Source organism: Streptomyces liliiviolaceus (assembly GCF_018070025.1).
GTDB lineage: Bacteria > Actinomycetota > Actinomycetes > Streptomycetales > Streptomycetaceae > Streptomyces > Streptomyces liliiviolaceus.
This window is the reverse complement of sequence record NZ_JAGPYQ010000002.1, coordinates 1382312-1438441: the sequence shown is the minus strand read 5'-3', so window position 1 is coordinate 1438441 and position 56130 is coordinate 1382312. Positions and strand designations below refer to the sequence as shown.

At 69.4% G+C, this 56130-nt stretch carries 51 protein-coding genes and 4 pseudogenes (2 of these 55 only partly in view); 28 read left to right on the top strand and 27 right to left on the bottom strand.

Going from position 1 to position 56130, the window contains the following annotated elements; genetic code table 11:
* From J8N05_RS41700 to J8N05_RS41680, 5 genes and pseudogenes are all read right to left on the bottom strand, one after another.
* Positions 1-179, bottom strand: the beginning of a protein-coding gene (locus J8N05_RS41700) for a hypothetical protein (protein WP_210892504.1). Its footprint begins 892 nt before the window's first position; only the first 179 of its 1071 coding nucleotides appear in the window; the start codon lies at positions 177-179; its stop codon lies beyond the left edge, outside the window.
* Positions 180-463: 284 nt separating this feature from the next.
* Positions 464-1592, bottom strand: a pseudogene (locus J8N05_RS41695) (low temperature requirement protein A).
* Between the two features lie 129 nt (positions 1593-1721).
* Positions 1722-2864 (bottom strand): annotated as a pseudogene (locus tag J8N05_RS41690) (sugar porter family MFS transporter); the annotation flags it as partial.
* A 367-nt stretch (positions 2865-3231) separates the two neighbouring features.
* The gene (locus J8N05_RS41685) at positions 3232-4419 is read right to left on the bottom strand and encodes a fumarylacetoacetate hydrolase family protein (protein ID WP_210892502.1); all 1188 of its coding nucleotides are present in this window, start codon (positions 4417-4419) and stop codon (positions 3232-3234) included.
* 46 nt (positions 4420-4465) lie between these two features.
* A complete protein-coding gene (locus tag J8N05_RS41680; protein WP_210892500.1) occupies positions 4466-6202 on the bottom strand; it encodes an IlvD/Edd family dehydratase in 1737 nt (578 codons plus the stop codon).
* 104 nt (positions 6203-6306) lie between these two features.
* On the opposite strand from J8N05_RS41680, the gene J8N05_RS41675 reads away from it, so the two are divergent.
* Complete coding sequence (locus J8N05_RS41675) at positions 6307-7053, top strand: FadR/GntR family transcriptional regulator (RefSeq protein WP_210892498.1); 747 nt, start codon at positions 6307-6309, stop codon at positions 7051-7053.
* An 86-nt stretch (positions 7054-7139) separates the two neighbouring features.
* Here the strand turns inward: J8N05_RS41675 and J8N05_RS41670 are convergent, their stop codons facing one another.
* Entirely contained in the window at positions 7140-8216 is a 1077-nt protein-coding gene (locus J8N05_RS41670) for a non-reducing end alpha-L-arabinofuranosidase family hydrolase (protein WP_210892496.1), read from the bottom strand.
* Positions 8217-8693: 477 nt separating this feature from the next.
* On the opposite strand from J8N05_RS41670, the gene J8N05_RS41665 reads away from it, so the two are divergent.
* Positions 8694-9344, top strand: a complete 651-nt coding sequence (locus J8N05_RS41665; RefSeq protein ID WP_210892494.1) for a LysE family translocator — start codon at positions 8694-8696, stop codon at positions 9342-9344.
* 100 nt (positions 9345-9444) lie between these two features.
* On the opposite strand, the gene J8N05_RS41660 is transcribed toward J8N05_RS41665, so the two are convergent.
* Together J8N05_RS41660 and J8N05_RS41655 are read right to left on the bottom strand one after the other, a co-directional pair.
* A complete protein-coding gene (locus J8N05_RS41660; protein WP_210892492.1) occupies positions 9445-9996 on the bottom strand; it encodes a hypothetical protein in 552 nt (183 codons plus the stop codon).
* A 172-nt stretch (positions 9997-10168) separates the two neighbouring features.
* Complete coding sequence (locus J8N05_RS41655; RefSeq protein WP_210892490.1) at positions 10169-10573, bottom strand: hypothetical protein; 405 nt, start codon at positions 10571-10573, stop codon at positions 10169-10171.
* A gap of 450 nt (positions 10574-11023) precedes the next feature.
* On the opposite strand from J8N05_RS41655, the gene J8N05_RS41650 reads away from it, so the two are divergent.
* Entirely contained in the window at positions 11024-11236 is a 213-nt protein-coding gene (locus J8N05_RS41650) for a hypothetical protein (protein WP_210892488.1), read from the top strand.
* Positions 11237-11443: 207 nt separating this feature from the next.
* On the top strand, positions 11444-12364 hold the full coding sequence (locus J8N05_RS41645) for a DUF389 domain-containing protein (protein ID WP_210892486.1): 921 nt from the start codon (positions 11444-11446) through the stop codon (positions 12362-12364).
* Between the two features lie 73 nt (positions 12365-12437).
* Here J8N05_RS41645 and J8N05_RS41640 read toward each other — a convergent pair whose 3' ends face one another.
* Positions 12438-13148, bottom strand: a complete 711-nt coding sequence (locus tag J8N05_RS41640) for an ANTAR domain-containing protein (RefSeq protein WP_210892484.1) — start codon at positions 13146-13148, stop codon at positions 12438-12440.
* 75 nt (positions 13149-13223) lie between these two features.
* Entirely contained in the window at positions 13224-13964 is a 741-nt protein-coding gene (locus tag J8N05_RS41635) for a GAF and ANTAR domain-containing protein (RefSeq protein WP_210892481.1), read from the bottom strand.
* 731 nt (positions 13965-14695) lie between these two features.
* Here J8N05_RS41635 and J8N05_RS41630 point away from each other — a divergent pair.
* On the top strand, positions 14696-15712 hold the full coding sequence (locus tag J8N05_RS41630) for an SGNH/GDSL hydrolase family protein (RefSeq protein WP_210892479.1): 1017 nt from the start codon (positions 14696-14698) through the stop codon (positions 15710-15712).
* Between the two features lie 361 nt (positions 15713-16073).
* On the opposite strand, the gene J8N05_RS41625 is transcribed toward J8N05_RS41630, so the two are convergent.
* Positions 16074-16772, bottom strand: coding sequence for an alpha/beta hydrolase (locus J8N05_RS41625; protein ID WP_210892477.1), 699 nt, complete (start codon positions 16770-16772; stop codon positions 16074-16076).
* A gap of 489 nt (positions 16773-17261) precedes the next feature.
* Between J8N05_RS41625 and J8N05_RS41620 the strand changes: the two genes are divergently transcribed.
* Positions 17262-17462, top strand: coding sequence for a type A2 lantipeptide (locus J8N05_RS41620; RefSeq protein ID WP_210892475.1), 201 nt, complete (start codon positions 17262-17264; stop codon positions 17460-17462).
* 297 nt (positions 17463-17759) lie between these two features.
* Here J8N05_RS41620 and J8N05_RS41615 read toward each other — a convergent pair whose 3' ends face one another.
* Complete coding sequence (locus J8N05_RS41615) at positions 17760-17909, bottom strand: hypothetical protein (RefSeq protein WP_210892473.1); 150 nt, start codon at positions 17907-17909, stop codon at positions 17760-17762.
* Between the two features lie 234 nt (positions 17910-18143).
* On the opposite strand from J8N05_RS41615, the gene efeO reads away from it, so the two are divergent.
* From efeO to J8N05_RS41600, 3 genes and pseudogenes are all read left to right on the top strand, one after another.
* Positions 18144-19262, top strand: a complete 1119-nt coding sequence (efeO, locus tag J8N05_RS41610; RefSeq protein ID WP_247706901.1) for an iron uptake system protein EfeO — start codon at positions 18144-18146, stop codon at positions 19260-19262.
* A gap of 149 nt (positions 19263-19411) precedes the next feature.
* Positions 19412-20212, top strand: a pseudogene (locus tag J8N05_RS41605) (ABC transporter permease); the annotation flags it as partial.
* 325 nt (positions 20213-20537) lie between these two features.
* The gene (locus J8N05_RS41600; RefSeq protein WP_210894436.1) at positions 20538-21050 is read left to right on the top strand and encodes a hypothetical protein; all 513 of its coding nucleotides are present in this window, start codon (positions 20538-20540) and stop codon (positions 21048-21050) included.
* A gap of 74 nt (positions 21051-21124) precedes the next feature.
* Here the strand turns inward: J8N05_RS41600 and J8N05_RS41595 are convergent, their stop codons facing one another.
* Complete coding sequence (locus tag J8N05_RS41595) at positions 21125-21496, bottom strand: BlaI/MecI/CopY family transcriptional regulator (protein WP_210892468.1); 372 nt, start codon at positions 21494-21496, stop codon at positions 21125-21127.
* A 197-nt stretch (positions 21497-21693) separates the two neighbouring features.
* Complete coding sequence (locus J8N05_RS41590) at positions 21694-22359, bottom strand: LuxR C-terminal-related transcriptional regulator (RefSeq protein ID WP_210892466.1); 666 nt, start codon at positions 22357-22359, stop codon at positions 21694-21696.
* Positions 22360-22792: 433 nt separating this feature from the next.
* Between J8N05_RS41590 and J8N05_RS41585 the strand changes: the two genes are divergently transcribed.
* Positions 22793-23728, top strand: a complete 936-nt coding sequence (locus J8N05_RS41585) for a M48 family metalloprotease (protein ID WP_247706900.1) — start codon at positions 22793-22795, stop codon at positions 23726-23728.
* Between the two features lie 46 nt (positions 23729-23774).
* Here the strand turns inward: J8N05_RS41585 and J8N05_RS41580 are convergent, their stop codons facing one another.
* Genes J8N05_RS41580 through J8N05_RS41565 form a run of 4 tightly spaced genes read right to left on the bottom strand, consistent with a single transcriptional unit; the run spans position 23775 to position 28885 of the window.
* Positions 23775-25400 (bottom strand): ABC transporter ATP-binding protein, encoded by a 1626-nt coding sequence (locus J8N05_RS41580; protein ID WP_247706899.1) that lies wholly within the window; start codon positions 25398-25400, stop codon positions 23775-23777.
* Positions 25397-26260, bottom strand: coding sequence for an ABC transporter permease subunit (locus J8N05_RS41575; RefSeq protein WP_210892464.1), 864 nt, complete (start codon positions 26258-26260; stop codon positions 25397-25399). Before J8N05_RS41575 ends, J8N05_RS41580 begins: the two co-directional genes overlap by 4 nt.
* 58 nt (positions 26261-26318) lie before the next feature.
* Positions 26319-27344 (bottom strand): ABC transporter permease, encoded by a 1026-nt coding sequence (locus tag J8N05_RS41570; protein WP_210892462.1) that lies wholly within the window; start codon positions 27342-27344, stop codon positions 26319-26321.
* A complete protein-coding gene (locus J8N05_RS41565; protein ID WP_210892460.1) occupies positions 27329-28885 on the bottom strand; it encodes an ABC transporter substrate-binding protein in 1557 nt (518 codons plus the stop codon). The genes J8N05_RS41570 and J8N05_RS41565 overlap by 16 nt, the downstream gene beginning before the upstream one ends.
* Before the next feature lie 285 nt (positions 28886-29170).
* On the opposite strand from J8N05_RS41565, the gene J8N05_RS41560 reads away from it, so the two are divergent.
* Genes J8N05_RS41560 through J8N05_RS41540 form a run of 5 tightly spaced genes read left to right on the top strand, consistent with a single transcriptional unit; the run spans position 29171 to position 35183 of the window.
* Positions 29171-30163 (top strand): TauD/TfdA family dioxygenase, encoded by a 993-nt coding sequence (locus tag J8N05_RS41560; protein ID WP_210892457.1) that lies wholly within the window; start codon positions 29171-29173, stop codon positions 30161-30163.
* 29 nt (positions 30164-30192) lie between these two features.
* Complete coding sequence (locus J8N05_RS41555) at positions 30193-31218, top strand: ornithine cyclodeaminase family protein (RefSeq protein WP_210892456.1); 1026 nt, start codon at positions 30193-30195, stop codon at positions 31216-31218.
* Positions 31209-32630, top strand: a complete 1422-nt coding sequence (locus tag J8N05_RS41550; protein WP_210892454.1) for a type III PLP-dependent enzyme domain-containing protein — start codon at positions 31209-31211, stop codon at positions 32628-32630. Before J8N05_RS41555 ends, J8N05_RS41550 begins: the two co-directional genes overlap by 10 nt.
* 55 nt (positions 32631-32685) lie before the next feature.
* Positions 32686-33726, top strand: a complete 1041-nt coding sequence (locus J8N05_RS41545; protein WP_210892453.1) for a cysteine synthase family protein — start codon at positions 32686-32688, stop codon at positions 33724-33726.
* Positions 33720-35183 (top strand): MATE family efflux transporter, encoded by a 1464-nt coding sequence (locus J8N05_RS41540; protein ID WP_210892451.1) that lies wholly within the window; start codon positions 33720-33722, stop codon positions 35181-35183. Before J8N05_RS41545 ends, J8N05_RS41540 begins: the two co-directional genes overlap by 7 nt.
* Positions 35184-35238: 55 nt before the next feature.
* Here the strand turns inward: J8N05_RS41540 and J8N05_RS41535 are convergent, their stop codons facing one another.
* From J8N05_RS41535 to J8N05_RS41525, 3 genes are all read right to left on the bottom strand, one after another.
* Entirely contained in the window at positions 35239-36078 is an 840-nt protein-coding gene (locus J8N05_RS41535) for a COG4705 family protein (RefSeq protein ID WP_210892449.1), read from the bottom strand.
* 107 nt (positions 36079-36185) lie between these two features.
* Positions 36186-37115, bottom strand: a complete 930-nt coding sequence (locus J8N05_RS41530; protein WP_210892447.1) for a M56 family metallopeptidase — start codon at positions 37113-37115, stop codon at positions 36186-36188.
* Complete coding sequence (locus tag J8N05_RS41525) at positions 37112-37483, bottom strand: BlaI/MecI/CopY family transcriptional regulator (protein ID WP_210892445.1); 372 nt, start codon at positions 37481-37483, stop codon at positions 37112-37114. Before J8N05_RS41525 ends, J8N05_RS41530 begins: the two co-directional genes overlap by 4 nt.
* Before the next feature lie 121 nt (positions 37484-37604).
* On the opposite strand from J8N05_RS41525, the gene J8N05_RS41520 reads away from it, so the two are divergent.
* The 5 genes and pseudogenes from J8N05_RS41520 (at position 37605) to J8N05_RS41505 (ending at position 41012) form a co-directional block, all read left to right on the top strand.
* A complete protein-coding gene (locus J8N05_RS41520; RefSeq protein WP_210892443.1) occupies positions 37605-37769 on the top strand; it encodes a hypothetical protein in 165 nt (54 codons plus the stop codon).
* A complete protein-coding gene (locus tag J8N05_RS41515) occupies positions 37766-38530 on the top strand; it encodes a phosphatase PAP2 family protein (protein WP_210892441.1) in 765 nt (254 codons plus the stop codon). Before J8N05_RS41520 ends, J8N05_RS41515 begins: the two co-directional genes overlap by 4 nt.
* Positions 38484-39146: a response regulator transcription factor gene (locus J8N05_RS41510; RefSeq protein ID WP_210892438.1), complete on the top strand. Its 663-nt coding sequence runs from the start codon at positions 38484-38486 to the stop codon at positions 39144-39146. The genes J8N05_RS41515 and J8N05_RS41510 overlap by 47 nt, the downstream gene beginning before the upstream one ends.
* Positions 39143-40039 (top strand): annotated as a pseudogene (locus J8N05_RS47710) (histidine kinase dimerization/phospho-acceptor domain-containing protein); the annotation flags it as partial. The gene J8N05_RS41510 and the pseudogene J8N05_RS47710, both read left to right, overlap by 4 nt.
* Before the next feature lie 136 nt (positions 40040-40175).
* Positions 40176-41012: an undecaprenyl-diphosphate phosphatase gene (locus J8N05_RS41505; RefSeq protein ID WP_210892436.1), complete on the top strand. Its 837-nt coding sequence runs from the start codon at positions 40176-40178 to the stop codon at positions 41010-41012.
* 55 nt (positions 41013-41067) lie between these two features.
* Here J8N05_RS41505 and J8N05_RS41500 read toward each other — a convergent pair whose 3' ends face one another.
* Positions 41068-42576: an AAA-type ATPase lid domain-containing protein gene (locus J8N05_RS41500; protein WP_210892434.1), complete on the bottom strand. Its 1509-nt coding sequence runs from the start codon at positions 42574-42576 to the stop codon at positions 41068-41070.
* A gap of 219 nt (positions 42577-42795) precedes the next feature.
* Here J8N05_RS41500 and J8N05_RS41495 point away from each other — a divergent pair, with 219 nt between their 5' ends.
* From J8N05_RS41495 to J8N05_RS41460, 8 genes are all read left to right on the top strand, one after another.
* Positions 42796-43761, top strand: a complete 966-nt coding sequence (locus J8N05_RS41495) for an amidohydrolase family protein (RefSeq protein ID WP_308287142.1) — start codon at positions 42796-42798, stop codon at positions 43759-43761.
* A 1-nt stretch (position 43762) separates the two neighbouring features.
* Positions 43763-44563, top strand: a complete 801-nt coding sequence (locus tag J8N05_RS41490; RefSeq protein ID WP_210892432.1) for a metal-sulfur cluster assembly factor — start codon at positions 43763-43765, stop codon at positions 44561-44563.
* Positions 44560-45585, top strand: coding sequence for an NAD(P)-dependent alcohol dehydrogenase (locus tag J8N05_RS41485; protein WP_210892431.1), 1026 nt, complete (start codon positions 44560-44562; stop codon positions 45583-45585). The genes J8N05_RS41490 and J8N05_RS41485 overlap by 4 nt, the downstream gene beginning before the upstream one ends.
* Positions 45586-45631: 46 nt before the next feature.
* Positions 45632-45964, top strand: coding sequence for a putative quinol monooxygenase (locus J8N05_RS41480; RefSeq protein WP_210892429.1), 333 nt, complete (start codon positions 45632-45634; stop codon positions 45962-45964).
* A gap of 113 nt (positions 45965-46077) precedes the next feature.
* Positions 46078-46821: a GAF and ANTAR domain-containing protein gene (locus J8N05_RS41475; RefSeq protein WP_210892427.1), complete on the top strand. Its 744-nt coding sequence runs from the start codon at positions 46078-46080 to the stop codon at positions 46819-46821.
* An 85-nt stretch (positions 46822-46906) separates the two neighbouring features.
* Positions 46907-47617, top strand: a complete 711-nt coding sequence (locus J8N05_RS41470) for an ANTAR domain-containing protein (RefSeq protein WP_210892425.1) — start codon at positions 46907-46909, stop codon at positions 47615-47617.
* Between the two features lie 241 nt (positions 47618-47858).
* Positions 47859-48776, top strand: coding sequence for an endo-beta-N-acetylglucosaminidase H (locus tag J8N05_RS41465; RefSeq protein ID WP_210892423.1), 918 nt, complete (start codon positions 47859-47861; stop codon positions 48774-48776).
* A gap of 163 nt (positions 48777-48939) precedes the next feature.
* Positions 48940-50826, top strand: coding sequence for a leucine-rich repeat domain-containing protein (locus J8N05_RS41460; protein ID WP_210892421.1), 1887 nt, complete (start codon positions 48940-48942; stop codon positions 50824-50826).
* A 134-nt stretch (positions 50827-50960) separates the two neighbouring features.
* Here the strand turns inward: J8N05_RS41460 and J8N05_RS41455 are convergent, their stop codons facing one another.
* The 5 genes from J8N05_RS41455 to J8N05_RS41435 all read right to left on the bottom strand — a co-directional run.
* Positions 50961-52421, bottom strand: coding sequence for a glycoside hydrolase family 43 protein (locus J8N05_RS41455; protein WP_210892419.1), 1461 nt, complete (start codon positions 52419-52421; stop codon positions 50961-50963).
* 259 nt (positions 52422-52680) lie between these two features.
* Entirely contained in the window at positions 52681-53325 is a 645-nt protein-coding gene (locus tag J8N05_RS41450) for a 3-oxoacid CoA-transferase subunit B (protein WP_210892417.1), read from the bottom strand.
* On the bottom strand, positions 53322-54104 hold the full coding sequence (locus tag J8N05_RS41445; protein WP_210892415.1) for a CoA transferase subunit A: 783 nt from the start codon (positions 54102-54104) through the stop codon (positions 53322-53324). The genes J8N05_RS41450 and J8N05_RS41445 overlap by 4 nt, the downstream gene beginning before the upstream one ends.
* A gap of 22 nt (positions 54105-54126) precedes the next feature.
* Complete coding sequence (locus J8N05_RS41440) at positions 54127-55056, bottom strand: hydroxymethylglutaryl-CoA lyase (RefSeq protein WP_210892413.1); 930 nt, start codon at positions 55054-55056, stop codon at positions 54127-54129.
* Positions 55057-55207: 151 nt separating this feature from the next.
* Positions 55208-56130: the 3' portion of a hydroxymethylglutaryl-CoA reductase, degradative gene (locus J8N05_RS41435; protein ID WP_210892411.1), read on the bottom strand. It continues 352 nt past the right edge of the window; 923 of the gene's 1275 nt are visible here — the last part of the coding sequence; its start codon lies off the right edge, out of view; its stop codon occupies positions 55208-55210.

The following is a 56130-nucleotide window of genomic DNA, read 5'->3' as shown; positions in this document are numbered from 1 at the left end:
TGCCGTGGCTTCTGCTCGCGGTTCTCGATGTGGTGGGTGATCGTGGCTTCCAGGAGATGCAGACGGGTGAGGCGAAAGTCGCCGACGGGCGGAGCAGAGCCCCTGCGGAAGCCGATGCGCGCCCGGCACGCGTCGATCGCCGCATGGACCTCGTCGTCGGTCGGATCGTCCGTCGCCACGATTGCCCCCGGTTCGCGTCCTCGCCCGGATGGGCCGGGCGGCAACAGTGTGACGGGCGCGGACCGGTCGCGGAAGGGCGCGTGGACGAGCAGCCATGGGCAAGCCGGTCACGCAGGGGGCAGTCCTGCAGGTCGGGCGTTGGCGGCGTTGGCCGCTGTGCACCGTGCGTCGGCTCCGGCCAGGTGGCCGGGCGCGGGCCGAACACGCGGACGCCGGCTCGAACCGCCCCGGCTGCGGCTGACGGGTCCTCTCGGACGAGAAGGTGCGTCACCCTCCGCTGCCTTCATGCCCGCCGCGCTCTCGGTTCGTTCCCGTCAGCCGCCAGGGTTTGCCGGCGGTTCATCCACTCGATCGCGGCGATCAGCAAGGAAGCGGAGATGCCGCTGCCAAGCACCGGATAGTGAGTGAAGGTGCAGGCGAGGACGGTGAGGGCTGCCGCTCCATGAACGGGGCCGGACCACGCGGGCAGCGGTGAAGCCTTCCGGTGCAGTAGCCGTACGAGGGAGATGAACAGGGCGACCGGCACGGTGTAGGCGGCCGCTGCTTGATGTTGGGTGAGGGCGTCGTGGCCCGTGATGTGGGCGACGTTGAGGGTCAGTCCGGCGCCGACGGCGGCAGCCGAGGCGAAGACGGAGTAGTGACCGTATCCCCACAGCATGGCGGTGGTCAGGGTCGCGAGGTGGCGTGGCGCATCCTGGGAGAAGTACAGCCACCACAAGGCGAACACCGTCAGGACGCCGCCGCATGCCAGGAGCAGAAGCGGACGCAGTGGTACATCGGTGTTCAGCCCGTTGTGTATGGCGGCGGCGATGGCGGTCGTGGACTCACCGAGGACGATGAGTGTGAACAGACCGTAGCGCTCGGCTATGTGGTGTGGGTGTCAGGTGGTGTTGGCCGCACGCTCGGCCCAGACGGGTACACGCAGTTCAGCAGCGGCGAGGATGCCGAAGGAGACGAGTCCCGCCTCCACGGGCACGAACAGTCGGGCCAGCCGCGCGAGCATCAGGACGAAGGTACCGAAGGCGTACCGCAGACAGCAGTGTCGGCGCTCGGTGTCGGAATGAGCGGCACGCAGCCATTGGGCGACCACGGCAATGCGCATGAGGGCGCAGCTGGACGAGTGTGAGGAGTCTGTAGGCGACATCGTCGTTGTCGTATCCGGAGGCGAACCAGGTGAAGTTCATCCAGGCCCACCAGACGGCGAAGAAGACCAGCGCGTAACCAAGAATCGCGCGGGTGAAGTGGCCCTGGGCCAATGCGTGTTCGAAGACCGAGGCCGCCTGAGCGACGGCGGCCACGAAGCACAGATCGAAGAGCAATTCCAGAGGCGTGGCGTTTCGGTGCTTTTCATCGGCGTGCCTGGCCCGCATCGGTCTGTGCCACTTGCTAACCGAGATGGCTGACTGACTCATGAGGTTTTGGTCCCTGTGATATCGAGGGTGGGACGACACCGCGCCCTCGATATGGATCGTCCCGCAGCGACTGACACCTGTTCTGCGACAAGAACGTGCTGCCCGGCTCTCCGGGTTTTCGGGCCGGAGCTAGCCCATCTCCTCCAGCGTCTTGCCCTTCGTCTCCTTGACGAATTTGAGGACGAAGGGGATGGAGAGCGCGGCGAAGACCGTGTAGATCACGTAGGTCGCGGAGAGGTTCCAGTCGGCCAGTGACGGGAAGCTCGCGGTGATGGCCCAGTTGGCGATCCACTGCGCGGCGGCGGCGACGCCGAGGGCCGCGGCGCGGAGCTTGTTGGGGAACATCTCGCCGAGGAAGACCCACACCACGACACCCCAGGAGAGGGCGAAGAAGAGGACGAAGACGTGGGCGGCGATCAGCGCGACCCAGCCCTGGGTGGCGGGGAGCTTGCCGTCGACGAGGTCGTAGGAGAACGCCCAGGCCTCCAGGCCGAGGCCGATGACCATGCCCACCGAGCCGATGAGGGCGAGGGGGCGGCGGCCGATCCGGTCGACGAAGATCATGGCGATGACGGTGCCGATGATGTTGATGATCGACGTGGTGAACGAGTAGAGGAACGAGTCCGTCGGGTCGACGCCCACCGACTGCCACAGCGTGGAGGAGTAGTAGAACGCCACGTTGATGCCGACGAACTGCTGGAACACCGACAGGCCGATACCGATCCACACGATCGGCTTGAAGAAGAAGGTGCCGCCCAGGAGGTCCTTGAAGGTCGACTTGTGCTCGCTCTTCATCGCCTGCTCGATCTCGGTGACCCGGGCGTCCAGGTCGATGCGGTCGCCCTCGACCTCCCGCAGCACCTCACGGGCGCGCTCGTGCCGCCCCGCGGAGATCAGGAAGCGCGGCGACTCGGGGATCGCGAAGGACAGCAGCCCGTACAGGACGGCCGGGATCACCATCACGCCGAGCATGACCTGCCAGGCCTCCAGGCCCATGACGGTGCCGCGCTGGTCGCCGTCGGCGGCGTTGAGGATGCCCCAGTTGACGAGCTGCGAGACGGCGATGCCGATGACGATCGCGGCCTGCTGGAACGAGCCGAGCCGTCCGCGGTAGGCGGCCGGGGAGACCTCGGCGATGTAGGCCGGGCCGATGACCGAGGCCATACCGATGGCGAAACCGCCGATGACCCGCCAGAACGCCAGGTCCCACAGGGCGAAGGGCAGGGCGGAGCCCACCGCGCTGACGGTGAACAGCACCGCCGAGATCTGCATGCAGTTGTCGGCTCGCGCGTTGGTGGTCCAAGGAAAGACGTCCCGCTTCCTGCGGGGAGATGCAGGTGCAAGGCCTGCCCGGCGCTCACTTATACGACGATTCCCCCACCGCAACCTGCGGTGGGGGAATCGTCGTATTGCGCGGCGCAGTGCGGTCGCCGGCGCCGCGGTTTGCCTCAGCAGAGCGTGCCTCGTGCCTCGCGGCTCGCGCACGCCAGTGAGGTGTCCAGCATCGACCCCGCCCTCGCGTTCACCTTCAACCGCGGTCCCGGCGGATCTTGCTTCCTTCACCGGTCGAGACGGTCGGCGCGTGCCCGGCGTCCCGTCCCGAATCCGGCGGCGGCCGTGCGGACCTGGGCCCCGGCGCTCACAGCACGCCGCGCCGGGCGAGGCTGCGCAGTAGCGCTCGTGCGCCGAACGTCCATGGTGCGGCCTGCTCGCTGGGGATGACGGTGTTGGTGAGAGCGCCTAGCCGCGGGCTGGAGATCCGCACGATGTCGCCGTACTCGTGGGTGAAGCCCGCGCCGGGTGACTGCCGGTCCTCGGTGGGGGCGAACAGTGTTCCGGTGAACAGCACGAAGCCGTCCGGGTACTGATGGTGCGGACCGTGCGTGGCAGCCACCAGATCCAGTACGTCGCGGCTGATCTCGCGCATGGAGCTGCTGCCGTGCAGGACGTAGCCGTCCGTGCCGTCGATCCGCAGGTCGAGATCGAGTTCGCGTACGGTGTCGAGGTCGAAGTCCTCGTCGAACAGGCGGATGAACGGGCCGATCGCGCAGGAGGCGTTGTTGTCCTTCGCGCGGGACAGCAGCAGCGCGCTGCGGCCCTCGATGTCGCGGAGGTTGACGTCGTTGCCGAGCGTCGCGCCGCGTACCCGGCCGTGCGAGTCCACGACGAGGACGGCCTCGGGTTCGGGGTTGTTCCACACCGAGGCGCCGAGCACTCCGATGTCGGCGCCGGTGCCGACCGCGGACAGTACCGGGGCCTTGGTGAACACTTCCGGGTCGGGCCCGATCCCGACCTCCAGGTACTGCGACCACAGTCCCTCGGCGACGAGGAGTTCCTTGGCCTTGGCCGCTTCCGGCGAGCCGGGACGAATACCGTCGAGCGTGCCGCCCACCAGCTGCCCGACACGGGCCCGCACCCGCGCGGCCTGCGCCGGATCGCCGCCCGTGCGCTCCTCGATGATGCGTTCCAGCAGACTCCGGGCGAAGGTGACGCCCGCGGCCTTGATCACTTGCAGGTCGACGGGGGCGAGCAGATGCGCGATGTCACGTCGGCCGACCGGTGCCGCGAGCAGGTCGTCCAGCCGCCAGGTGTGTCCGCCGTCGGCCTCGCGGACGATTTCCGCCGCGTCGTCGCGTTCCATGAGGTCGGAGACGGTGGGGGCGACGGCCGTCAGGTCGACGACGTGCTCGCCGCGGACCGCGGCCACGCACGGTCCGTCCCATCGCGGGCTGTGGACGCGCGCGACGAGGGCGGCCCGCTCCGCGTCCTGCGGCAGGACCGTGGCGGCTGTGAGGAGTGGACGAGGGCGCGCTGCTGCCGGTTCCACGGTCGGTGCTCTCCTGGGGTCGAGGGGTACGTCGCCGGGGACTGACTCAGTGGGAGTCGCGGGGAACCTCGTGTCCGCGGCTTCCGCGCAGGAAATCGAAGTCGGCGCCCTGGTCGGCCTGTTCCACGTGCTGGGTGTAGAGCCAGGTGTAGCCGCCGGTGTGCCGCTCGGCTGGTGCCGTCCAGGCCTGGCGACGTCGTGTGAGTTCGGCGTCGTCCACGTCCAGGCGCAGGATGCGGTTCGGGACGTCGAGGACGACGGGGTCCCCGTCGCGCACCAGGGCGAGGGGTCCGCCGACGGCGGCCTCGGGCGCCACGTGCAGGACCACCGTCCCGTACCCGGTGCCGCTCATCCGGCCGTCGCAGACGCGCACCATGTCCTTGACACCGGCCTTCAGCAGCTTGGTGGGCAGCGGGACGTTGGAGACCTCGGGCATGCCGGGGTACCCCTTGGGACCGGCGTTGCGGATGACGATGACGGTGTTCTCGTCGATGTCGAGGTCCGGGTCGTCGGCCACCTCGTGGTACGCCTCGGGGGAGTCGAAGACGCGTGCGGGGCCGCGGTGGGTGAGCAGGTGGGGGGATGCGGCGGACTGCTTGATCACAGCTCCGTCGGGGCACAGGTTGCCGTGGAGGACGGCGATACCGGTGCCCGCGGGCTGGAAGGGGGCGTCGAGGCGGGTGATGACGTCGGATTCGATGCGTTCGGCGTTCTCGGTGTTCTCGGCGATGCTGCGTCCGGTGACCGTGATCTGTTCGCCGTGCAGCAGTTCGCCGCCGAGCAGCTCGGCCATGACGGCGGGCAGGCCGCCCGCGTAACAGAAGTCCTCCATGAGGTACTTGCCGCTGGGCATCAGGTTGACCAGGGTCGGCACCGCGCGGACCAGCTCGTCGAAGTCCCGCAGGCCCAGCTCGACGCCGACGCGTCCGGCGAGGGCGGTCAGATGGATGACGGCGTTCGTGGAGCCGCCGATGGCCGCGTTGACCCGGATCGCGTTCTCGAACGCCTCCCGGGTCAGGATCCGTGAAGGGCGCAGCTCCTCCTCCACCATCCGTACGATGCGCTGACCCGCCGCCTGCGCCGTTTCCATCCGCCGGGAGTCGACCGCGGGCCAGGCCGCCGAGCCCGGCAGCTGCATGCCGAGCGCCTCGGCCATGCACGCCATCGTCGAAGCGGTGCCCATCGTCATGCAGTGCCCGTGGGAACGGGCCATGCAGCCTTCCGCGAAGAAGCACTCCTCCTCGGTCATCCGGCCGGTCTTGAGGTCCTCCTCGAACTTCCACACGTGGGTGCCGGATCCCACGTCCTGGCCCCGGTACTTGCCGTTGAGCATGGGCCCGCCGGTGACCATGACGGCGGGCAGGTCGACACTGGCGGCACCCATGAGCATGGCGGGGGTCGTCTTGTCGCAGCCGGACAGCAGCACGACACCGTCGAGGGGATTGGCCCGGATCAGCTCCTCGACCTCCATGGCCATGAGGTTGCGGTACAGCATCGCGGTGGGGCGCATCAGGGTCTCGCCGGTGGCCATGGTCGGGAACTGCAGAGGCAGGCCGCCCGCCTGCCACACACCGCGTTTGACGGCTTCGGCGACCTGGGTCAGATGGGCGTTGCACGGGGCGAGTTCGGAGGCGCTGGTCGCGATGCCGATGACGGGACGCCCGTCGAACACCTCGTGTCCGAGTCCCTGGTTGCGCATCCAGGAGCGGTACACCATCCCGCTGCGGCCCTGTGCGCCGAACCATGCCTGGCTGCGGCGGCTCGTCCTCTGCCCGTCGGTCATGTAGGCGCTCCCGTGGCTGTGGTGTCCGTCGTCCGTTCACGATGGGGCGTTGCCGGGTGGGGACCCGCAGGCCGTACCCTGCACCACAATCATTGAATGATTCGATGAATGGCGTCCAGGGGGCGAACAGGATCGTGGTGCACTTCCTGACCCTGTACCAGCGTGTGGTCGACGAGCTCGGGCGGCGCGTCGTGGGTGGCGCGTGGGCACCGGGGGAGGCGCTGCCGGTCGAGGACGCGCTCGCGGCCGAGATCGGCGTCAGCCGGGGAGTGCTGCGGGAAGCGGTCAAGGCACTGGTGGCCAAGGGGATGCTGCGCGTACGCCCCCGCACCGGTACGCGGGTGCTGCCCCCGGAGCACTGGAACCACCTGGACCGTGACGTGCTGCGCTGGAAACAGGCCGGGGACGCCACGGCTCTGCTGCGCGACACGGGTGAACTGCGCCGGATCGTCGAGCCCGAGGCGGCCCGGCTCGCCGCCGAACGGGCCGGCCCCGACGACGTACGAGCGCTGTACGACGCTCTGGCGGCCATGGAGGCCGCAGCGACGGAACCCGGCCGCAGCGGGTACGTCGAGGCCGACATCGCCTTCCACCGGGCCCTGCTCGACGCCAGCGGCAACCGTCTCCTCGGTTCGCTGGGCCGGGCTGTCGACATCGCCCTGGAACACAGCTTCGTCGTCAGCACCCAGACCCCCGGCGCGGTGGAAGGCTCGCTGCCGGGCCACCGCGCCGTCGTACGAGCCGTCGAGACCCGCGATTCGGAGGCTGCGGCGGCCGCCGTCCTCGCCATCGTCGAAGCCGCCGAACGAGAGATCGCCCGGTCTCCCGGAATGCCGGGCGATGCCGTGTGACCTGCCGCGGTTGATCCGCGCGGGCTCGGCCTTCCGGGGAGCCCGCCCGCAGGTTCCGTACCGGAGCCGGACCCCGTGCGATGCCGTCAGCGCTGGAGTGTCAGCAGACCCGGACGGTAGGGCAGGAGGCCGTAGTCGCCCCCGGAGTTGGGGCTGCGGCCCTGGTAGAGCAACTGCAGATTGCAGGGGTCGACGGTCATGGTCTGATCGGAGCTGGTGCGGAGCAGTTCGCCGTGGCTGATGTCGTTGGTCCACGTGGCACCGCTGTTGGCCTTGCCGGCGAAGGGGTTGCTCTCGGCTGCGGCTTGGGGCGTCCATGAGCCGTTCAGACTGGTGGCCGTGAACGAGCGGAAGTAGCGGCCCTGCGCGCCGATCGCTTCAACGATCATGAGGTAGCGGTTCTGGCCCTGCAGTCTGTAGACCTGGGGGGCTTCGAAGAGGTTGTTCGTCGTATCGCTCATGACCACTGTGGAGGACGTCCCGAAGCTGCCAGGGAAGTTCCCGAGCGGCATACTGGCCCGGTAGATCTTGCCGTTGTCGCCGGCGAAGAACAGGTACATGTTGGTTCCGTCGCCGATGAGCGTCTGGTCGATCGGACCGGTTCCGGAGCCGGAGATGCTTCCGGAGAAGAGCACCTGCTGGGACGACCAGCCGTTCGGGTTGGTGGGGTCGCTCGACGTCCGGTAGGAGAAGGCGGTCCCGCCCCACTGGTAGGCGAGCACCCACAGGTTCTTCGGCGCGAAGTGGAAGAGCGTGGGCGCGACGGTGGATGTCGACATCGAGTTCTGGTTGGCCGAAGCCATCTCCGACCAGTTGGTGAACAGGCCGAAGTTCATCGAACCCCACCGCGTCCCCGTGTCGTGCGTCGTCGCATAGACGAGTTGCCGCCCGTTGTAGGGGGCGACGGTGAAGTCCTTGAGCGAGACCCACCCGGACTTGGGCTGCGCCAGCGCGCCCGTCGATGTCCAGCGATAGGTCGACGGAAGATCGCACTGGGCGGGGGTGTCGGCGCTGTTGCGGTTGACCAGAGCGTGGGAGGCGTGGGGGTCTACGGTTGCCGCGCCGACGGGCTGGGCACCGAGGAACGCGGCCACGAGCAGCAGGGGCGAAAGGACGGCGAGCAAGCGTCTTGGACGGGCCGGGGGCGGGTGGCGTAACCACATCAGGGAGCCTCCAGGCTGTGTCGAAACTTTCGAGGAATTACCGGATTCTTCGACGCCACAAGCTAGGAATGTGCGGCTCCGCGGTCAAGGTTTGTCGCGCACCTGTCCACAAACAGTCCCTCTCCGTTGAGGGCGCGGCGAGCAGTCTCGGCGAGCAGTCGCGGCGACCGGAAGTGCTCCGGCGGTGAGGCGATGCGGCTCGCCAATGCGCGGGAGATTACGGGGGAGAAGGGTTCGCTGACCGGCTCGACAGGGGATCGAATGTTTCGGGCGAAGGGTGGAAACTTTCCTGTGGCGGGCATTGGCCATCCACCGTCGGTCCCTGCGCTCGGCAAGTCCAGATCATTCGGATTGGCCCTGCCCGCGGGGCGGGATCGTGGGCTGGAATGTTCCGTGGCAGCTGCCGGATCCCGGATCCGGCGACGGCTCCCCGCGGTGCGACTGGCCCGGGGCCATGCACACGTTGAACGGATTCCCATGTCAGAGCTGCTCGGCTTCGTCGCCGCGTCCCTGGTCGTCATCGTCGTGCCCGGCCCCGATCTCACCTTGCTGCTGGCCAACACGGCCAGGTCGGGGCGGCGCGCGGGCCACGCGACCGCTGCGGGAATCATGCTGGGACACGCCGTACTGGCCACGGCCGCGGTGGCCGGACTGACGGCCCTGCTGGCCGCGTCGCAGGTCGGTTACGCGATCCTGCGCGTCGCCGGAGCCCTCTACCTCATCTACCTCGGTGTCCAGTCCCTGGCCGACTTCGTCCGCCTGCGCCGCGGTGCCGTCGGCGACGCCGCGGCGCCCAACGCCGTCCAGCGTGTCCCGGCGGCCACGGGACGGGTCGGGCGTGCCGCCTTCCGGCAGGGCCTGATCAGCAACCTGCTCAATCCCAAGGTGGCGGTCTTCTACCTGGCGCTCTTCCCTCAGTTCACCCTGCCCGGCCTGGGGACCACGGCCGCACACAGTGTCCTCGCCGGTGTGTTCTGGCTCATGTGCCTGCTGTGGTTCGTGCTGGTGCTCCTGCTCCTGGCCCGCGTGGAGACGCTGTTGTGCCGCCGAGGCGTCCAGCGGGGGCTCGCCGGCGCGTCGGGCGTGGGCCTGGTCGGCCTGGGGGCCGCTCTGGCGCTGCGCGGCTGACCCGTTCCTGCGTCAGCTGGCGACCGGTCGATCCGCGATCCGCGATACGGCGGAGTTGAGGCGGCGGCGTCCTATCCGGGTGTTGCGCGGCGATCGTGGGTCAGTACCGGATCCAGAGCGAACTGGTCCGGTCGTTCATGCGCGCCCCGACATATTCCACGTTGGGCCCGTCGCCCGTACCGTCGTACCAGTACTGCGAGTCGCCGTTCTGGTTGTAGCCGTCGTAGATGGTGACCTGATGGCAGTTGCTGTACGTGTAGAAGCCGGAGATCTCGTTGTCCCAGATGAGGTTCGGTCGCAGGCGGTAGCCTGACGAGTCGCAAGGACCCTCCTCCGCCGACACGATGATGCGCGTGATGTTCGGCGGGCTGTTGTAGGCGTTCCAGAACCACTCCATGAGCAGTACGTCGGGCGCGTCCGCCGCTGTGAAGGCCGCGGAGTCCGGGTCGTTGCTGCATGTCCGCGACTTCACCGGCGAGAAGCCCCCGTCGGCCGACTTGCCGACCTCGACGACGCAGAACTTCCCGTCCGACTTGCCCTCGGGTGCACCGGCCGCCGTGGCCGCGCCGGTCGAGACACCTGTGACGAGCAGGGCCGAGGCGATCATCGCCAGCGGCCGGCGGGCCCGGACGGCACCGTTGCGAACAGTCATGACATTCCCTCCGTCAGTTCTGACGTTCATGATCTGGACGGGCATACCGCTGTGGAGCGCGGCTCATACCCGTGGGTGGTGCGGGCGCTCGCGAGCGTGGCGGGGGCGGGTCACTTCGCAAGAGCCCTGTGGTCAACTCGCCCGCGCGGAAAGGCGCAAGGGCGCTCGCGGCTCAGATACCGCCGACGCTGCCGATGCTGAAGGGTGAGGCAGGGATTTTGCCGCCGGAGGCGACCAGGTAGTTCTGGCCGGTGCAGTCACTTCCGCTCCAGAACCGCTGGGTGATTCCGCTGCGATTCCACAGGGAGAAGCTGTAGGCGAGATTGACTCGCGCGCAGGTGCCGGGCTGCTTCGGACCGAAGTACTGGACGCTGCCGTCCCATGACGTGTAGTTGTAGTCCTTCCAAAGACACGAAAAGCCCGTCCCGTTGCATTGCGACAGGTCAGTGGGGCCGACGTTCGCTTCGGGCGCGGCAAGGGAGTGGTCGGCGGCGGCTGCGGGAATCGATGTCGTCAGCGCGGCGGAAAACAGGCTGACGGCTGCTATTCCGGTGAAGAGAGCTGATCTCAGCTTCATGGTCGCTACTTTCGAGTGGGGTTTTTTCCTCGGTTCAGGGTGCCCGCAGCGATCGAACCTGTCGTTACGCGTGAGCGCACTGTTCTTTAGCCTCGGTGCACCGGGTCCGTTTCGCGCGTTGTGCCGTTCCGAGGTGTTGTGACGCGTTCGATGCCGGGCTGTACTCGGGTGGGTGAGGGTTTTCCTCCGTGGTGGGGACATCGGGTCCCGCAGAGAGTGAACCGCTCTGACCAGCCATGTCCGTGAGGGGACCGGACGAGTTGATCACGGCATGAACAACACTTCGATCAGCCCGATACTGACCGCTCCGGCTCTTGGGGCCATGGGTGCGAGAGAGCCGGGCGCGGACGCCGCGCCCTGCCACATACTCACCCGCCCTTGCACCGTCCCGGACTCCCGCAGGCCGTCCATCCGCGCTGCGCGGCAGAGCAAGGCGGGGCGGGCCGAGCGATGATCTTCATCGTATTCACCGCCGGTCCGCTCCTGCTCTCCCTCGTCCTGCTGCACTGCCCCGCCCCGTCGGCCCGGACGAACGCACGCCGGTCCACCGTTCCCAGCTCGGACGACAGCGGGCAGGCCAGACACCGCTGCGTGCGGGCCGGAGCGGCCGGCGCCAAGGCGGCCCGGTCCACGCGTTCCCGTTCATCCGAGACGGGCTGGTGAACCGCGAGTGCCGTAGCACGTGCTGCTGCGGCACCCGGTCGGTCGCCGTGGGAACGGACGACAACGGCCGGTCGTAGGGTCCCTGTCTCCGTGGCACGGCACCCACCCTTACCGTGCCGTGTCACGGAGACCTGATCGCCGTTCGCCCCGTCTCAAGCCGCGCGCTCCTATCCGCCCTCGCTTGTCCGGTGGGGCTAGCCTTCCGGCATGCTGCACCTGCGCCTGATCACACCGACCGACCGGACCGATGCGGTGATCCGCCTGATCGAGGAGACGGTCGGCACGGCCCATCTGGCTGTGATGCCGGGCGCCGCCCGCAGCCCTGCCGGTGACATCGTGATGGTCGACGTGGCCCGCGAGGCGGGTGATGAGCTGATCGGCGGTCTGCGCGGCCTGGGGATCGACACGAGCGGGTCGATCGCGGTGGAGAACATCGACCTGTCCTTGTCCACGCGGGCCGACCGGGCCGAGGACGACGCCCCGGGGGAGGGCGCGGACGCGGTCCTGTGGGAGCACCTGGCGGAAGCGACGCACGAGGAGTCGACCCTGTCGGTCACCTACCTGGCGTTCCTCACACTCGCCACGATGATCGCGGCCTGCGGTGTGGTTCTCGACAACGCCATTCTGATCGTGGGGGCGATGGCGGTGGGCCCGGAATTCGGTCCGCTGGCGGGTTTCAGCACGGCCGTGGTCCGGTGGCGGCCGCGTCTGGCGGTGCGCTCGCTGACCGCTCTGCTGGTGGGTTTCGCCGTGGCGATGGCCGTCACCGTGCTCTTCAGCCTCTTCATGGACGCTCTGGGACTGTTCACCGAGGAGCGGCTGGAGGGCGAGCGGCCCAACACGGCCTTCGTCTACGCCCCCGACGCGTTCTCCTTCGTCGTGGCCGTCCTGGCGGGCATCGCCGGTACCCTCTCCCTGACCTCGGCCAAGTCGGGCCTGCTGGTGGGCGTGGCGATCTCCGTCACCACGGTACCCGCGGCGGCCAATGCGGCGGTCGCCCTCAGCTACGGCGACACCGGCCAGACCATCGGCTCCACCAACCAGCTCCTGCTGAACCTCCTGGGCATCACCCTGGCCGGCATCCTCACCCTCCTGACCCAGAAATGGCTCTGGCGCCGCGCCCGGTGACTGCCCGTCGGACCAGCTAGCAGCGGCTGCTGCTCGCCTCGTACCTCGGGAAGTCCCTCACGTGAGGGCCCTCTTACCTTCCGTTGTGGCGGGTGCCGTCCTTCTTCAGGTGGAGCCGGTGGTGGAGGATGTCGCGGGCGCAGGTGAGTATGGAGCGGTTCTGGCTGAAGGCGTGGGCGCGCAGGAGGACCAGGGCCTGGGCGCAGGTGATGGCGAGTTGCGTGGAGAGCATGCCGGTGGCCTGGTGAACCTCGGCGAAGTGCAGGCCGGGTTCGTCCAGGAACATCCCGCTGGTGGCTTCCGGGCGGGCGGCCTGGTCGATGATGACCTGGGCGAGGGTGGTGGTGAGGCCGAAGGCGTCGGCGAGCCGGTCGGCGCTGAGGGGGCCGGGGCTGGTGCGGTGGCCGGTGAGCGCGCCGAGCGTGATGATGCCGATGTTCAGTGGAAAGGCGAACACCGCGGCGATGCCCAGGTCTTGGATGGCGCCGGGCAGGGTGGGCCATCGGGTGGCGGCAAAGGCGGTGGGATCACCCAGGTCCGGCAGCAGGAGGAGCGTGCCGTTGCGGGCGGCGTCGAGGCTGGGTCCCTGTCCCTGGGTCAGTTGCAGGTCCTCCAGGGCAAGAGTGTGGGTGCCGAAGGACTGCACCAGTTCGACGGGCCCGTCGGCGGGGGTGAACAGGAGCGCCAGGCCGTCCAGATCCAGTGCCGTCGCGCATGCCTGAAGCGGCAGCGGGGCGAGATCGGGTCCCGGGTGGGTGTGCAGGGCCCGGAGGTAGGAGGCCATCGCCGGTTGTGCCACCGTGCTTACCCCCCCTCTGTTCTTGAGCCCGGCTGCCCGCGGAGAGGCCGGGCGCGGCTGTTAGTGCCCGCGGTCGAGCAGGGAGGCGTCGGCGGTGCCGTCCAGGATCTGGCGGGCGATGTCGGTGAGCCGGACCTGGTGGTCGCGGGCGTGGATCCGCATCAGGACGAACGCCTCCTCGACGCTGACCCGGCGGCGCTGAGAGAGGGAGCCCTTGGCCTGTTCGACGATGATGCGGCTGTCGAGGGCCGCCTGGAGCTGTGCGGTGATGTTCATCTGCTCGGCCACCGCCCGCTGTTGGAGGATGCCGATGGTGGCGGTGTCCGCCAGCGCTTGACCCAGCCGCAGTTGGGAGGCGTCCAGCGGGCCGGATTGGTCGCGGAACAGGTTGAGGGCGCCGATCACCTGTTCGTGTAGCCGCAGCGGGGCTGCCACCACCGAGGTGAAGCCCATCTCCAGGGCTCGTGGCGCGAACCATGGCCAGCGCGCGCGGGCTGCCTCCGTGTCCAGCGGCACATCGGGGACCTGAACGCCGGAGTGATAGCAGTCCCGGCAGGGGCCCTCGTCCCACTCGATGCTGTCCATCTCCAGCCTGCGGGTGTGGTTGTCCGAGGCGGCCGCGTCCACCAACTGTCCTTGCGGGGTGGCCAGCAGGACTCCCGCGGCCCGCACCTCCAGCAGTCCTACACAGTGCTCGGTGAGCGTGTGCAGGAAACCGATCACGTCGAAGTCCCGCACCAGCGTGTCGGAGAGCTCGACGAAAGCGGCAGCCAACCGATCATCACGTGACTTGTCCGGCATGCCCACTCGCCTCCCAAGTCGCGTGGACACCCCTTCAGCAGGCGTCCTCTCCTTACTGACACCGCCCAGTATCGTCAGGGCCCCGAACGCTAGCCAGAGAATCCACCACTGATTTCCTCGTCTGCGGTGCCTGCGGTGCCTGCGGTGCCTGCGGCGTCTGTGGCGGTCTGCGGTGTCCGGGGCGGAGCGGCTGTCTCGCCACCTCGCGGACGCGTGGGCGCCGACCGCGCAGGACGACCTGGGCCGGGGACTGCCCCTCGTCGACGATCGCACCGGCCACTGGGGGTACGACCTGCGGGGATCCACCACAGTCCCACGAGGGGCCCCGGTGGAGTCGAAGCGGCGCGGACGGACTTCCGGCCAAGTGCGCCGAGGTGACGGCGTCGACCACGGAACTCGTCTTCGACGGCCGCTCGGGTGTGCGGCATGGCGAGCTGCGTTGCGGACGGCCTTGTCCCTTCGGCGCACGGTCATGCTGCCGGGTGAGTGCGGCGGCCGGGCGGGGCTCTTCTCGTTCGGGTCATGATCAGATCTGGACTCGTCGACCGGGCCTGTCCGGCACCCCTGCTGAGCAGGTGAGATGGACAGGCGTGAGGGAGTGTCCAGGAATGCGGGGTTTGGCTCACACTCTCTGGACCTTCACGCTCCGTGCGTGTGTGAATGCGGAGCGTCGCAACTTGCTCGACTCTCCTCGTGAGCCTCGGTGAAAGGGCACAGTCATGCCTTCGGTCATGCGTAAGACGAATTCTCCGGTGGTCCGGCGGCTGGCCGCCGCGGCCGTCGCGCTGGGCAGTTGCCTGGCGCTCGCCGGTCCGGCAGGAAGCGCCGGCGCGGCGCCCGCCGACCCGGTACCGACCGTCTTCTTCGGCGACTCCTACACCGCCGACTTCGGCATCGCACCCTTCCAGGAGGGCGAAAGGACCTTCTGCTTCCAGGCGAAGGAGAACTTTCCCGCCGTCGCCACCCGGCGCCTCGCGGACAAGGGCATCACGCTCGACGTCCAGTCGGACGTCTCCTGCTCCGGCGCAACCGTCCAGAACTTCTGGCAGGAACAGGAGCTGCTGACCGGCCAGAAGGTCTCGCCGCAGCAGGACGCGCTCAAACAGGACACACAGCTGACCGTGGGAAGCCTGGGCGGCAACACGCTGGGATTCAACCGCATCATCAAGCAGTGTTCCGACGAGCTCCGGGGCCATCCTCTGCTGCCGGGAGAGCCGGTGGACGGTGACGAGTCGGCCTCCAGGTGCGGTGAGTTCTTCGAGACTGGCGACGGAAAGCAGTGGCTGGACGATCGGTTCGAGCAGGTCGGATGGGACCTGGAGGAACTGCTCGACCGCATCGGCTACTTCGCCCCTGACGCGAAGCGCGTCCTGGTCGGCTACCCCCGGCTCGTACCCGAGGACACCGCCAAGTGTCTGACCGCGGCGCCCGGTCAGACACAGCTGCCGTTCGTCGACATCCCCCAGGACGCCCTGCCGGTCCTGGACCAGATCCAGAAGCGGCTGAACGACGTCATGAAGAAGGCCGCTGCCGACGCCGACGGCGGCGCCGACTTCGTCGACCTCTACGCCGACACCGGCGCCAACACGGCGTGCGACGGTGCCGAGAGGGGCATCGGCGGCCTGCTGGAGCACTCCCAGATCGGCGAGGGGCAGAAGTTCCCCTGGTATGCGCACCCCAACGACAAGGGCCGCGACATCCAGGCCGAGCAGGTGGCCGACGAGGTCGAGCAGATCCTCAACCGGTAACCGGACGGCGCGACGTCTTGAGGATCGGCCCGCCGCTCTTTACCGCAGGGTGGGCCGCTACGAGTCGACCGTCCCCGTAGCAGCAATCAACGAGTGGCTGTGACCACTCACACGGCACGCTCTATGCACACCAGTTGATCGCGAAGCCTCTTGATCTCCGACCACCCGTCGGCGGGGGCCGGTCACTATGAGACAGCCCGCCGCGGTGCTCAGGCTCGGAGCCACCGGCACGACATCATCGACGACCGCAGATGGTAGGCCGCCAGCGGCGCAGCCAGCCAGCCCGTCCTCGGCGGACAGAGTCGGGTCTGGCCGACGGACGATGGAGGCCTCGCGCTGATCCGTCATGACGTCGAATTTCCTAGATGACCAGTGGCCGGTCGCTGCTCCATGCCTGGCTCACCGGGCTGAACTCTCCGTTGTCCGGCCGGAGTACCTGTCCCACTGCCCTGGCCGCCAGGTCCTGCCATACGCCGGCCCGGTGCAGCATCCTCGGGCCGCCGCCGTGGACAACCAGTGCGCCCGCCCGCGCACCGGCGGCGCGGGCCTGCTGCACGTAGTCCATGGGTTCCGTGTCCGTGGGCGGGACGCTGTCCCCGTGCATGATCAGGATGCTTCGGCCTGACAGCGGGGAGACGCGTTCTTTCTTCGGTAGCCAGGGCGCGAGCGCCACCACACCCAGTACCTGAGGGTGAACGGCGGCCCGCAATGCGGCGCGGGCGCCCATCGCATACCCGAGTAGCACGACGGGCACGTCACCGGTCAAGCGGTTCAATTCGCTGAGTGCCCACAAGGTGTCGACCTCCGCGGCGCCTTCGTTCCATCCTCGCTGCCGGTAACGGACCTGACCCAGCAGCGTGGTCTCCAGCGGCACCGCCGACGCCGCGATACGCGCGACGGGCCGCATCCGCAACGCGCTCAACTGCCAGGGCCGCACGGGGTGATGGTCGGCCGCCGGTCCGCCGTGCAGTGTCACCAGGGCTGCCTGGATCCGCTCGGGGCTGTGGCGTACCCACAGTGCCGTGTCACCTGACGGCATCGCCTGCCCTGGAACCGGCATGACGACTTCCTTCCCTGTGGGACCCGGACTCTTCCCGGGGAATCCGTGGCCGTCGGGATGAGGGCTTGCCCGAACCGCCGACCGGATCGGGTGAATCACTCATCCGACCTGCAGAGAAATCTTCACACAATATGACCCTCTGGAATATCTGTGTGGACATGTCACGTGGTGGTGGTTTCTCGGCTCCAGACGGCCCGCTTCGGGGCCCGTCAAGGTGGTTGCAATGGGACACGGATTGGCCGTTCGCTGTGAAGATAAGGAAACGTTCCAGCGTCGGCCGATTCACATTGCTTCAGGGGAATGGGGTCCGTTCTCCCCGGTTTCGGCTTTCGTCGCACACTTCTTCCATCCCGTGTGGTCAACTTGCTTCACGCCGTGCACTGCGAGAGTCGGAATCCGCCTCGTTGTGGTGTGCGTCTAGGTGCAGAGTGCCGTTCTTGTGTGCTCTGTATTTCCCGTGAGCGTCGAACCATGAATGGACGAATGAGAATGCAGAACCTTCCCTCCGCCATCGAGACCCGCGAGATCGACGAGGCCGCGCTGGACAACATCGCCGGCGGCCTGGACATCGGTGGCGTCAACCTCGCCCCGGTCACCGGCGTCGACCTGGGCGGCATCACCGCCCCGATCACGGCCCCGATCACCGCCCCGATCGACACGTCGGCCGGCAACATCATCGCCGGTCTCTGATCGTCCGATTGACCTCGACAGTTCTGGCGCCGTGATCGGAAAAAGGTAGCCAGCGCTTGTCGCGTGCATTATTTAGTGCCCGAGCGTGACTGCTCGGGCACTATTGCTTTCCTTGAAGGCTTTTTCTAAGCCCCGGCTATTCTGGCACTTGGCTAAAAAGCCTGACCTCTGATATTTTTCACGTGGGACAGATGGTAGGCGCCGTCGGTCGATTCAGCGGCTGGCGGCGCCTGCGATTTGCGTCTACTTCCGCCCCCTCGGGCGTAGCGGAGCGGACCGTTGTTTCACGCGGATGTTTCACGCGGACACGGTGATCGCTCGGGCGGCGAGGTCGAGGCCGATGGTCTCGACCGGAGGAGCGGTCGCCACGAGGCCGAGACGGCTGAGCGGACGAACTGTGTGGTGACGGCTGTCGGACGGCGACCCCACGTGGGGTTCCAGCCTCATGCGGCCCCCCATGGGCTTCCAGCCTCATGTGGCTGTTCTGCCGTCAGCCCTGATGTCGGCGGATCCGCCGGGGAGATGGCGAGCCTCATGGTTAGGGAAGCCTTCCCTTCGTGTCTACAGTTACGTAGACTTCGCTCGCCGGGCGGCTCACTCGTCCGCGTCGTCACCTGCGTGAATCGAGGCACATCCATGTCCCGGGTACCCCGCCCTGTCTTCTTGGGCGCCGTCGTCTGTATGTCGACGGTCGTGTCCTTGTCGGGCTGCACCGAGAAGAGTGATGCGTCGAGTGACGACCATGTCGTCGAGGTGACGGCCTCGGACAGCACGTGCGAGGTGTCGAAGAAGGAGTTCCCGGCCGGTCACGTCCAGCTCGACGTGACCAACAAGGGCTCCAAGGTCACCGAGGTGTATCTGCTGTTCCCCGACGACCGGATCGTCACCGAGCGCGAGAACATCGGCCCCGGCACCCGGCAGAAGGTCACCGCCGAGGTGAAGGCGGGCGACTACCGCATCGCCTGCAAGCCCGGCATGAAGGGCAAGGGCATCCGGCAGGACGTCACCGTCACCGGCGGCGGCAAGGCGTCCAAGCGCGACCCGCGCCTGGACGCCGCGGTCGCCGCCTACCGCCAGTACGCACAGGAACAGGCCGACCAGACCCTGCCCAAGGCCACCGTGTTCACGGACGCCGTGAAGGCCGGCGACATCGAGGCCGCGAAGAAGGCGTACGCCACCTCGCGGATCGGCTGGGAGCGCACCGAGCCGGTCGCCGAGTCGTTCGGGGACATCGACCCCAAGGTCGACGTGCGCGAGGACGGCCTGGAGGAGGGCCAGGACCCGGAGAAGGACTGGACGGGCTGGCACCGCCTGGAGCGCTCCCTGTGGAAGGACAAGAAGCTCACCGACCGGGACTCCGAGCTGGCCGACCAGCTGATCAAGGACCTCACCGACTGGCAGAACCGCGTCGGCAAGGCGGAGATCACCCCGACCTCGATGGCCAACGGCGCCAAGGAACTCCTCGACGAGGTCGCCACCGGCAAGGTCACCGGCGAGGAGGAGCGCTACTCGCACACCGACCTGGTCGACTTCAAGGCGAACGTCGAAGGCGCCGAGAAGTCCTACACCCTGCTGAAGCCGGTGGCCAAGGAGAACGACGCGGCACTGGTCACCGAGCTGGACAAGCAGTTCGCCGCGCTCGACACCCTCCTGGACACCTACCGCAAGGACACGACCTCGTACGACTTCACCTCCTACGACAAGGTCTCCAAGGCGGACCAGAAGGAACTCTCGGACGCGGTGAACGCGCTCGCGGAGCCGCTGTCCAAGCTCGCCGCAGCCGTCGTCGCAAAGAAGTAGGAGGACCGGCCATGACCGACACGCCTGTCCACTCCGGGCAAACGCTCGCAGAAGGCACCTGAAACAGCGGCCGTCGACCGGTCCTTCCCTGCGGCCGACTCGGATCAAGAGCGGTCTGCGCCACAGCCAGACACTTCCACGGTGATGCCATGACCACAGCCTCGGCCGCGTTACTTCCGGTGAACGCGACCCTCGCCGGGGTCCTGGCTGTGTTGCTGGCGGCTGCCGTCGCCGTGACCGCGCTGGCCCGCCTCGCGCCGGATCAAGGATCGGCCCGGGCGCGAGAGGTGCTGACCGCCGGGCTGCGGGCAGCGGTTCAGCTCGCGGTCGTCTCCGTGGCCATCGGCTGGGTCGCGCACTCGCCCACCGGGCTGCCCGCGTTCCTGCTGTTGATGTACGCGGTGGCCGTGCGCACGGCCGGCCGGCGCGTCACCTCCGACGGCACGTGGTGGTGGACGGCCGTGCCGATCGCCGCGGGCGTGGTGCCCGCCGTCGTCCTGCTGCTGTCCACCGGCCTGGTCGAGGTCACCGGGATCGCGATGATCCCGGTGACCGGCATCCTGATCGGTGGCGCGATGACGGCCACGGTCCTGGCGGGCAGACAGAGCCTGGCCGTACTGAGGATGCGCCATGGAGAGGTCGAGGCCGCTCTCGCGCTGGGCCTGGTCGAGCGCGACGCGCGGGTGGAGATCGCTCGCTCGGCCGCTTCGGAGGCGCTCGTGCCAGGGCTGGACCAGACCCGGACGGTCGGGCTCGTGACACTCCCCGGCGCGTTCGTCGGGATGCTGCTCGGGGGAGCCGACCCGCTCACCGCGGGCGCGGTGCAGTTGTTCGTCCTCGTCGCCCTGATGGCGGTTCAGGCCGTCGCGGTCGTCGTGACCCTGGAACTGATCGCACGCGCACGGATCACTGCCCCGTCCAGCCATGAGAAGCCGCCCGCTCCGCGCCGACCGCGGATCCCCTGGTCCTTCGTCCGGCGACGGCAGGAGACCACGTCGTCCGATCGCACACGCACCGCGGAATCCGGCCGCATGACGCGAGACCACCGGTCAGGTCGACCGGGGCGCGCGGGGACATCTGCGGGGCGTTCGGGGACATCCGTGCAATCGAGCTGGGAGAGCAGTGTACGAAGCGAAGAAGCCCGTCACGGAGGCGGACACCGTAACGCCGGCGGTCCGGGTCGTGATGTGGCTCGGGGCCCGCGAGCAGGTCGAACGAGACCTGCGCGACGCCCTGGGCGGACAGTCCAGCCTTCGTGACGACACGCTGGCGAAGATGGCCGACGTACTGCAGGCCACGGCGAACGGACTGGGGCCGGAAGCAGCCGCCGTGTGGGCGGGAGTACCGGGCCGGGTCCTCCAGAGCTGGCTGAAGCAGGATCCCGCGTTCGCCTGCGCCCTGGAGGCGGCCGGCGCGTTGGCCACGGCCCATGGGCTCGGGACCGGCCGCGAGGCCACTCCCGCCATGCTGAGGGTCGCGACAGTCGCGTTCACCCGGGGTGCCGATTGGTCGACGGCCGCCCGCGCGGCGGGATTCAAGCCGTATCGGCTCCGGCAGTTGTTGCGGGCCTCGCCGGCGCTCGGCGCTCTGGTCCATGCGGCTCGAAACGCACGGCCACGGAAGCCCAGGAACCCTCCGCGGGCCTCCCGTCGGTCCGTGCTCGCGGGGCGAGCGGCGAACGAGTACGGGTACCGCCTGGTGCGTCTGGACGACCCCGCACTCCCGCTTCCACCTGTGGAGAAGAACGGGCCTGCTCCCGGGGAGTCGGAGGAACGGTCCGGAGGATGACCCACGACGTGGTCATGGGCGAACGTCCTTGGCAGGCAACGGTGGTTGCGACGGGAGGGGCGTCGCCGGTCGCGTCAGTGTCCGTTCTCTTCCAGCAGCCGACGCAGCTCCGCCTCGTCGGTCGGACTGAGCCTCTCGACGAATCGGGCCAGCACCATGCTCCGGTCGCCGTCCTGGTCGAGTTCGCGGTGCATTCGGCGAGCTGTCAGTCCGTGGGCGTCCTCGATGGGGAAGTAGACGAAGCCCCGCTTCACCGGCTTGCGGTCGATGACGCCTTTTTCGTAGAGACGGATCAGCAGTGTCGCGACCGTCGTCCGGGCCAGCGGCTGCGGCATCTCGGACCTGATCTCAGCGGCCGACCGTGGTTTCCCCGCCGCCCACAGGGCAGCGAGGACGCTGGCCTCCAGCTCTCCCGCAGGCCGACGCTCACCGTCACCCCCAGTCATGATTCCTCCCTCTCTTCGCCACACGGACTTCTCACCAGGCGGAGCACCGGACAGCAGAAGCGTTTCCGCCGCCGAGAGCGGACGAGTCCGCTCCTGCGGCCATTATCAGGGAGAGGTGCTTCGGCGGGGCCCGAGGTGCCGGTTCGGCGGGGGCCGGACGCCCGACGTGTACGTGGAGGGAAGGCGGTGCCGGTCGTCTACTCCTTTTCTCTCACGCCGACCAGACCGTTTCGATGGGCCTCCGCGACGAGTTGAGCGCGACTTCTGACATTGAGTTTGATCATGGCGCGATTTATATGTGTCTTGACGGTGAGATGCGAGACGATCAAGCGGTCCGATATCTGCTTGTTGTCCAGTCCGAGAGCCGCAAGGGAGACCATCTCCCGTTCCCTCGGCGTGAGATCACCGAATCTCTCCTCCGTCTCGTCGCTCCCGCTGATCTGTGTCAGCGGGAATATCCTGTCGAGAACGCAGCGTGTCGCGGCCGGGGAAAGGTGAGCACCACCACGAGCGACCGCCCTTATCGCCTCGACGAGAACCTCTGTCTCGTTCCCGACTTCAAGGAATCCGCTGACTCCTGAGTTCAGTGCGCCGAGCACCCATGTCTCCGTGATGACATCAGCGAGCATCACCGTCCGGATGTCGCCTGCCCACGGGGCGTGCGTGATCTGGCGCGAAGCCTCGATGCCGTCGATCCCGGACGAGTGGACGTGGAGCAGGACAACGTCCGGTCGTAGATTTCGAGCCAGGCGGACACCGTCGATTCCGCCCTCCACCGCTGCGATCAGTTCGATGTCCGATGCGTCTCCCATGAGTTGTTCGATCTGCGAGCGCACAGAATCCTGGCCGTAGATCAGTAGCACACGGAGCATCATCTACACCTTCACTGAACATTCAAGTAAAATAATCGGGGGCGTGCCCGTGATTTCATGACGCGTGCGCCCGCGGTGCGATGGTGGGGGCGATCCGACGTGAGGTATCGGAATGGTCTTCTCAAGCGCCGGTCCGGCCCCGATGAGGCCCGCACTCTTGCGCGGTTCCGGTGCGGAAAAAGCCAACATGTCCACGTGTGCCCGACGGCGCCGAAATGGCCACCCTCCGAATTCGGCGACGTTCGGGCGCATGTACCGTGGACTGCGGCAAAGGGCTGTTGAACCAGGGCACCTCGATGCGACCTTCCAAGGAAGGAATAGGTCCGTCTACAGTCTTGTAAACGGTCTACGACACTGTAGTCGAAGCTGAGGGTGGACGTGTAGACGGCCTGCCCGCAGGTCCCGTCGTGCTGAAGGACGCTTGATGCTGACTCCGCTGTTCGTCGTGCCGCTGGTGCTGCCGTTCCTGCTGTGCCTGGTGACGAGCCGTGTGCTGGTGTGGGTACGACCGACCGCGGCGCTGTGGATCCTCACGTCGGCGACGCTCGTCTCGGCCGCGGCGTGCCTCGTCTGTCTCGGTTCGCTGATCCTTACCGGCCTGTTCCTCGTACCGGCCGTCGCGGAGCTCAGCCATTTCGTCCACCATCTGTGCACGCCCTCTGTTCCTGTGGTCGGTGGGATGGCGGTCCTGGCCGGTCTGGCCCTGGTTCTCGGCGGACTGCGGTTCGGACATTCCGTCGTGCGGCACAGCCGCACGCTTCGGGCAGCACAGCGACAGGTGGCGCAGCTCCCCGTGGTAGGAGATCTGTGCGTCGTCGATTCGCCCCGGCCCGACGCATACGCGCTGCCGGGCCGTCAGAACCGCATCGTCGTGACAGCGGGCATGCTGCGCACCCTCGGAGCGGCGGAGCGGGAAGCCCTGTTCGCCCATGAGCGTGCTCACAACGCCCAGCGGCACCACTACTTCCTGACGGCCGCCGAGGCTGCGGCACACTGTCATCCCGCCCTGCGCAGGGTGCGCGAGGAGATCCGTCTCGCTGCGGAGCTCGCGGCCGATGAGGCCGCGGCCCGAGCCGTGGGGGACCGGAAGCTGGTCGCTGTCGCGGTGGCGCGAGCCGCGTTGGCCAGCCATGACGCGGGCCCCACCACGCGCCCCTATCTGACCCTCGGAGCGGCAACGGGTCCCGTCTCGCAACGCGTCACCACTCTCCTCAAGCCATCTGCCGCGCCCGGCAGGGCGCCGCGGTGTCTGGCCCTTCTCGTGGTTCTCGCCGTTCTTGTCTCCGTGGGTGTGACCGCGTCTGCGGTGCTGCATCTGCACCACGAGGTGGGCGAGGCACAGGGTGTGGTCGCTCGCTGACATCCCCATGGGCCGGGCAGGGGCACGTCCCCAAGTTCTTGCGCCGCTACGGGTACGGGAGGGTTCGGTGATGCTCCCTCGTGCCTGACGTCGGTACGGATGCCGGAGGACGGCTCAGCAGTTCCGCCGTGGCCGCGTGCCGCGGATCCGCGAACACGTCCGCCGTACGACCGGACTCCACTACCCGCCCGTCGGCGAGAACCGTGATCGTCTCCGACCGGTCCTGGATCAGCGGCACATCATGACTGATGATGACGAGGGTCATGGAGCGGTCCTGCCGTAGCCGGTGAAGCAGGTCCATGACCGCGTGACCGGTGGGCCGGTCGAGGGCGGACGTGATCTCGTCGCACACCAGGATCTCGGGCTCGGCCGCGAGAGCCCGGGCGATCGCGACCCGTTGACGCTGGCCGCCCGACAGTTCGTGCGGATACCGGCCTGCGAAGTCGGCCGGCAGCCCGACCTGGCGCAGCAGTTCCTCGACGGCACGGCCGGTGATCCCTGGGGGAGTGCGGTGGTGGATCCGCAGGGGCCTGGCCACCGAGGAGCCGACGGTCCGGCTGGGGTTGAGCGCCCCGAGGGGGTTCTGGGTGATCAGCTGAATGCGGCGGCGCTGGTCCCGACTGCGGCGCCCCACGGTGGCTGGCAGGGCTGTTCCGTCGAGCCGTACGGTGCCGGACCGGCTCTTGTGGAGACCGACGAGTGCACGGGCCAGTGTCGTCTTGCCGGAGCCCGAAGCGCCGACGACGGCAGCCACCGAGCCCTTCGCCACGGTGAGTCGAACGCCGTCCAGCACGAGATGCCCGGTGCTCCGGCGGCCGAGTGCGACGCTCAGGTCATGGACGTCGAGGAGGGGCACACCGGCAGTCTCCGCGCCGGTGGCCGATACCGCTGGCGGCCGCCGGGACACCGCGATGCGCCCGGAGGGGCGCTCACCTCTTTCCTCCGGGGCTTCGGGCACGGCCCCGTCCGGAGCCAGTCGTACGACGTCGTCGGCGAGTCGCTCGACGACATCCGGGTCGTGGGAGGAGAAGGCGACGCCGAGATCGTGTTCGTGCGTCAGGCTGCGGAGCAGTTCGGATATCTCGTGGCGCAGCAACGGGTCGAGTCCGGCTGTGGGTTCGTCCAGGAGCAACAGGGTCGGGCGTTTGGCCAGGACGCGGGCCAGGGCGACACGACGCAGTTGGCCTCCTGACAACTCCCCGGGCCGGCGAGAGGTGAACCGGTGGTCGGCCGGCAGGCGGACCGCGTCCAGCAGATCGCGTACGGCCGCGGGTGAGCGGTCGGTGTTCAGCTCGCGAAGGAGTGTGCGGACGCGCAGCCGGGGGTTGAGTGCCGACGCGGGGTCCTGTCCGACGTACCCGATCCTGGTTCTGCGGATCTCACGGCGTGCGCGCTCGTCCAGTTCGAACATGTCGTGACCGAGTACGCGCACCTGGCCGGCCGAGTGTGCCGTACCGGGCGGCAGGTGCCCGAGCAGTGCCCGCAGCAGTGTTGTCTTTCCGGCTCCAGAAGGGCCGGTGACGGCGACGAGGCGGCCAGGACGAAGGGTGAGTGACACGTTCTTGAGGAGGGGGCGGCCGCCCGGTGTGGTGATGTCGAGCGTGCTCACTTCCGCCACCGGCGAGGGGGAGCGGCCGACTGTGTTCGTGCGCCGGTCGGGGGTGTGGCTCACAGCAGGGTTACCGCCTTCCGGCCGGTCTGCGGGACCAGGGCGGCCGCCGCGAGGTTGACGCTCAGGGCCAGCAGGCCGACCGCGATGCTGGGGGCGAGGACGGCCCAGGGGTTCAGCAGGATCCCCGGGGAGTTCTCCCGGATCATCAAGGCCCAGTCGGCGGCGGGGGGTTGGGGGCCGACCTGCAGGAAGCCGGCCATGGAGACGACGTAGACCGCCTCGACGAACCGCAGGCCGAGCAGGGCGAGCAGGGTGGCTCGCAGGTTGGGCAGGACGTCGCGCACCACGAGGAACCACAGGCGTTCGCCGCCGGCGGTGGCCGCTTCGACGTAGCCGGACGCGGCGACGGGGGCGGCGGCATGGGTCACGAGGCGGACGGCGTACGGCAGTCCCAGGACGATGGCGGCGGCGGCCACGGCGAGGCGGCCGCCCCCGGGCCACGACAGGGCGACCAGCATGATGCCCAGTACGGCGGGGAGGAGGATCAGCACGTCCGCGGCGCGCTCGACGACCCGGCCGACGGTCGGCCGCAGGGCGCCGATCGCCCCGATGACGGCGGCGGCCGCGGTGACCACCGCGGCGATCAGCAGCGCCGACAGCACGAGTTCGCGACCGCCCGCCAGCACTCTGCTGAGGACGTCGCGGCCGAGCTGGTCGCCGCCGAGGAGGGCTCCGCCGCCGGCCTCGGCGAAGGGAGCGGTGACGGGTTCGTCCACCGCGTGGGGAGTGATCCACGGTCCGGCGAGGGCCAGGGCCACGAGTGCGGCGGCGGGCAGGACCCGGAGCAGGACGGCCGTCGGGGACCAACGCCGCTGGGTCTTGGGGGAACTCCCGCCGCGACGGCCTGTCAGCGGCTTCATCCGCGGCCTCCATCAGTGGGGCGGGTCGGCGACAAGGGGGCCGCAGGGCCTCGTACGGTCATCGCTGCCCCACCGTCAGCAGGTCGCGGAGCAGGTCCGCCATCAGCAGCACGACGCTGATGGCCGCACCGGCCAGCACGGTCACACCGGCGATCACCGGGGTGTCGCGGTCGGCGATCGCGGAGGCCAGCACGGCGCCGATTCCGGGGTGGTTGAAGATGGTCTCCACGGCGACCGCTCCGCCGAGGAGCACTCCGGACGACGTGGCGAGCCCGGTGGCGATGGTGGGCAGGGCCCCCGGCAGGACGTGGAGCAGCACCACCCGGCGCGGCGACAGACCGTCGAGGACCGCGGCTTCGACGTAGGGGGCGCGGGCCTCGTCGGCGAGGGCCGCACGGGCGATGCGCGTGTTCCAGCCCGTCTGCGGAACGGTCAGGGCCAGCGCGGGCAGGACGAGCATGGTCCAGGAGGCGGGGGAGCCGTCGCCGTCGGTGAGGGTGACGGCGGGCAGCCATCCGGTCCACAGCGACAGCACCAGGACGAGCACGACCGCGACGACGAACTCCGGGACGGCGAACACGGCGGTCGACATGCCGGTGACGATCCGGTCGAGGCGTCCGCCGGGCCGCAGTGCCGCACCGGACGCCAACGACAGCGAGAGCGCGGCCGTCAGCAGCAGCGCCGATCCGCTCAGCACCAGGGTGTTGGGGAACGCGCTGGTGAGCAGGCCGGTGACGTGCTCACCCTGTGCGGAGGTGCCCAGATCGCCGGTGGGCAGGCCGGACATCCAGTCCCAGAACCGTTCCAGGACGGGTCGGTCGAGACCTAGCGTCTCCCGTCGGCGGTCCACGTCCGCGGTGCTCTCCCCGCGTTCGGAGGTGGCGCTCGCGGCGTCCCCGGGCAGCAGCTCGACGCCGATGAAGACCACTGCGAGAAGCGTCGCGAGGAGCACGGATCGTTTGAGCACGACGAGGCCGGCACGGGCCGCGATCCGTGCCACGGGCGATCGGGCCGACCGCTCTTCGGCAGGTACCGCCGAAAGGCTCGTCGGCTCTTCGAGGTCGGGGATCAACTGGTCAGCCATGCCGTTTCGAGCTGGACACGGCCGTAACCGGGCAGCGTCGGAAGTCCGCGCACCTTCGCGGCGGCGAGGTCGACGCCGTCGGCCATGCCCCACAGCAGATAGCCGGAGCTGTCGTACTCGATCTGCTGCATCTCGCGCAGCAGTTGGGTGCGCCGGGCGTCGTCCGAGGTGCCGATGGCCTTCTCGTACGCCGTGTCGAAGGCGGTGTCCTGCCAGCCCGCCTCGTTCTGCCCGCTGTCGGAGACCATGGTCTTGCTGGCGAAGAAGACCACCGAGTCGTTGGTGCCCCAGTAGCTGGTGTACAGGTCGCCCTTCAGCCAGGTCTTGTCCCAGAAGACCGCGGACTCCTGCTTGACGACCTTGACCTTCACGCCCGCCTCGCGCACCTGGGTGGCGAAGAGGGTGGCCGATTCGGCCAGCCCCGAGATGTCCTCGGTGGTCATGAGCTCGTACGTCCTGGACGTGTCGAACCCCGCCTCCTTCAACAGTTGTCTGGCCTTGGCGAGGTCGCGGGTGCGCTGGGTGATGCTCTTGGCGTAGGCGGGGTCACCGGTGCCGAGGATGTCGTTGGCGACCGTGCCGTAGCCGGACAGGACCTGCTTGACCATGGCCTCACGGTCCACGGCCAGGCGCAGGGCCTCACGCACCTTGGTGTCGGCGAAGGGACCGTCGGCAGTGCGCATGACGATCGGCATCGCCATGTCGTTGGGGCGGCGGACGGTCTGGATGTCCTTACGCGTCTTGGCCGTACGGGCCGCGATGGCACCGGCGTTGGAGGCGAGGTCGATCTGCCCGGCGAGCAGCGCGTTGGCCATGGCCTGCGGGCTCTCGAAGATCTTCACCTCGATGGCGTCCAGGTACACCGTCCCGCCGTGCCAGGAGTCGTTGCGCACCAGCCGGGCGTTGCCGCCGCGGAACCAGTCGAGCTTGAACGGCCCGGTGCCGGGAGCCTTCGCGATGTCCTCGTCGCTGGTGCCGTCGGGGACGACGAACGTGGTCAGGCGGGTGAGGAGCGGGAGTTCGGCGTTGGCGTAGTCGGAGACCAGGACGACCGTGTCGGTGCCCTGGGCGGTGATGTTCTTCGCCTGGATGCCGGGCAGGCGGGAGGCGCCGGCGGGGGTGGCGCGGAGTCGCTTGAGCGAGAAGACGACGTCCTTCGCGGTCACAGGAGAGCCGTCGTGGAACTTCGCACCCTTGGCGAGCTTGAACTTCCAGGTCTTGAGATCGGCCGACGGCTCCCAGCTCGCGGCGAGCCGGGGAGCGGTGTTCGGCTTGGCTCCCGGGACGGTCAGCGCGTCGTGTACGAGGCTGAGGATCAGGTAGTCGCTCTCGTTGGACTGGGTGCCGTGCGGGTCACGGGTGACGGCACTCGCGCGGCCGAGGGCTCCGACCCGCAGTGTGCCGCCCTTGCGGGGCTTGGCGGAGGTGTCGTCGGCGGATCCGTTCGGCTCGGCGTCACCACCGCTGCCGCACGCGGTCAGTACGGTCGCCGCGGTCAAAGCGGCACCGGCCCACAGCAGTTGACGTCTCGTCAGGTCCACGTATTCCTCGGCTTCCCAAGCAGCGTTAATTACTTAGGTTTGCCTATCCTAAAAAATCGACCGGTCGCAATACTCCAAGTGGAGTACAGCCTCCCGCGCCGGATCCACCTAACTTAGGTGTGGCTTACCTGAGCCGCCGACCGGATGCGTCGACGGATCGCAACTCCGCCGACCCATGTGTCCCGTGCGATCCGCGCAGCTGATCCGCTCCGCACGCCCGCGTCCGGCCCTTTTCCCGCCATCACCCCGCGCCCCCGCACGCGCCCCACGAACGGATGGTTGACCATGCCGACGGCAGTCACGCCTGTGCGCCAGCTCGACCCGCACGCCGTAACCAAACTGACCGAAGCGGCACAAGAACTGCTCTCAGCCTTCGGCGGGGACCCCCGGTCCTCCGCACTCATACGTCAACTGCCGGGCACCGCCGCCACTCTGAGCGCCGGGATCCGGCACGTATGCCGCCCCGTGGACACCTCCGCCGGCCTGTACGTCGTGCGCGGCATCCCCGTCGACGACGAGACCATCGGCCCCACGCCGGACCACTGGTCGACCGCGGGCCACTCCGGGGCCGTCCACGACGTGGCCCTGCTCCTGCTCGCCACCGTGATGGGCACCCCCATCGCCTGGGAAGGCCAGCAGGACGGCCGGTTCGTGCACAACATCGTCCCGTCTCCCGGTCACGAGGAGGAACAGACCGGAGCCAGCAGTACCGTGCTGCTCAGCCCGCACACCGAGGACGCCTTCCACCCCGGCCGTGCCCACCTGCTGATCCTCGGCTGCATGCGCAACCATGACGCCGTCGCCACCACCGCCGCCTCCGTCCGGCAGGTCGAACTACCGTCGGCTGATGTGGAGTTGCTGAGTCGTCCGGCTCTCCCGATCCTCCCCGACGACGCCTACGCCGAGGCCCAGGCCTACGCCGGAACGCCACCGCCCGTACCCACGCTGTGGGGTTCTCCCGACGGGCTGACCCTGCGGTTCGACCCCGCCTACACCCCACTCGGCGAGGCGACCGAGGAACACCGCGCCGCGTACGACCGCCTGGCCGAAGAGCTGTCCAGGGTCTCCGTCGCCGTGAGCCTGGAGCCCGGCGACGTCCTGGTCGTCGACAACGACCTCGTCGTGCACGGCAGGGTGCCCTTCAAGGCCCGTTACGACGGCACCGACCGCTGGCTCAAGCGGGCCTCCGTCCGCGTGCCCGGCAGGCGCACCCGCCCGGCCTCCGAAGCGAACGAGCACGGCTACGGCCAGTCCGCCCTCGAAGCGCACCCGAGCTGAACTCCCGTCTCGCAACGGAGGAACCCCCCATGACACACGCCCCGGCCGCCCCCACCGACATCCCCAGGTCCGGCGACGCGACACACCTGCGCATCCTGTCCACCAGCGACCTGGCCGGGATCGAGATCTCCCTGGCCGACGTGGTGTCCACGGTGGAGGGTGCCTACCGCACACTCCACGACGGCCTCTCCGACAACCCCCGCAAGCTGACCGTGAAGCCGCCGGACGGGCACTCCGTCTCCTACGCCATGCTGGGCCGGGACGGCTCCCGCGACGTCGTCGCGATCAAGACCTCGTACAAGCACGGCCTGGACAAGGGCCGTACGCAGCAGCACTACTACACGGCACTGACGCTTTACGACGACATCACCGGGCTGCCGGTGGCCATGATGGACTGCTCCCGCATCGGCTCACTGCGCACACCGGCCGTCTCCGCTCTGCTCGCCCGGGAATGCGCGGTGTCCGGTGCACGCTCCGCACTGGTCATCGGCACGGGAACCCAAGGGCGCCTCGCGCTGCCGTTCCTGCTCACCACGCGCCCCGACCTGGACCGGCTGATGCTGTTCGGCACACACCCCGAAGGCATCGCCGCCGTCCGCGAGCAACTGCGCGCACACTTTCCCGACCGGGACGTGGAGATCGTCACCGATCTGCGGAACGCCGCCGCGGACGCCGACATCATCCTCGCCACGGCCGGCTCGCACACCCCGGCCGCCGTCGAGGCCGACTGGCTCAAGCCGGGCACGCTGTCCGTCCTCGTCGGACACGGACTCGCGCCCTCCACGCTGCACCGGGCGGACCGTGTCGTAGCCACCAGCGAGGCACAGATGAACGTCACGGGCACCGACATGGCCGACGCCGAGGGCGAACTCCCCTCCGTCGACGCCGAGTTCCCGCCCGTGCTCGCAGGGACCGCAGCCGGCCGTACCGGCGACACCGAGCGGATCTTCGCCTACAACAGCGGTCTCGTCGTCACCGACATCGCACTCGGCCATCGCTTCTCCCAACTGGCCATCGCGCAGGGCCTGGGCGTCGAGGTGCCGTTGTGGCAGTGACCACCGTCACCGGACATCCGGTTCTCCCGGCATTGCCCGATCCCGCCACCGAGGCGCTGCTGGCCGGCGGGCTCCTGCCCGAACTCGCCCACGCCTTCGGCGGCCCCTTCCACTTCCTGCTGCCGGACGCCTTCGACACCAACCTGCGCTCCCTGTACGAAGCGCTCGCGACGGCCGGCGTGGACGGCTTCGTGTACTTCGCGAAGAAGGCCAACAAGGCCGCCGTCTTCGCCGAACGCGCCGCGGCGCTGGGCGCCGGTGTGGACGTGGCCTCGGTCGGGGAACTGCGCGAGGCACTTGGTCACGGCGTGCGCGGGGAGGACCTCATGGTGACCGGGCCCGCGAAGGACCCGCACCTGCTGCGGCTCGCCGTGCAGCACGGCGCGCTGATCGCGGTCGACGCACTGGACGAACTGGACGCCGTGATCACCCGCGCGTTCGGCGGACGGACCCGCCCGGCCCGTGTGCTCCTGCGGGTCCTGCCCCCGCTCCAGCCGGACAGCCGCTTCGGCCTGGCCGAGGAGGAACTGGCCACGGCGATGGACCGCTGCGTGACAGCTGGGGACGCGCTGCGGATGGAAGGCTTCAGCTTCCATCTGTCCGGCTACGCGTTGGGGCCCCGCGCCGGCCTCGCCGCCCGGCTGATCGACCTGTGCCGCACGGCCCGCGCCAAGGGACTTCAAGCCCACCGCATCAGCATCGGCGGTGGCCTGCCCGTCAGTTACACGGATGCCGACAGCTGGCGGGCGTTCCTCGAAGCACAGCGACCCGCCGACTACCACGCCGAAAAGACGTTCCGAAGCGGCGACTTCTACCCCTACCACTCGCCCCTCGCCGGGGCCGGCGCGCTGACCGCACTCCTGGCGACCCGGCCGGAGAACAGCGACACCACTCTGGCGCAGGTCCTCAGGAATGCCCAGGTGCAACTGCTCCTTGAGCCGGGCCGCGCCCTGCTCGACCGGGCCGGAGCCACCGTGTTCACCATCCAGGGCGTCAAGGAACGGGACGGCTACCGGCTGCTGACCGTCGACGGCACGAGCCTGAGCCTGTCCGAGCAGTGGTTCGGCAGCGAGTACCTCCCCGACCCCCGGTTGATCCCGCAGCCGTCGATGGACTTCGAGAACTCGGGGGACCTGCACGAACCGGGGGAGTGCGAGGCACCGGGCGGGGCGTTCCCCGCGAGCGTCGGCGCCGCCACCTGCCTGGAATCGGACATGCTCACCTGGCGCAAGATCGCCTTTCCCCGTCGTCCACGGGCCGGGGACCTCCTGGTGTACCCGAACACGGCCGGCTACCAGATGGACTCCAACGAATCCTCCTTCCACGACCTGCCCCTGCCACCGAAGGTCGTCATCGACTGGACCGACCGCCCACGGCCGCGCTGGCGTCTGGACCGCCACTTCACCTCGTAGCAGCGCGCCGCACGACCTGGCCCTCCGCCCGCCGTCCCCTTCACAGGAGCATTCGATGCCCGGAGCTCTTCAGCGCCCCGCCGTGGTCTCCCGCCTGTCCGAACTCATCGGCCACACACCCCTGTTGGAGCTCGCCGCCACCGACACCGGCAGCCGCCTGCTGCTGAAACTGGAGATGTTCAACCCCACCGGAACCGCGAAGATCCGGATGGCGCGCGCCATGGTCGACGCCGCCGAGGCCGCGGGCGAACTGCGCGCCGGAGGCCGGATCATCGAGTCCACCTCCGGCAACACCGGCCTGGGCCTCTCGGTGATCGCCGCAGAACGCGGCTACACCTTCACCGCCGTGGTCGACCACCACGCGGCCCCCGACAAACTCCGCGGCATGCGGGCCCTGGGCACCGAACTCGTCTATGTCGTCGACGACGGAACCGAGGAACTGGCCACCGCCGCCAGGGAAGAGCTCGCCGAGAACATGGCGCGCGGCCAGGACAACACCGTCTTCACCGAGCAGCACAACAACCCCGCCAACGGAGTCGGGTACTACCCCGTGGCCCACGAACTCAACGAGGCCCTGGACGGCAGGATCGACATACTGATCGGCGCCGTCGGCACCGGCGGCGCGCTGTGCGGCACCGGCCGGGAGCTGAGCAGGCTGATACCCGGATTCACCGTCATCGGCGTGGAACCCGAGGGATCGATCGCGTTCGGCGGCCCCGCCCACGACTACCACCAGTCCGGCACCGGCACCCCCGAAGGCGCCGAGATCGGCGCCCTGGTCGACTTCGACCTGATCGACGAAGGAGTCAAGGTCGGCGACATCGAGGCCTTCGCGACCTGCCGGGCCGTCGCCCGTACCGGCCTGCTGATCGGAGGTTCGGCCGGCGGCGTCGTCCACGAGGCACTGACCCGTCTCGCCGACCTGCCGCCGGGCACCACCATGGTCGCCCTGATCAACGACGGCGGGGAAAAGTACATGGACACCGTCTTCAATGACGACTGGATGAGCGAACGCGACCTGCTGAGCCCCGCCGCCGAGCGGGAGATCGACGAACTCCTCACCAAACTCCGCAGGAACCGGTGGACCACATGCTGACCACTCTCCTCCGCGACAGCCGCGCCCTCGGCGTGCTCGCCGTCCCGCTCGTCCTCACCCAACTCGCCCAGGTCGCACTCACCACCACCGACACGGTGATGCTGGGACTGCTCGGCACCACCGAACTCGCGGCTGGCGGCCTGGCCATCGTGATCTTCAACCAGATCCGCACGATGGGCGTCGGCCTCATTACCTCGGTCGGCAACCAGGTCGCAGCCGCCGCGGCCCGAGCGGAACAGACAGCCGGTGGGGCGGACACGGACGGAACAGAAGGCGGGGACGGCAGGAACGGCAAGGACGGCAGGGACGGCAGAGGCGGCAGGGACGGCGCGAAGGAGTCGGCGCACGACGAGGTACGGGCCGTCGTGCGCGCGAGCCTGACCGTCGCCACCCTCGCCGGAATCACCGGCGCGCTGCTGATGATCCTCATCGGACAGGCACTGACTTTGCTCGGCCAGGACCCCGAGGTCGTCGCCCTCACCCGGAAGATGCTCCACGCACTCGCCCCCGGCCTGCTGCCCTGCCTGTGGTTCCAGGCCGTACGCCAGTTCACCGTCGGCATGCGACGCCCGCAGGCCCTGCTCCGGATCACTCTCGTGTCCATCGGCGTGAACGCGGCCCTGAACTGGATCCTCATCCACGGCACCTTCGGCCTTCCCCGCCTCGGACTGACCGGCGTCGGAATCGCCACGTCGAGCGTCTACCTGCTGTCCTTCGCCGCCTTGTACCTCGCCGCGAAGAAGGACACCGAACTCGCCCCGCTCCTCAGCCTCGACATCACCCGCACCGACCTGGCCGTACTCCAACGGATCCTCGGTCTCGGTGTGCCGATCGCCGCCACCTACGGCTCCGAAGCCGGCTTCTTCTCCGTCACCGCCCTCATGGCGGGTTCCTTCGGCCCCGAGGCGCTGGCCGCGCACACCGCCGTCAACCAACTCGTCTACATCGTCTTCCAGGTAGCCGTCGGTCTGTCCCACGCGGCCTCCATCAACGTCAGCCGGGAACTGGCCCTCGGTCACCACGACGGCGCGCGACGCATCAAGAACACCGCACTCGCCTGCGCCGGCGCCGTGATGACCTGCGTCGGCGCCCTGTATCTCACGGTGCCGCACCTCGTCCTGGCACCGTTCCTCGACACCGGCTCCGGGCAGGCCCTCACCATCGCCACCCACCTCCTGATCGTCACCGCCTTCCTGCAGTTCTTCGACTGCGCCCAGAACATCGGGGTCGGACTCCTGCGCGGACTCGACGACACCCGGAGCGGCTTCCGGATCACCCTCATCGGCTACTGGGCCGTCGGACTGCCCGCCGCCTGGCTCCTCGCCTTTCCCCTCCACCTGGACACCCTCGGGATCTGGCTGGGCCTGCTGACCGGCCTCGCCGCCACCGCCGTCCTCCTGCTGCGCCGCTACAGCGCGGCTCTCCTGGCCGGACGGCCTCTCACGGCGGCTGTCTGAACCTGCCGTGGGGGCTGGTGATCACCGATCGCCTGCCCGCCACGTCGACAACGGCTCAGATCGTCTGCCGCGCCGCACTCGGCTGCTCCGTGACGTCCTTGCGTGTCACCGCCAGGTGGACGACCAGACCGAGAACGACCGCGAGGAACAGCGCGCTGGTGACGACGGTGCCGAGGCCGACTCCGCCGTCACCGGTCGGTTGGGAGAGGTAGTCGCCGATCGAGGCGCCGAGGGGGCGGGTGAGGATGTAGGCGATCCAGAAACTCCACACCGCGTTCAGTCCCAGCGTGAGGTGCGCGACCGCCACGGCGCCGATGGCGAGGGCGAACAGGACGGCCGCGAGCCAGTAACCGAGGCTCATCCGCTCGGAGACGAGGTCGCCGGCCGCCGTGCCCAAGGCGAAGGTGAACAGCACCGCCAGCCAGTAGAACGACTCACGGCTCGGGGTGTCGATGCTGTGGATCGACAGGGTCCGCTCGCGCCGGTACCAGACGCCGAAGACAACCGCGAGGAGGAGCGCGAACACCGTGGTGCTCGTCTCCAGCGGTACGCCCATGTTGTCCGTGAGGTTGTCGCTGATCAAGGTGCCGACGACGCTGATCAGGGCGACGGCGAGCCAGTACACGCCCGCGCGGTACCCGGCCGTGCGGAACTGGACGACCAGGACGACCGCGAGCAGCGCACTCATGAGCACGGACACGCCGGTCAGGCCCAGACCGGCCTTCTCTGCGAGGAGATCGGCCGCGGTCTCGCCGACGGTCGTACACAGGACCTTGATGATCCAGAAGTAGGCGGTGACCTCGGGGACCTTGTTCCGGCGCAGGCGACGGGAGGGGCCGGAGAGGGGACTCCCGCTCGGTTGGGTCTCGGGTGTGTCGGAGAGTTCATGGGTCATGGGCAAGACGCTGCCAGCGGTTACCTGAACACATCCTGACTGCCGCACGGCTTCCCCGGGGGCGGCCTCTCCCTGTCAGCGCCGCGTTCCGACCGGTGCCGAACCGGTCACCGGCTCTCCTCGCCCTGGGCGACCTCGACCTCGTGGTGAAAGTCGACGACACCGACCGTCCCGGCGGCGACGGACAGGACCGTACACGCGACGAGCAGGAACGCGGTCCATCGCGCGGCTCGTGAGCGCACCGCAACGGGTTCGAGGAGGGCGGTGACGCGTCGCGGAACCGGCCCGGTCGTCGCCGCAGGCGCGAAACCTGGGCGGGCGGAGTGTGAGTCGTGGCCCGCGAGGGCGGCGCGGGCGATGGCGGTGGCCACCAGACGACGGTCGCCGACGGCGGTGGCGGCGCTCTCGTCGGCGGCCCGCTCGGCGGCGAGCCGGATGGCGTCGCGTACGGCGCGCAGGGCCGGATGGCAGTGGGCGGCGAGTTCGGCGGCGGCCAGATGGTAGTGGTGGCCTGCCTGGTTGTGCGCACGCTCGTGGGCGAACAGGGCTTCGCGCTCGGCAGGTCCCAGGCTGCGCAGCATCGCGGTGGTGACGACGATGCGGTGGGGGCGTCCGGGGAGGGCGTACGCGTCCGGGTGGGGCGAGTCGACGACGCACAGGTCACCGGCGGCGGGGCGGCTGTCCGCCTGTCGCCGGGCGGTACGGAAGTCACGGGTCTGCCGGAAGACGGCGCGCACGACGGTCCAGGCGCTGAGGGTGAGCACTCCGGTGGCCGCCGCGGCAGCGGGCAGGACGAGCAGATCCGAGGGGCTTCGCAGGGGATGGACGAGTTCCCCGAGGGTGGCGAAGACCGGGAACTTGAGCAGTCCGATCAGGACCAGGGAACCGAGAGCGGCGACGCAGGCTCCGGCCAGCGCCAGGGCCGAGGCGGTGAGGACCCACAGCGCGGTGGCGGGCGCGAGACGACTGAGGGTTGCGCGGGCCGGCATCGGCGCGAGAAAGGGGAGGACCAGCGGTACGAGCAGCAGGACGGTCACCGCTCGCCGCCCTCCAGGAGCCGGCGCAGGTGCTGCTCGTCGCCGGGATCGAGCTGGGCGACGAACCGCGCGAGGACCGTCTGCCGGTCGGTGTCCTTGGCGAGTTCGGAGTGCATGCGCCGCGCCGTCAGGCCGGGTGCGTCCTGTACGGGGCTGTAGGCATAGCCGCGGCCCTGTCGTGCACGGCTGACGACGCCCTTCTCGTGCAACCGCGTCAACGTCGTCGTCACCGTCGTCCGGGCCAGGGCGGAACCGAGTCCGCTCTGCACCCCGCCGGGTGTGAGCGGGGTCCCGGCGGCCCACAGCACGCCCATGACGGCGGCTTCGAGCTCGCCCGCCGGTCGCCTCTCGTCCCTCGCATCGGCCATGGGACCGTTCCTCACTCCGCGATCGTCTACAGTGCAATAGACCGTCTACAGGATTGTAGTCGATCGCCGGTTGTCGCTGCCCCGCCGCGTCCGACGGTCGGGAAAAGGAAGGGCGCCATCGATGGTGACCAAAACCGTGCATCCATCGTCGCAGATTGCCGCCAATGTTCCGGTTGCCCGTTCTCTGCTGTCGGCCGTCGGCGTGGTGGCGACCCTGATCGTGGCGCTGTCGCTGATTCCGCTCGCCTCCGTGTACCTCCCGCGTCCCCTGCCGGTGGTGTCGTGAAGCGCGGCGGCGTCGCCGGACTTGCCGGCAGTTGCGCTCTCGGGGCATGGACGGCGTTCGGCGTGCTGACCATGTTCGTGGCGGGCCACGACGGCGTACCGCTGTCCGCGGACAGCGGCTTCCTCGCGTGGTCCGTCGGCCACCGGCCGGACACGGCGGTGGCGTTCGCCCGCGGGGCGACCGCCACCGGGACGGGTGTCGTCGCGTACGCGCTTGCCGCACTGGCCGGGATCATCGCGGGACGCACGCTCCGGCAGCGCGCGTCGGCCGTCGCACTCTGCCTCGCCTGCCTGGGGGTCGGCCAGACGCTGCGGTACACGGCGATGACACTCGTCGCACGCCCACGACCACCGCTGACGGACTGGGAGACATCTGCGTCGGGATGGGCGTTCCCCTCCGGGCACACCAGTACGGCGGTCATCACCGCGGGGCTGCTGATCCTCGCTGTCCGGATACGCGGCCCGCGCGGCGGAACACCGCTCGTCCTGGCCATCGGCGGTTGGGGCGCCCTGGTCGGACTGACCCGCGTGTACCTCGGGGTGCACTGGTTCACCGATGTCGTCGGGGGCTGGCTGTTCGCCCTCGGCTGGCTGGGGGTGTGCCTGTGCGCCATGGCGCTCGTGCGGCTTCGGCAACAGGCTCCGGGCGCGACGGACACAACCCGGGAACAGACACGGCAAGACACTGCCCGAGGACAAGAACGGGAGGAGCGCCATGCGCCGGACCATCCTGGTCGTGGAGGACGATCACGGCCTGCGTGACGTGCTGATGCGTGGGCTGCGCGACGAGGACTTCGACCCCGTGCCCGCCCCGGACGGCGCCACCGCCCTGCGGCTGGCCGTCAAGGGCCCGTCCGCCGTCGTGCTCGACATCGGGCTGCCCGACGCCGACGGACGTGACGTGTGCCAGGCCATGCGCGCAGGCGGTCTCCTCGCCCCGGTCATCTTTCTGACCGCCCATCACCGGCTCACCGACCGGCTGTCCGGGTTCTCGGCCGGCGGCGACGACTACCTGCCCAAGCCGTTCCATCTCGCCGAACTCGCCGCACGTCTGCGGGCAGCCCTCAAACGGGCCGCGCCGCCGTCCGCCGCCACGGCAGGAGATCTGGCACTTGACGCCGTCCGGCACATCGTCAGCGTTCAGGGCACGCAGGTCGGTCTGACGCCGACCGAGTTCCGTCTTCTGGCCGCTCTCATGGCAGCCACCGGCGGCATCGTCCGCCGCCGCGAACTGGTCCGGGCGGGCTGGCCCGCGGGCGCTCAGGTCCATGACAACACCCTCGACCAGTACCTGACCCGCCTGCGCCGCAAGCTGCGCGAAGCGGGCAGCGACCGGACGATCCGCACGGCCCGCGGTGTCGGCCACCGCCTGTCATGACCGGCATCCGCCGGTGGCCACGGCACGCTCCGACCGCATTCCTGCGCCCTCCGGCGCCCCGCACACTGCGTGGCCGGCTCGCGCTGGTGGCCCTCACCACGGCCACACTGCTGATACTGATCCTCACCGTCGCCTTCAACGCCGTGGCCCGGCAGCACCTCCAGCACCAGGCGGACGACGAACTGCGCACCCGCGCGGCCGCTGTCGCGACGACCATCGACACCAGCGGCACGACCGTTCGGGTCACGGAGACCTCGCACGACGAACTCCTCGACACGAACGTGTGGATCTACGCCGGCGGACGCCTGCTGGAGAAACCACCGACCGCCGCCCGCCTGACCCGTGTCACCGACACACTCGCCGGTCGCGGTGGCCCGCGGTGCATCACAACCGAAGTCCCCGGCCCCCTGCGGCTGTGCTCCCGGCAGGTGTCCGGAGACAGGAGCGAGGCCACGGTGGTCACCGCGCTCAGCCTCGCCCCCTACCGCGGTTCGGCCGACACCCTGCTCCTGGGGTCCCTCGCCCTGGACGCCGTGATGCTCGTATGCACCTACGCGCTGACGCGGCTGGCGGTGGGACGCGCGCTGCGCCCCGTCCGCACGATGACCGATCAGGCCACCCGGTGGAGTGCCGTCGCCTCCGAAGAACGCTTCGGCGGTCTGCGGCACCCGGCCGAACTCGCCGCCCTCGGTACGTCCCTGGACGCCATACTCGACCGCATCCGCACCCTCCTGCGCCACGAGCGACAGCTCACCGCAGAGCTCTCGCACGAGCTGCGTACACCGCTGAGCCGGATCATCGCCGAACTCGACTGGTGGCACACCCGCCCCCGCACCGCCGACGAGACACGAACCACCCACCGGATCATCGCCGGTGCCGCCGGATCCATGAGGCGAGGTGACCCACGACCCCGGATTCACCACCGGCGCACGGTTCGAGATCAGCCTGCCTCCGGGGTGAAGGCGGCGCACCACCCGCGGCGCACCACCCTCCACTCACCCCTGACGACTCGAACGAAAGGAAGCGCCCGTGAGCGCCATCAGCATCGGCCAGGCCGTCATTCTCGGCGTGGTGGAAGGAGTGACGGAGTTCCTGCCCGTCTCCTCCACCGGACATCTGAAGATCACCGAGGGGCTGATGAACATCCCGGTGGACGACAAGTCCGTCGTCGCGTTCACCGCCGTGATCCAGGTCGGCGCCATCGCCGCGGTCCTTCTCTACTTCTTCAAGGACATCGTCCGCATCATGGGCGCCTGGGGGCGGGGACTGCGCCACCGTGACCAGCGGCATCACCACGACTACAAGTTCGCCTGGTGGGTCGTCTACGCGACCGTCCCCGTCGTCATCGTCGGGCTGGCCGCGAAGCCCCTGATCGACGGCCCCCTGGCGTCGCTCTGGGTCGTGGCCGCCTCGCTCGTCGTCGGCAGCGCCCTGATGTGGGCGGCCGACCAGATGGGGCGGCACAAACGCGGCGAGGACGACACGACGCTGAAGGACGCCCTGCTCGTCGGCTCCTCCCAGATCCTGGCCCTTCTCTTCCCCGGCTTCTCACGGTCCGGCGCCACGATGTCCACGGGCCTCATCCTCGACCTGGACCGTGTCGCCGCCACCCGGCTCTCCTTCTTCCTCGGCATCCCCGCACTCACCGGCGCCGGCCTGTACGAGCTCAAGGACGCCGTCGGCGCCGGTGCGGACACCACGCCCCTGATCGTGGGAACCGCGGTCTCCTTCGTCGTCGCGTACGCGTCCATCGCCTGGCTGCTGAAGTTCATCGCCCGGCACAGCTTCAACGTCTTCGTCGTCTACCGGATCGCCGTCGGCGCCCTCCTGTTCGCCCTGCTGGCGACCGGCACCCTCAACACCTGACCCGACCCCGACCGCGTGCTCGCCACGGCCCCGTGCCAGGACCTGTCACGAGTCCTCAGCGCGTCCGGGTCGGTACGACGATGTCGTACTGGGTGATCTTGCGGTAGATGGTCGCGCGACTGATGCCGAGCGCCTCCGCGGCCTGCGCCACCGTGGTGTCGGGCTCGGTGAGGCACCTGACGATCTCGTCCCGTTCGAGGGCCTGCATACGGCTCAGCCGGCGCGGGGTGCCCACGAAGATCTCGGCGGGCAGGTGCCTCAGGTCCACGACGTCCGTACGGGACGCGGCGTCGCGCACCACGCGCTGCAACTGCCTGGTGTTCTCGGGCCAGTGGAAGTCCGACAGCGCCCGGGCGGCCGCGGGGGAGAAGGAGACGGGACGCCCCCGGAACCTGCGGGCGAAGTGGTCCGCCAGGGGAAGGACGTCCTCGGGCCGGGAGCGCAGGGCGGGGGCTTCCACCACCCCGCCGATCAGTGTGCGCAGGGCTTGCGGGACACGCGTGTAGTCCTCGGTGGTGATGACACACGAGTGCAGGTACGGGTGCCGGTCCGCGGCATGTCCGTGAGGTGGCCCGGAGAGCAGTTCGGCCAGGTCCTCGGCGGCCCACTCGGGCAGGGTGTGGACCCCTGTGACGATGACGCAGGTGTCGTCCTTGGCCAGTTCCGGGGCCCAGAGCCGCATCCAGGTGGTGATGTCGTCGGCCAGCGGGGGACGGACGCACAGGATGCGCTCCCGGGCCCTGATCCGGCGGCGGGCCAGGGACGCGAGGGTCGACTTGCCCGCTCCCGGCTCGCCCACCACCGCGAGGAGCCGGCCCTCGGCCATGGCCGTACCTGCCTGTCCTACCGCGTCCGTCCAGCGTGCGGACAGGTCCAGGGGCTCGCTCTCCGCCTCGGTCCTGCCGGTGAACACCTGGTACACCTCGCCGCGAGGAGCCGGGCGCGGCTTCCTGCCGGTCGTGCGGGCCAGCATCAGGGCGGCCGTGTTCCCCGCCGCCGCCTGCGCCAGCGCCAGCAGCAGCTTCGAGGAGGAGTCCGACCACGTGGTCAGATTGATGCTGCCCGCCAGCTCCCCGGTGAGGGGGTCCAGTACCGGTACCGCCGCACAGGTGTACTGCCGCAGGCTGGTGCAGTAGTGCTCTTCGGCGCGCACCAGCGTGGGCGCCCGGTCGGCGAGGGCGAGGCCCATCCCGTTGGTGCCGGCGTTGCGCTCCGAGAAGTAGAAGCCGGGGGCGAGATGGACACGGTCGAGCGAGCGGCTGACGGAGGAGTCGCTGCACAGCCGGGACAGCACCAGGCCGTCGCTGCCGGTGAGCATCATGCTGACCGGTTCGTTCGCCAGCGTGTCCTTGAGTCCCTGCAACACCTCGTGACCGCACTCGTAGAGCAGGCAGCCGGTGTCCACCGAGCCGGTGAACACGGGCTGCAGATCCTCCGGCGTCAGACCGTACCGCCGGCTGCGCAGCCACGACGCCTGCAGGCGGGGCGTCAGGGCAGCCGTCCCGGCAACGGACGCCTCGTCCTCGTACCAGGCGGCGGGCGCCCACTTGCGGTCCTGGTCCACTGCGGCCTCCACGATGAGCCCGTGCGTCGATCTGCGGTCAGGCTACTGCGGACGGCCGGAACGGCGCTCCGGCCGTCTGTCTCAAAGTGAGACAGCGAGGGTCTGCCCAGCCACCGCGACCGTGCCTAACGTCGCTCTCCGAAACACGGTCGTCACCGGGACGGAGACCGACATGTACGCCAAGGACGGCGAGAACTACTTCATCGTGGACGCGCGCACATCGCACTGTGGGACGCGCGCCCCTCGAACCAACTGAACATCCACGGCCAGCAGTTCATCGACTGCTTCTACGACTACCACCGCAACCTCAGCCCGGAGTCGGAGCTGTGGCCGTACGAGGACTTCCTCTACTACGGCGGCCGGCGCCTGATGAAGGACCTCTTCGACGACGGGTACGTCGACCACGCGATCTTCCAGCCCGCGCACCTCGGGGCGTTCTTCGGGAACGGCTTCGGCCAGGCGGAGGAAGCCTTCGCCCTCACACGGCAGCACCCGGACAAACTGACGTACAACCACTGCTGGGACCCGCGGCTGGAGCAGAAAGGGCTCGAACAGCTCCGGCGGGACGCGGAGAGGTTCGGCCTCAAGGGCGCCAAGCTGTACACCGCGGAGTGGCACGGCGACTCACGCGGCTACAAACTCGACGACCCGTGGTCGTACCGGTACCTGGAAGCCGCACAGGAACTGGGCATCAGGAACATCCACATCCACAAGGGCCCCACGATCCGGCCGCTCGACCGGGACGCCTTCGACGTCGCGGACGTGGACAAGGCCGCGAGCGACTTCCCGGAGCTGAACTTCGTCGTCGAGCACTGCGGACTGCCCCGGCTGGAGGACTTCTGCTGGATCGCCACGCAGGAGCCGAACGTGCACGCCGGCCTCGCCGTCGCCATGCCGTTCATCCACCTCCGCCCCCGCTACTTCGCGCAGATCATCGGGGAGCTGCTGTTCTGGCTCGACGAGAACCGCATCCAGTTCTCCAGCGACTACGCGCTGTGGACGCCCCGCTGGCTGATCGAGAAGTTCGTCGACTTCCAGATCCCGGAGGACATGCAGGGCGAGTACCCGCCGATCACCGTGGACCAGAAGAAGAAGATCCTCGGACTGAACGCGGCGGCCCTCTACGACATCCCGGTCCCCGGCCGGCACGCCCTGGCACAGCCCGCGCAGTCGGCGGGGGTGTGAGATGGTCACCGACGCACCGGCACGCGGGGCGTGCGACGCACGTGCCGCGACACTGGAGGAGCGCGCCCGGCGGGCGCTCGACGGGGTCGTCGACCCGGAGCTGGACGAACCCATCACGGACCTCGGTTTCGTGCGGTCCGTGCGGGCACACGGCGATCACCGGCTGACCGTCCACCTGAGGCTGCCGACCTCGTTCTGCTCGCCGAACTTCGCCTACCTCATGGCGTCCGACGCGAAGGACGCCCTGACCGCCCTCCCCGGCGTGGCCGCGGTCACGGTGCTCCTCGACGACCATCACGACTCGGACCTCATCAATCGCGGACTGGCCGCGGACGCGGGCTACCGGGGGACCTTCGGAGCCGAGGCGCAGGACAGTCTCGACGAACTGCGCCTCGTCTTCCGGCGCAAGGCCCACGCCGCCGCCATGGAACGCGCCCTCACCGCGCTGCTGCGCCAGGATCCCGCACTCACCGAGGAAGCACTGCACGGCATCGTGCTCGGCGACCTCCCGGCGAGCGGAGCGACGCGCGCGCTGCTGCGCAGGCGCGAGGCTCTCGGGCTCGGTACCGCGCCGTCCGACCCCGCCATGGTCGACGACCGCGGAGAGGCATACCCGCCCGGCGAGATCCCGCTGCGGTTGCGCTTCGCCCGGTCGGTCCGGCTGTCGATCGACGGCAACGCGCACTTCTGCCGCGGCCTGCTGCGCACCCGCTACCCGGACTCGGCCCCGGACCAGGCGCCCAGGCGCGAGGACACCACCGCCCCTTCCCACTCCTCCTCCGAAAGGGAGCTCACCCCGTGAAGGCAGTCCAGGTCGTCGGATACGACCGCAACCTCGAAATGGCCGACGTGCCTCTCCCGTCGGTCACCGGCCCGTACGACGTGATCGTGAAGATCGGCGGGGCCGGCGTCTGCCGTACCGATCTGCACATCCTCGAAGGCCAGTGGGCCGAGAAGTCGGGCGTGACACTGCCCTACACGATCGGGCACGAGAACGCCGGCTGGGTGCACGCCATCGGCGGCGCCGTCACCAACGTCGCCGAGGGCGACAAGGTCATCGTCCACCCGCTGATCACCTGCGGGCTGTGCCGGGCCTGCCGCTCCGGCGACGACGTGCACTGCGAACAGAGCCGGTTCCCCGGCATCGACACCGCCGGCGGCTACGCCGAGTATCTGAAGACCTCGGCCCGCAGCGTCGTCCGTATCGACGACTCCCTGGAACCCGCCGACGTCGCCGCGCTGGCCGACGCCGGTCTCACCGCCTACCACGCCGTGGCCAAGGCGGCCCGCCGCCTGCGCCCGGGCGACCGGTGCGTGGTCATCGGCGCGGGCGGCCTCGGACACATCGGCGTACAGGTCCTCAAGGCGCTGACGGCCGCCGAGATCATCGTCGTCGACCGCAATCCCGACGCGCTGAAACTCGCTCTCTCGATCGGGGCGGACCACGGCGTCATGGCAGCCGGGAACCAGGTCGAGGAGGTTCTCGCGCTCACCGGTGGCAACGGAGCCGAAGCCGTGATCGACTTCGTCGGTGAGGGGGGCGCCACCCGCGACGGCGTGCGCATGCTGCGGCGGGCCGGTGACTACCACGTGGTCGGATACGGCGAGCACATCGACGTCCCCACCATCGACATCATCTCCGCCGAGATCAGTTTCGTCGGCAACCTCGTCGGGTCCTACAACGACCTGTGCGAGCTGATGGTGCTCGCGGCCCGCGGCAGGGTGCGGCTGCACACCACCCCGTACCCCCTCGACCGTTTCCAGGACGCCCTGGACGACCTCGACGCCGGGCGGGTGCGCGGACGCGCGATCCTGGTTCCCTGAACCCCGTGCACGTCCCGCACCTCACGGCCCACGTACAAGGAGAGCCATGATCTTCATCACCGCCAGGTTCCGGGTCCTGCCCGAGTACGCCGACAGCTGGCCGGACATCACCCGCGAGTTCACGCAGGCGACCCGCGACGAGCCGGGCTGTCTGTGGTTCGACTGGTCCCGCAGTGTCGACGACCCCACGGAGTACGTACTGGTCGAAGCCTTCCGCGACGACGAGGCCGGCACGGCGCACGTCACCTCCGACCACTTCACCAAGGCCCGGGGCACCCTGCCGCCCCACCTCGCGCGGACCCCGGAGATCGTCAACGCGACGATCCCGCAGGAGGGCTGGTCGCAGCTCGGCGAGATGGCCGTCCCGGACCGGGACTGAGACCGGTGTTCGAATAGCACACGTGCGCCCATGGCTTGCCGGTCAGTGCCGGCGACAGGAGTCCGCAGCCTGTGGGAAGGTTTTCGCGGAACATCCCTGAAGACGGGCGGGCCATGATCGAACTGCCGCGTGAGGAGCGCTTGGCGGCGGCCTTCGTCGACCTCGCCGACACTCTCGTACGAGAGTTCGATGTCATCGGTTTCCTCTACACGCTCGCCGAGCACTGCGTACAACTGCTCGACGTGACAGCGGCAGGGGTCCTGCTCGCCACCCCCGGCGGCCGACTGGTGGATGTGGCGGCCACCGACGCGCGCACCCGCCGCCTGGAGACCCACAGCATCGAAGGGGAAGAGGGCCCCTGCTGGGACTCCTTCCGAAGTAAGAAGCAGGTCACCGACGTCCCCCTGGCCACGCCGGAGGCCAGGGCGCGTTGGCCGCGGTTCGCGCCACGGGCGGTGGAGGCGGGCTTCGCCTCGGTCGCGGCCTGCCCACTGCGCCTGCACGACCAGGTGATCGGGTCGCTGGACCTCTTCCGGGACCGGCCCGGCCCCCTGGACGCCTCCCAACTGCGACTGGGGCAGGCGCTGGCCGACACGGCCACCATCGGAGTCCTTCAGGTGCGGGCGGTGAGCGAGCAGCTGACCGTGAGCGCACAACTGCAGAGCGCTCTGGACAGCCGCGTCGTCGTTGAGCAGGCCAAGGGCTATCTCGCGCACCGCCTCGACACCGACGTCGAAGAGGCCTTCGTCCATTTGCGCCAGTACGCGCGCAGCCATCACACGCGGCTCACCGAACTCGCCCGCCAGGTGATGCAGGGCACCGCCGATCCGGCCCTCTTCGACCGGCACGACCGGTGAACCGGCAGCTCCGCGAACTCCCGGGGTGTGAGGGGATGTTCGCTTTCCGGGCGGCCCGCAGCACGCCCGCTCGGAGGTCGCAGCCGTGACCCACCCGGTGATGAAGGCCTACCTGAGCGCCCTGAGCACCCATACCGGCCCAGGCATGGCACCCCTGCCGCTGGCCGCCTGCACCGACATGCTGGGGCTGGACGGACTGGGCCTGCTCCTGTCCCGCAACGACCACCCGGCCGAACTCGTGCAGTCCCACGGCGAACGCACCGCCGCACTGGAAGACCTGCAACAGGTCCAGGGCCAGGGACCCAGCCTGGACGCCGCCCACCACGGAACCCTGCTGCTGCTCCCCGACGTCGCACATCTCACCGCCGACCGCTGGCCGGGCCTGCCCGCCGCCATCGAAGCACTCGACGTCCACGCCGTGTTCTCCTTCCCCCTGCGCATCGGAGTCATCGCACTCGGCGTGCTCACCGGCCACCGCACCCGCCCCGGCCCCCTGGACACCGACCAACTCGCCGACGCCGTCGGCCTCGCCGACACCCTCGCCCAGATCGTCATCACCGCCGCCGTACGTCCCGAGCCGGCCCGGATCGCCCTGCTGGACGAACCCGGCCTGCACTTCGCCGAGGTCCACCAGGCCACCGGCATGCTCGCCGCCCAACTCGACATCCGCTCCGACCAGGCCCTGATCCGACTGCGCGCACACGCCTTCAGCCACGGTCGGCCCCTCCTCGACGTCGCCCGCGACGTACTCGCCCGCCGGCTCCACCTGGACCGCAACGACACCCCGCCCTCCTGAACGAGTTCGGGTGTGTCACTTCAACGGCCGGTCCGGGTTGTCGAGCGGCCGGCCGCCCAAGGCGCCCGAACAGGACGCAGACCATCGCCAATTCGCCAATCGCCGTGCGGAACAGGCGAGTTGCCGTGTGACGTGAGTGGAAGGTGGGAAGAAAACGCACACAGCTGTCGGGACCCGGAGAGCTTGCTCAGCGGGTTCGGACAGGGCGAGCGCCGGCCATGCGACAGGAGACCGATCAAAGATGCTCACGCTGGTACGGAGCAGGATGCAGGCAGCCATGGTCGCCCTCTCGACCGTCGCGGCCCTCGCACTCGGCTCGACCGTCACGACCCACGCCACGGCGGCTCCGAGACTCGCGAAGGCGGGGCCGACCTCGGTGGCGTACGTCGAGGTCAACAACAACAGCATGCTGAACGTCGGCAAATACACCCTCGCCAACGGCGGCGACCCCGTCTTCGACGTCGCGGTCATCTTCGCGGCGAACATCAACTACGACACGGGCACGAAGACGGCACAGCTGTATTTCAACGAGAACGTGCAGCGCGTCCTCGACAACGCCGCCACCCAGATACGGCCGCTGCAGCAGAAGGGCATCAAGGTCGTCCTGTCGGTGCTGGGCAACCACCAGGGAGCGGGCTTCGCCAACTTCCCGTCCCAGCAGACGGCATCGGCGTTCGCCAAGCAGCTGTCGGACACGGTGACCAGGTACGGCCTCGACGGCATCGACTTCGACGACGAATACGCCGAGTACGGCAACAACGGCACCGGGCAGCCCAACGCCAGCTCGTTCGTCCAACTGGTGACCGCGCTCCGTGCGAACATGCCGGACAAGATCATCAGCCTCTACAACATCGGGCCGGCCGCGTCCCGTCTGTCCTACGGCGGCGTCGACATCTCGTCCAAGTTCGACTACGCCTGGAACCCGTACTACGGAAGCTGGCAGGTCCCCGGCATCGGACTGCCCAAGTCGAAACTGTCGCCCGCGGCCGTCGAGATCGGCAGGACGTCGCAGAGCACGGTCACCACACTCGCCCGCCGCACCGTGAGCGAGGGCTACGGAGTCTTCCTCACGTACAACCTCAACGGCGCCGACCGCAGCGCGGACGTCTCCGCGTTCACCAGGGAGCTGTACGGCAGTACCGCCGTCTACACACCGTGAAGCGGCCGCGCGCCCGGGCGCGCGGCGTCGCGTGCGAGTCGCGTACGAACTGTCGGCCATGCCGGTCCGAGGCATGGCCGACGGGGTCGCCGTCGAAGGGCTGGGCGTCGAGCTGTGAGTGGTGATCACGGGCCGCTGGAAGGGGAGTTGTAGGGTTCTGGCCATGACTTCGACCACCGGCCGCGGACACCCGGACGACCCCGCACACCCGGACGATCCCGTCGTGGCCCATTCCGTCCTGCTCGGCACGGCCAGTCAGGCCCAGGCCCGCAAGGCGGTGCGCGAGTTGGTGGTGGTCACCGACGACGGCGCCGCGCTGGAGCTGGCCGCCCGTTTCGCGCCCGTCGCGGACCTCGCCCTGGACACACTTCTGAGGCTGTGGCCGACGGCCGGCGATCCCGACGGCTACGCCGCGGCCCTGCTGGTGCCTGCCTTCCGCCGGGAGGGCCGTACGGAGCTGACCCTGAAGCGCGTGACCTCGCTGTCGGGCCTGCGGCACCTCACCATGCTGCGCACGCTGACGGTGGACCGCTGCAAGGAGATCACCGACCTCACGGAAGTCGGCGCGCTCACCGACCTGCGCCACCTCGACCTGAACGGCTGCGCGGGAATCGAGGACCTGACACCCCTCAGCGGTCTCACCCGGCTCACCCGGCTGAGCCTGCACCGCTGCCGTCCGGTGTCCGACATCAAGCCGCTGCTGACCCTCGGCCAACTGCGCCACCTCGACCTGAGCATCACCCGGGTCACCTCGGTGACCGACTTCCCGGCGGCCTTCCCCCTGCTGGAGCACCTCGACCTGCGCGGCTGCCGGTCCTTCAGATCCCCGGCGCAGCTCGCCGGCCTGACCGGCCTCACCCACCTCGATCTCGGCTGGACCGCGGTGCGGGACCTGACCGGCCTGACGAACGTGCCCGCACTCACCTCCCTGCGCCTGGAGAGCTGCAAGCAGCTTCGAGACCTGACCGGCATCGCCGCGGCAGCCGACCTCTCCGAGCTGGTCATCGAGGACTGCCCCCGTTTCCAGTCCTTCCGCGGCCTCGGACAGCACCCCCGCCTGAAGAAGCTGGCGGTCAAGGGCTGTCCGGACCTGTTCGACCTGCACGGACTCTCCGCACTGACGCACCTGACGGAGCTGCGGATCGCGGACGGCGAACGGTTCGCCTCCGTCGCGGGACTCGGAACCCTGCCCTCACTGGAAAAGATCACCTTCGAGAACTGCCCCGCGCTGGCGGACGTCGGTCAACTGGCAGGCCTCGCCGGTGCGTTCCGGCTCCATCTGGACGGGCTGGGCCTGATCCGGGACCTCGCCCCGTTCGCCTCCCTCCCCGGCCTGCGCGGCCTCGGCCTCGACAGGTGCTCCGGACTGCTGGACCTCACCGGTCTCGGCTCCCGCAGCGCCCTCGAAGAACTGGCCGTCAGCCGTACCGACAGCCTGAGCAGCCCGGGCGACCTGGGTGATCTGCCGACCCTGCGCGAACTGGGGTTCAGCGATCTCCAGTCGCTCACCGACCTCGGCCGCCTGGACGGACTGGGCGCACTCACCGAGGTCGGAGTGCGGGACTGCCGTGCGCTCAAGGACATCAGCGGACTGACCGGCACCCCGCTCACCGAGCTGACACTCCACCGGACCCCTGGCCTCGACTCGCTCGACGTCCTGGAGACGTGCCCCGGCCTGCGCGTCCTGAGCGTGGACCGGATTCCGCAGCTGACCGACTTCCCCGTCCTTCGCTCCCTGACCCGGCTCTACCTCTCCGAGCTGCACTGGGAGGACCTGTCGCCCCTGGCCGGTCTCACCTCGCTCCAGTCCCTGCGCATGGGCCACCTGGACGAAGTGACGGACATCAGTACGCTGGCCGACCTGCCCGACCTCAGCGAAGTCCTCTTCGGCGGCCACCGCGCCCTCACCGAGCTCGGCCCCCTGCTCAGGATGAAGTCGTTGCGACGGCTCAACAAGTCACTGCAGATGAACGAACAGATCCTGCGGGGCCGACGAGATCCCGTCCTGGCCGAACTCGCGGCACGCGGCCTCGCGATCGACCAGCGCTGACGATCAGGGAGCATCGAGCAGCAGGACGACCAGCAGGACGACCAGCAGGACGAGGAGCGGCCGGGGGCGCCACAGGAAACCCTGTGGATCGCGCGACCCCGGCCGTCCGCGGAACCCGCTGTGCGGGCGGAGCGTCAGTCCGTGTAGACCTCGGCGCGGTCCACGCTCACGAACGCCGCCCCGGCCGAGGAGTTGCGTTCCCCGGTGACCCTGACCTGCACGGTGTGCGTGCCGTACGGCAGGCGTGGACTGAGGTACTGGAGCGTCTCGCCGGTGCGGATGGCGCCGTAGAAGTCGACGCGCTGTTCGGCGCCCCCGTCGACGCGGATACCGGCGATGCCGTTGCCGGTGTCCTTCACGGACAGCAGCGCGATCCTGGTGCCCGTGAACGTGAACGTCGCGGTGTTGCCGGCCCGGTCGCTCCAGTGGTCGTCGCCCCAGAAGCACTGCGCGGCGCAGCCGGTGCCCGAGTTCCACGAACCCTGGTACGTCACCGTGCCGTTGCCGCTGGAGCGGCCGTCGTCGTTGATCCAGTGGTTGCCGGAGCCCGGGTCGCCGGAGGGCAGGTTCTGCGTGGCGCCCATGGCGAGCGGGGTGCCGAGGTCGGGGCCGCCGTCGGCCCGCCAGCCGATCTTCTGGGCGCGTGTCGTGCGGTTGCTGTAGGTGAGGTCCGACGTGGTCTTGGCGTGGTAGATGATCCAGTCCTCCGTCCCGTCGGGGGAGCGGAAGAAGGCGTGGTGGCCGGGACCGAACACGCCCCTGGCGTCGTTGCGTGCGAAGACGGGCCCGCTGCGCTGCGTCCAGTTGCCGGCCACCAGCGGGTCGGCGCCGCTGGGCAGGGACATCTCCCACACCTGGTAGTCGGGCTTCCCGGTGTCGCACGTCGAGTAGGTCATCCAGGTACGGCCGTTGCGGTACAGGAACTCGGGGCCCTCACGGACCTCCGGGCAGCCTCCCGCCCCGTTCAGCGCGACGGCGTTGCCCGAGACGGTGTACGGGTTCGACATGGGCGCGATGTTCAGCCCGTTGTGCTGGTACGCGTTGATGCCGCTGTAGGCGAGATAGAGCCGGCCGTTGTGCTGGAGGATCCCGGGGTCGATGGCGAAGTCGTTCGCGTGGTTGGGCGGGGTCAGCTTCGCCTTGAAGTGGTAGGGCCCCGCCGGGTCGTCGCCGGCCGACTCCAGGACGTAGAGCCGGTGATGGTCGTCCACTCCGTCGTCGGCCGTGTAGTACATGTACCAGCGGCTGTCGAAGCGGTAGAACTCGGCTGCCCAGATGTGCTGGTTGCGCGAGGCGTCGGTGTCCGTCCACACGGTGATCGGTTCGGCGTCGAGCAGGGTTCCCAGCGAGGGGGAACGCCACATCTTGATGCTGCCGCCCTGTGTGGTGGTGAGGTGGTAGGCCCCGTTCGCGTACGTCATGAACGGGTCGGGCCCCGTGTTCAGCGGATTGCGGAAGGTTCCCGAGGCCGCCGCGGCCGCGGCGGGTGCTGCCGCGGTCGGTGCTGTCGTGGCGGGGGCCTGCGGAGCGCAGATCAGGCCGACCAGCAGGGCGAACAGGGCGGTTACCAAGGCGGTGATGGGCCGGGCGCGCATCGCTGGCTCCCCACGTATCGAGGTCCGTATGTGACGGACGGCGTGACATGAGCTGGTGGTTGCCCATGGCAACACAGCGATTACATCGTTGTAAAGAGAGGCGGAGCAAGAGATTCTGACGTTGCATCAGACCGAACGGGCCCGGCGGTGCGGCCGGAACGAACCGGCCGACGCGAACCGGCGTGCCACATCGACGGGCCCGACCGCGAACCGGCGTGTCACATCGAAGGGCCCGGCCGCGAACCGGCCGGTGGGTGTGTCAGCCGACGGTTCGCCGGGCGTCGTGCAGTACCGCCGCGGTGCGTTCGCGGACCGTGTCCGCGTCGACGCCCGGTGCGGTCTCGTGGAGCACGAGTCCGTCCGGCCCGACGTCGATGACGGCGAGGTCGGTGATGATGCGGTCGACCACGCCCTTCCCGGTCAGCGGCAGGCTGCAGCTTTCGACGATCTTCGGTTCGCCGGTCCGGGTGGTGTGTTCCATCAGCACGATGACGCGGCGGGCCCCGTGGACGAGGTCCATGGCGCCGCCCATGCCCTTGACCATGCGGCCGGGTACGGTCCAGTTGGCCAGGTCGCCGGCCGCGGAAACCTGCATCGCGCCGAGGACGGCGACGTCGACCTTGCCACCGCGGATCATCCCGAAGGACAGCGCTGAATCGAAGACGGAAGCGGCCGGCCGCAACGTCACCGTCTCCTTGCCGGCGTTGATCAGGTCGGGGTCGACATCGGCGTGCAGAGGATGGTCACCCACGCCGAGCAGGCCGTTCTCCGAGTGCAGCACCACGTCGATGCCTTCGGGGACATGGGCGGGGATCAGCGTCGGCATGCCGATGCCGAGGTTGACGTACTCGCCGTCGCGCAGTTCGGCTGCCGCGCGGGCCGCCATCTCGTCCCGGGTCCTCATGCGGTCACCTCTCGGGCCGTCAGCTTCTCGATGTCCTTCGCCGCGGCTTGTTCCGCGGTCAGTACGACGACGCGATGGACGTAGATGCCGGGCAGATGCACCTCGTCTGGACCGAGTTCACCGGGCTCGACCAGCTCCTCGACCTCGGCGATCGTGACCCGTCCCGCCATCGCGGCCAGGGGGTTGAAGTTCCGCGCCGACGAATGGAAGGCGAGGTTTCCGTAGCGGTCGCCCCGGGCCGCCCGGACCAGCGCGAAGTCCGTGGGAAGGCCGTGTTCGAGGACGTAGTCACGCTCGACGCCTTGAGCGGTGAAGCGCCGGGTCTCCTTGGGCAGCGAGGACAGGCGCACCTCGCCCTCCGGTCCGTAGCGCAGCGGCATGCCTCCGTCGGCGATCACCGTGCCGACCCCGGCGGGTGTGTAGAAGGCGGGGATGCCGCAGCCGCCGGCGCGCAGCCGCTCGGCGAGGGTGCCCTGCGGAGTGAGCTCGACCTCGACCTCGCCGGCGAGGTACTGCCGGGCGAACTCCTTGTTCTCGCCGATGTACGAGGCGGTGATCCGGCGGATCCGCCGCCGCTCCAGCAGGATGCCAAGACCCCGCCCGTCGGTGCCGCAGTTGTTGGACGTCACGTCGAGGTCCGTCGTGCCGGCGTCGGCGAGAGCTTCGATCAGTACCGTCGGGATGCCGCAGAGCCCGAACCCCCCGACCGCGAGGCTGGCACCGTCGGGGATGTCGGCCACGGCCGGGGCGGCACTCCCGGCGATCTTGTTGACAGGCATACGTGTGCTCTTTCTGGGTCGGTCAGCCGCCGGCGAGTGCGCGGACGGTGCGGGAAGGGCTGGGCCGGCCGAGCAGATCGGCGAGCCACGTACTCGTCTCGACGAGCTTGGCCAGATCCACTCCGGTGTCGATGCCGAGGCCCGCGAGCTGCCACAGCAGATCCTCCGTGGCCAGGTTGCCGGTGGCGGACTTCGCGTAGGGGCAGCCGCCCAGGCCGCCGGCGGAGGCGTCGACGGTGGTCACCCCGTGCCGCAGCGCGGTCAGGGTGTTGGAGAGGGCCTGACCGTAGGTGTCGTGGAAGTGCACCGCGATGCTCTCCAGCGGTACGCCGGCCGTGGTGAGGGCGTCCAGCAGGGCGGCGACCCGGCCGGGGGTGGCGACCCCGATGGTGTCGCCGAGGGACAACTCGGTGCAGCCCAGGGCGATCAGCCGGGTGGCCACCGACACCACCTGCGGAATCGGGACCTCGCCCTCCCAGGGGTCCCCCCAGCACATGGAGAGGTAGCCGCGCACCCGCATCCCGTTTTCGCGGGCCTGTCCGACGACCGGCGCGAACATCTCCAGGGACTCGTGGACCGTCCGGTTGAGGTTGGCCCTGGCGAAGCTTTCCGTCGCCGAACCGAACACCGCGATGTCGTCCACCCCGAGGTCGACGGCCCTCTCCAGGCCCCGCATGTTGGGGACCAGTACCGGGTACCGCACGCCCGGCCTGCGGTCGACGCGGCGCAGGACATCCTCCGCGTCGGCGAGTTGGGGCACCCACTTCGGATGGACGAGACTGGTGGTCTCGACGACGGAGTGCCCGGCGTCGGCCAGGCGCTCCACCAACTCCGCCTTCACGGACGTCGGTACGGTCGCGGACTCGTTCTGCAGCCCGTCGCGGGGGCCGACTTCGCAGACGGTGACCCGGTCGGGGAGCCCGGGCAGCTGATCGATGCCGTAGCCGGTCACGGGGAGACCTCCAGTGGGGGAGCGCTGTCGGTACGGCCGGGGCGCAGCGCCGCGGCCGTACGGGGGATGGATGGTCCTGCGGCGTGACGTGGCCGACGGGCGGGCGTGCGAGGACCAGGCCGCCCGTCCGGGTGCCGCGTGCCTGCCGGGGTCAGCGGCCGGCGCGCAGTTCGGCGAGGACGCGCTGGGCGTGGTCGGCGCGGACCTGCTTGTCCGCGACGAGACGGGCGACGAGGGCAGGCACTTCCTCCGCGCTCGCACCCGCCGTGAGGGCGACGTTGCGGGCGTGCAGCGACATGTGCCCGCGCTGGATGCCCTCGGTGGCCAGCGCACGTACCGCGCCGAAGTTCTGCGCCAGCCCGACGGCGACGATGATCTCCGCCAGCTCGGTCGCGGTGGTGACACCGAGGAGGGCGATCGAGGCCTGCGCCACCGGGTGCAGTTTGGTCGCACCGCCCACCAGACCGACCGGCATCGGCAGTTCCAGGGTGCCGACCACGTTTCCGTCGGCGTCCTTCTCGAACCGCGACATCGACGTGTAGTGCCCGGTGGGGGAGATCGCGTGGGAGTGGGCGCCGGCTTCGACCGCGCGGGTGTCGTTGCCGGTGGCGAGGACGACCGCGGAGATGCCGTTCATGATGCCCTTGTTGTGGGTGGCCGCACGGTAGGGATCGGACTCCGCGAGCGCCGCCGCGTGGACGATGTCGTCGACCACCGACTCGCCGCCCAGCGCCTCGGCGTCGAAGACGGCCCGCGCCCGGGAGAGGCGCTGATCCGCCTTGTTGGTCAGGATCCGCAGCAGCGTACGGCCGCCCGCGATCTGGCCGGCCCGGACGGCGACGGCCTCGGCCATGGTGTTCACCGCGTTGGCGCCCATCGCGTCGCGGACGTCCACGTGCAGATGGGCGACGACGTAGGTGCCGGCCCGGGACGGGACGACCCGCACCGAGATGTCACGGACCCCGCCGCCGAACTCGATCAGCTTCGGGTCCTGGGCGTCGGCCAGTTCGACGAGTTCCCGGCGGGCCTCCAGCAGCCGGAGCCGGCCCGCCTCGGGGTCACGTACACCGATGA

What these genes read in the sequence shown, in the direction of transcription:
- J8N05_RS41680 (WP_210892500.1), bottom strand. Translation starts at nt 6,202, where the DNA reads ATGACCGACGGGCAGAGGACGAGCCGCCGCAGCCAGGCATGGTTCGGC.
- J8N05_RS41675 (WP_210892498.1), top strand. Translation starts at nt 6,307, where the DNA reads ATGAATGGCGTCCAGGGGGCGAACAGGATCGTGGTGCACTTCCTGACC.
- J8N05_RS41670 (WP_210892496.1), bottom strand. Translation starts at nt 8,216, where the DNA reads ATGTGGTTACGCCACCCGCCCCCGGCCCGTCCAAGACGCTTGCTCGCC.
- J8N05_RS41665 (WP_210892494.1), top strand. Translation starts at nt 8,694, where the DNA reads ATGTCAGAGCTGCTCGGCTTCGTCGCCGCGTCCCTGGTCGTCATCGTC.
- J8N05_RS41660 (WP_210892492.1), bottom strand. Translation starts at nt 9,996, where the DNA reads ATGACTGTTCGCAACGGTGCCGTCCGGGCCCGCCGGCCGCTGGCGATG.
- J8N05_RS41655 (WP_210892490.1), bottom strand. Translation starts at nt 10,573, where the DNA reads ATGAAGCTGAGATCAGCTCTCTTCACCGGAATAGCAGCCGTCAGCCTG.
- J8N05_RS41650 (WP_210892488.1), top strand. Translation starts at nt 11,024, where the DNA reads ATGATCTTCATCGTATTCACCGCCGGTCCGCTCCTGCTCTCCCTCGTC.
- J8N05_RS41645 (WP_210892486.1), top strand. Translation starts at nt 11,444, where the DNA reads ATGCTGCACCTGCGCCTGATCACACCGACCGACCGGACCGATGCGGTG.
- J8N05_RS41640 (WP_210892484.1), bottom strand. Translation starts at nt 13,148, where the DNA reads ATGGCCTCCTACCTCCGGGCCCTGCACACCCACCCGGGACCCGATCTC.
- J8N05_RS41635 (WP_210892481.1), bottom strand. Translation starts at nt 13,964, where the DNA reads ATGCCGGACAAGTCACGTGATGATCGGTTGGCTGCCGCTTTCGTCGAG.
- J8N05_RS41630 (WP_210892479.1), top strand. Translation starts at nt 14,696, where the DNA reads ATGCGTAAGACGAATTCTCCGGTGGTCCGGCGGCTGGCCGCCGCGGCC.
- J8N05_RS41625 (WP_210892477.1), bottom strand. Translation starts at nt 16,772, where the DNA reads ATGCCGGTTCCAGGGCAGGCGATGCCGTCAGGTGACACGGCACTGTGG.
- J8N05_RS41620 (WP_210892475.1), top strand. Translation starts at nt 17,262, where the DNA reads ATGCAGAACCTTCCCTCCGCCATCGAGACCCGCGAGATCGACGAGGCC.
- J8N05_RS41615 (WP_210892473.1), bottom strand. Translation starts at nt 17,909, where the DNA reads ATGAGGCTGGAACCCCACGTGGGGTCGCCGTCCGACAGCCGTCACCAC.
- efeO (WP_247706901.1), top strand. Translation starts at nt 18,144, where the DNA reads ATGTCGACGGTCGTGTCCTTGTCGGGCTGCACCGAGAAGAGTGATGCG.
- J8N05_RS41600 (WP_210894436.1), top strand. Translation starts at nt 20,538, where the DNA reads ATGGCCGACGTACTGCAGGCCACGGCGAACGGACTGGGGCCGGAAGCA.
- J8N05_RS41595 (WP_210892468.1), bottom strand. Translation starts at nt 21,496, where the DNA reads ATGACTGGGGGTGACGGTGAGCGTCGGCCTGCGGGAGAGCTGGAGGCC.
- J8N05_RS41585 (WP_247706900.1), top strand. Translation starts at nt 22,793, where the DNA reads ATGCTGACTCCGCTGTTCGTCGTGCCGCTGGTGCTGCCGTTCCTGCTG.
- J8N05_RS41575 (WP_210892464.1), bottom strand. Translation starts at nt 26,260, where the DNA reads ATGAAGCCGCTGACAGGCCGTCGCGGCGGGAGTTCCCCCAAGACCCAG.
- J8N05_RS41570 (WP_210892462.1), bottom strand. Translation starts at nt 27,344, where the DNA reads ATGGCTGACCAGTTGATCCCCGACCTCGAAGAGCCGACGAGCCTTTCG.
- J8N05_RS41560 (WP_210892457.1), top strand. Translation starts at nt 29,171, where the DNA reads ATGCCGACGGCAGTCACGCCTGTGCGCCAGCTCGACCCGCACGCCGTA.
- J8N05_RS41555 (WP_210892456.1), top strand. Translation starts at nt 30,193, where the DNA reads ATGACACACGCCCCGGCCGCCCCCACCGACATCCCCAGGTCCGGCGAC.
- J8N05_RS41545 (WP_210892453.1), top strand. Translation starts at nt 32,686, where the DNA reads ATGCCCGGAGCTCTTCAGCGCCCCGCCGTGGTCTCCCGCCTGTCCGAA.
- J8N05_RS41540 (WP_210892451.1), top strand. Translation starts at nt 33,720, where the DNA reads ATGCTGACCACTCTCCTCCGCGACAGCCGCGCCCTCGGCGTGCTCGCC.
- J8N05_RS41535 (WP_210892449.1), bottom strand. Translation starts at nt 36,078, where the DNA reads ATGACCCATGAACTCTCCGACACACCCGAGACCCAACCGAGCGGGAGT.
- J8N05_RS41525 (WP_210892445.1), bottom strand. Translation starts at nt 37,483, where the DNA reads ATGGCCGATGCGAGGGACGAGAGGCGACCGGCGGGCGAGCTCGAAGCC.
- J8N05_RS41520 (WP_210892443.1), top strand. Translation starts at nt 37,605, where the DNA reads ATGGTGACCAAAACCGTGCATCCATCGTCGCAGATTGCCGCCAATGTT.
- J8N05_RS41510 (WP_210892438.1), top strand. Translation starts at nt 38,484, where the DNA reads ATGCGCCGGACCATCCTGGTCGTGGAGGACGATCACGGCCTGCGTGAC.
- J8N05_RS41490 (WP_210892432.1), top strand. Translation starts at nt 43,763, where the DNA reads ATGGTCACCGACGCACCGGCACGCGGGGCGTGCGACGCACGTGCCGCG.
- J8N05_RS41480 (WP_210892429.1), top strand. Translation starts at nt 45,632, where the DNA reads ATGATCTTCATCACCGCCAGGTTCCGGGTCCTGCCCGAGTACGCCGAC.
- J8N05_RS41475 (WP_210892427.1), top strand. Translation starts at nt 46,078, where the DNA reads ATGATCGAACTGCCGCGTGAGGAGCGCTTGGCGGCGGCCTTCGTCGAC.
- J8N05_RS41465 (WP_210892423.1), top strand. Translation starts at nt 47,859, where the DNA reads ATGCTCACGCTGGTACGGAGCAGGATGCAGGCAGCCATGGTCGCCCTC.
- J8N05_RS41460 (WP_210892421.1), top strand. Translation starts at nt 48,940, where the DNA reads ATGACTTCGACCACCGGCCGCGGACACCCGGACGACCCCGCACACCCG.
- J8N05_RS41455 (WP_210892419.1), bottom strand. Translation starts at nt 52,421, where the DNA reads ATGCGCGCCCGGCCCATCACCGCCTTGGTAACCGCCCTGTTCGCCCTG.
- J8N05_RS41450 (WP_210892417.1), bottom strand. Translation starts at nt 53,325, where the DNA reads ATGAGGACCCGGGACGAGATGGCGGCCCGCGCGGCAGCCGAACTGCGC.
- J8N05_RS41445 (WP_210892415.1), bottom strand. Translation starts at nt 54,104, where the DNA reads ATGCCTGTCAACAAGATCGCCGGGAGTGCCGCCCCGGCCGTGGCCGAC.